This is a genomic window from Myxococcus sp. AM009, assembly GCF_013372605.1.
Classification (GTDB): Bacteria; Myxococcota; Myxococcia; order Myxococcales; family Myxococcaceae; genus Myxococcus; species Myxococcus vastator.
Window position 1 is genome coordinate 1 of record NZ_JABXEP010000021.1, and the last position, 56,231, is coordinate 56,231.

Consider the following 56,231-nt stretch of genomic DNA (forward strand, 5'->3'; position numbering starts at 1 on the left):
ATCCACAGGCCCAGCAGCAGGCAGAAGCCGAACAACGCCAGCGCCTCCGCGCGCGGCCGGCGCTGGCGTTGTTCGGCTTCTGCCTGCTGCTGGGCCTGTGGATGGGGCTCACGCTGTGCCTCACCATCCTCACGGAGGGCGGCGAGGTGCCGGGGGCCCGTCCCTTCCTCTGGGAAGTCACGGGGGCGCTCGGCGTCTGGGCCGTCCTGCCCATCCTCTACACGGCGGTGCTCAACGCCCCGGGCCCTCGCGTGGGCTGGGCGCGCTTCCTGGGCATCCATGCCGCGGCCTTCGCGCTCTTCACCGGACTGCACACCGCGCTGATGGTGGGGACGCGGCACCTGCTGTACCCACTGCTCGGCTGGGGCACCTATGACGCTGGCGAGCTCGCCTTCCGCATCCCCATGGAGGCGCAGAAGGACCTCATCTCGTACACCGTCACCGCCACGCTGTGGAGCCTCCTCCAGGCCTGGAAGGAGCGTCAGGCGCGGGCGCTGCGCGAGGCGGCGCTGGAAGGCGAGCTGCGCGCGGCCCAGCTCCAGGCCCTCACAGGGCAGCTCCATCCGCACTTCCTCTTCAACGCCCTGAACACCGTCAGCGCGGTGATGTACGAGGACCTCGCGCGCACGGACCGGCTGCTCAGTGATCTGGGCGGGCTGCTGCGCGCCAGCCTGGAGCGGCGCGAGGCCACGTGGACGCTGGCCGAGGAGCGCACCCAGGCCGCGCGCTTCGTGGCGCTGCTGGCCGCGCGCTTCGGAGACCGGGTGACGGTGCGCTGGGACGTGTCCCCCGGACTGGACGGCGCCCAGGTGCCCTGCTTCGCGCTCCAGGCGCTGGTGGAGAACGCGGTGAAGCACAACCAGGACAGGACGGAGCCGCTGGAGGTGCGCATCCGGGCGCGGGTGGACGGCGCCGGGTGGCGGCTGGAGGTGGAGGACACGGGGCGCGGCTTCGGCACGCCCTCGCCCGCGTCCGGCCCCGGCGTGGGGCTGGCGCACCTGGAGCGCATCCTGGCGCTGCTGCATGCGGGGCGTGCGCGGCTGGAGCGGAGCCCCAGCCCCGAAGGCGGCGCGCGCGTGTCGCTGTGGCTGCCCCGGGAGGCCGCGGCATGACGCGCTTCCAGGTGCTGGTGGCCGACGACGAAGCGCCCGCGCGGGCGAAGGTCAAACGCCTGCTGGCGGAGGACGCGCGCTTCGCGCTGGCGGGCGAAGCGACGGACGGCCCGCAGACGTTGCGGCAGGTGAGCGCCCTGCATCCGGACCTGCTGGTGCTCGACGTGCAGATGCCCGGCCTCACCGGCTTCGAGGTGCTGGAGGCCCTGGGCCCGGAGCACTGCCCAGCCGTCATCTTCTCCACCGCGTACGACGCCTTCGCGCTGGCGGCCTTTGAAGCGCAGGCGGTGGACTACCTGCTGAAGCCCTACGACGCGGAGCGCTTCGGCCGGGCGCTCGACAAGGCGCACTCGGCGCTCCGCGGCGGGATGCCGGACACCGCGCGGCTCCAGGCCCTGCTGACGGAGCTGGGGCGGGCCCCCGCGAGCCGCCCCTTGGAGCGGCTGGTGGTGAAGGTGAACGAGGCCTGGGTGCCCCTGCCGCTGGCGGACGTCTGGCGCCTGTCAGCCGAGGACAAGTACGTGCGGCTCTACACGGGCCAGGGAGAGCACCTGGTGCGACAAACCCTCCGCGCCCTGGAGGAGCGGCTGGACTCCTCACGCTTCGTCCGGGTCCACCGGGGCGACATCGTCAACCTGGACGCGGTGGCCCGCCTGGAGCCGTGGAGCCACGGAGACGGAATCCTCGTCCTCAAGGACGGGAGCTCCGTCGTGCTCAGCCGCACCTGGCGTGAAGCGTTCCTCCAGAAGTGGGGACTGGAGGGGTAGGCGGCGCTGCTACAGGCCTGTGGCGGAAACTTGGCTGTGTCAGCCTTGCCTGTAGAGTGGGCGGGCCGCCATGGAGAATGTCCACGAGTTCAGAGAGGGTCGGAAGGTCCACGAGGACCTCGCCGCGGAGCGCGCCGTGCTGGGCGCCGTGCTGGCGGACAACACGCTCATCGCGTCGGTAGGCGAGGTCGTCCACCCAGAGGATTTCTCCAGCCCCGCACACGCCCAGATTTTCGAGGCGATGCTGAAGCTCGACGGCCAGTCGAGACAGGTGGACCACCTGACGCTGGCCGAGGAGCTGAAGGTGCTGGGCCACCTGGTGTCGGTGGGCGGCCCGGCCTACCTGATGCGGCTGGACCAGGTGGTGCCCATCGCGTCCAACGCGGTCCAGTACGCGCAGATCGTCAAGGACCAGGCCATCCGCCGCCGCCTGGCCCAGGCGGGCAGGGAGATCCAGGACCTCGCGAGCCAGGAGACGGGCGAGCTGGAGGTGCTGCTCGACGAGGCCGAGCGCAAGGTGTTCCTCCTCGCGGAGAAGAAGCGCGAGGGCGACCTGCGCCCGGTCAGCGAGCTGATGGAGCATACGCTCGACCTGCTCGACAAGATGAAGGCGGCGGCCACGGGCATCACCGGCCTGTCCACCGGCTACATCGACCTGGACAACCAGCTCACCGGCCTGCACGCCGGCGAGCTCATCATCCTCGCGGCGCGTCCCGGCATCGGCAAGACGTCCTTCGCGATGAACATCGCGGTGCACGCGGCGCTGAAGGAGAACAAGGCCGTCGGCATCTTCAGCCTGGAGATGCCCGCCGACCAGCTGCTGATGCGTCTGTTGGCCTCCACCGCGCGCGTGGACATGAAGAAGCTGCGTGGCGGCCGGCTGTCGCCGCACGACGAGGAGAAGTTCCAGGAGATGGCGGGCGCGCTCTACAACGCGCCCATCTACATTGACGACTCCGGCGGCCTGTCCCCGTTCGACCTGCGCGCCAAGGCCCGCCGCGTGAAGCAGCGCGACCCGCGCCTGTCGCTCATCGTCATCGACTACCTCCAGCTCATGCATCAGAAGGGCAAGGTGGAGAGCCGCCAGTTGGAGGTCGCCGAAATCTCCCGCGCGCTGAAGCAGCTCGCCAAGGAGCTGGAGGTGCCCATCATCGCGCTCAGTCAGCTCAGCCGAAAGGTGGAGGACCGCAAGGGTGGCAAGCCCATGCTGTCCGACCTTCGTGAGTCCGGCTCCATCGAGCAGGACGCCGACGTGGTGATGTTCATCCACCGCGAGGTGGCTGACGACGAAGGCCCCGACGCGCAGCCGGCGCAGCAGTCGAACACCGTCATCCCCGTGGAGCTCATCGTCGCCAAGCAGCGCAACGGCCCCATCGGCTCCATCGACCTGGTGTTCCTGGCCGAGTACACCCGCTTCGAGAGCCGGCTGCGGAGCGAGTAGCGCGGCGCCGCCCTACTCCGTGCCCGTCCTGAGGTAGCGCACCACCAGCGCGCGGGCCGTCCGCACCGCCGTCTCCAGCGTGCGTCCCCTGCCCAGCTCCGTGGCCAGCGCGGAGGCCAGCCGGCACCCGGTGCCCCGGCGTTCGGGAGCGCGCGCCAGCCTCCGGCCTTCCAGCACCCGCACCCGGCCCGGCGTCGCCAGCACGTCCGCCAGCCCCTGCGTGTCCGGCAGGTGCCCGCCCTTCACCAGCACCGCGCCAAAGCCGAATCGGGCCAAGGCCTCTGCCGCCTCGGCGGCGTCAGCCACCGTGCGCGCGACGGGGCGCCCCAGCAGCCAGCCCGCTTCATCCAGGTTCGGCGTGAGCACCACGCGCGGCCCCGCCAGGGCCAGGTAGGCCCGCGCGGACAGGCGCGTCAGCGGCTCGCCCCGGGAGGTGCGCACCACCGGGTCCACCACCCACCACGCCCCCGTGTCCTCCAAGGCCCGCTGCGCGGCCACGAGCTGCGCGCGAGCGGGCACCATGCCGCACTTCACCGCGTGCACCGGCCCCAGCTCGCGCGCGGCGGCCACCTGCGCGGACAGCACGCGCGGCGGAGCAGCCGTCCAGGTGAAGGTGCGGACCCCCTGCGCCGTCTGCGCGGTGGGCACCGCCACCGGCTGCCCCCGCAGCGCGCGCACCGCGGCGACGTCCGCCAGCAACCCCGCCCGTCCCGTGGGCTCCAGCCCGGCCAGCAGGAGGACGCGAGCGCTCACCGGCGGTGCTCGCGCGCCTTCTGCACGAACGCCTTGTAGAGCCCCACGTGCACGGGAATGGACGTGGACATGTATTCAGGGTGCCACTGCACGCCCACGGCGAAGGTGTGCACGGACGACTCGATGGCCTCCACCACGCCATCGGGCGCCGCCGCGGTAATCGTCACGTCCTTGCCCACGCCGCGCACCGACTGGTGGTGGGTGGAGTTGACCATCAGCTGGCCATGCCCCACCGCCTCCGCCAGCAACGTGCCGCTCTTCACGTCCACCGGGTGCTGCGGGTGGGCGCGGTCCTGCTTCTGCTCGTGCTCGCGAGCCCCCTCCACCTCACGGCCGATGTCCTGGTACAGCGTGCCGCCCAGGATGACGTTGAGCAGCTGCATGCCGCCACAGATGCCCAGCACGGGCATGTTGCGCTTGAGCGCGCCGCGCATGAGCGCCGCCTCGAAGGCGGTGCGCCCTTCCTTCAGCGCCCCCAGACCCTCGCGCGCATCCTCGCCGTACGCCGACGGAGGGATGTCGAACGCGCCGCCCGTGACGAGCACCCCGGAGATGCGATCCAGGTAGGACTCCACGCAGGCCGGCTCGTCCGAGTACGGCAACACGAAGGGCAGCCCCCCCGCGCGCAGGACGGCGTCCGCGTACGGCACCTTCAGCTCGTAGCGGGCAAAGGGCTGCTCTCCAGCGGGACTCCAGTCCGGGGTGATGCCGATGTTGGGGCGGCGCGGCGCCGGCCCGTGGTGACGCGGATGGTTGTTCATGGAAGCTCCTGGCTTCGAGGCTATGCCCCGGAGCCCCCCTGTTCAAACGCGACCACCAGCCGCCTCACACGCTCGGTGATATCCGCGGCGAGCAGCGCGTCGGACAGCACGGCCGCGCAGTGCGCCCCGGCCGCCGCCACGCTCGTGATGTTCGCCAGCCCTACCCCACCAATGCCCACCACGGGCAGCGGGCTGTCCCGCACCACGGCCGCGAAGGCCGCCAGGCCCAGCACCGGCGCGGGCACCTGCTTCGTCGACGTGGGGAAGAGGGGCCCCAGGCCCACGTAGTCCGCCCCCGCCGCCTGCGCCGCCCGCGCGCCCGCCACGTCTCGCACCGTGACGCCCACCAGACGGCCAGGCCCCAGCAGCGCGCGCGCATCCTGGGCGGGCACGTCTTCATCCCCCACGTGGACGCCGTCCGCGTCCGACAGCAGCGCCAGGTCCACCCGGTCGTTCACCAGGCACAGCGCGCCTCCCCGGCGGCACAGCGCCACCACCCGCCGCGCGGCGGCCAGCGCTTCACGGGCCGGGGTGCGCTTCATGCGCAGTTGCACCACCCGGGCCCCTCCGGCCACCAGGCGAGCCGCCTTGTCCACCAGTGAAACCTCCGGCAGGACGGAGTCGTCACACAGCAGGTAAAGACCGCGGGGAAGGTGCGGGCGGGACGGTGCGTTCATCGGCTCTGGAAGGCGGGACGGCGGCGTTGACAGATGGCCACCCTGCTATAAGGTGCCGCGCTGTTTTCCAAGCAATTCTGAGGATTTGAACCATGGCGGATTCGGCGGACCCGAAGTACCTCGATAAGCGCACCGCGGAGCGGTACGTGCGCTCTGGCCAGCTCGGCGAGGCGGAGTACGAGCGCCATCTCCAGGGCCTGCCCGACGTGGCGGAGAAGTCCGTCCCCGTGGAGACGCACATGCTCGACGACGACGCCGACGACGCCGACGACTTCGACGACGAAGAGGATGACTTCGACGACGAGGACGAAGACGAGGACGACGATACGTCCGACGACAGCGACGAGGCCGAGACCTCCGCCGCCGCGGAGTCGACGGATGGCGACGCCGCCGAGGCCGGTGCGGGCGACGACGAGGCTGAAAGCGACGAGGCGGAGGGCGACGCCGCCGCCGACACCACTTCGAACGAGACCCCCGACGACGAGGGGCCGGTCTCCGCATGAGCGCCGAGGACGGGAAGCGCGGCGAGACCTTCGTGATGCGGGGGGAAGCGCGCTCCGCGTCCGAGGAGTCTATCTCCTTCAGCACCTTCATCGTGGGGCTGGGCACCGCGGTGCTCATCCACCTGGGAGGTGCACCCAATCCTGAAACGGGTCAGACGGCGAAGGACCTGCCGCTGGCCCGGCAGAACCTGGACCTCTTGTCCATGCTGCGCGTGAAGACGCGGGGCAACCTCACGGCCGAGGAAGAGAAGCTCTTCGACGGGCTGCTCGCGGACCTCCGCCTGCGTTACGTGGAGGCGACCAAGCGGTGAAGCACTCTGGAAGGAAGGGCCTGCCCGGCGGCATCCGCTTCGCCGCCATCGTGGGCCTGGTGCTCTCCATCCTCACCGGCTGGGCGGCGCTGATGGAAGCCGTCGAGATGGTGAACTTCTACGAAGCGCGCTCGCTCCGGATGGAGCAGGAGCTGCCTCGGATTCCCGGCGCCCCGGCGCTCGACGCGAAGACGCTCGAGGTCTACTACGCGGCGCTGGAGCCCATGCGGGAGCCCCGCGCGGTGCTGTTGGGCCTGCTGGCCGTGGCCTGCGCCTTCGTCAGCGTGTCCGCGGCGCGCATGCTGAATCCGGAGCACCTGCCCCGCGACGCCATGCGCCGGGTCCTGAGCCGCGCGGCCATCATCGCCGCCGGGCTGCGCACCATCGACGGCGCGCAGATGTCCGTGGCCAAGCAGCGCCTGTTCGCGGCGCTGGCGGAGCCGATGAGCAAGATGCCCGAGTTCCCACCGGACATCACCGTCGAGGCCTCTCGCGAAATCCTGAGCGCGATGGGCGCGGGGAGCGCCATCTTCGGCACCGTGGTGGTGGCGGGCACCTTCGCGTTCCTGGGGCAGTACTTCCGCAGCCAGGGCGTCCGCGAGGCCGTGGCCGTGCAGGACGGGCCGCAGGAGGAGTAGCCCTCCTTTAGAGGGCGTCGGACTCCGGCAGCGTCACCTGGCTGGTCGGCAGCAGGGCCTCCAGGATGGCGGCGCCCTCGGCGTCGCGGTCCTCCAGCGACAGCTCGTGGCTCGGCGCCACGCGCGGCAGCCGCAGCAGCTCCTTGCGCGTCAGGCCGAACACGTAGGCCAGGTGTCCCACCGGCCAGCGCTCCTGCATGTGCTTGAAGGCCGCGTCGTCCATCTGGTCCAGCGGCACCGGGAGCTCCACGTCCTCGTAGACGACCCGCTCACCGCCCACGCGCCGGCCGTTGCCGTACGCGATGACCTGCTCGCCTTCGTCCGGATCGTAGACGTAGGCCTGGACCGCGGCGTTCGCCGCCCGGGACAGCAGCCGGGGGAGCGCATGGTGGGCCGCATACCAGTGCGCGCCCTGCCGCCCCACCGTGAAGGGCGCCACGTACGCCAGACGGACCACCTTGCGGCGCCGGTTGACGGACACCTTCAGCCCCGTCGCGCCCATCGCGCCGTCCAACGCCAGCGCCTCACGCGCCAGCCGGAGCAGCTCCAGGCCGCCGAAGCTTTCGATTCTCAGGAGATATCCGCCGTGCGCTTGCAGTGTCAGCCCCCCAGGGGATTGGGCGCCGCCTATACCCGGCATCATACCCGCTGGCAACTCCCGCACCTTGAAAAGCAGGTGGTTTCCAGGAGGTCAAACAAATTCAGGGCAAGCAAAATCGTCGCGCCGCGTGCGCTGCTTGCCAAGGGGTGTCCGACTCTTACGTTGGAGGCATGCGACTCGACAAGTACACAGTGAAGGCGCAGGAGGCGATCCACGAGGGTCAGAGCCTGGCCCGTCGGGCGGACAATCCCCAGTACGAGCCCGAGCACCTGGCCGCGGCGTTGCTTGGCCAGAAGGACGGCATCGTCGACCCCCTGCTCCGGAAGATTGGGGCGGACGTGAAGCTGTTCGCCGCGCGGCTCGGCGAAGCGCTCCAGAAGCTGCCCCGCATGCAGGGTGGCGAGAGCGCGATGCTCGGCCAGCGGCTGCTCAAGACCTTCGACAAGGCCGAGGACGAGGCCAAGTCCCTCAAGGACGAGTTCATCTCCTCGGAGCACCTGCTCCTGGCGCTCACCCACGACAAGGGCGCGGTGGGTGAGGTGATGAAGTCCTCGGGCGTCACGAGGGAGCGCGTGCTGTCCGGCCTCAAGGACGTCCGCGGCTCCGGGCGCGTGACGAGCCAGGACGCAGAGGCGACCTACCAGGCGCTGGAGAAGTACGGCCGCGACCTCACGGAGGCGGCGCGCTCCGGCAAGCTGGACCCCGTCATCGGCCGTGACGAGGAGATTCGCCGGTGCATCCAGGTGCTGAGCCGGCGCACCAAGAACAACCCGGTGCTCATCGGCGAGCCCGGCGTGGGCAAGACGGCCATCGCGGAGGGGCTGGCGCGGCGCATCGTCGACGGCGACGTGCCGGAGGGCCTGAAGAACAAGCGCCTGGTGTCCCTGGACCTGGGCGCCATGGTGGCCGGCGCGAAGTACCGCGGCGAGTTCGAGGAGCGCCTCAAGGCCGTCCTCAAGGAGATTGCCGACGCCGCGGGCGAGGTCATCCTCTTCATCGACGAGCTCCACACGCTGGTGGGCGCGGGCAAGGCCGAGGGGGCCATGGACGCGGGCAACATGCTCAAGCCGGCGCTGGCCCGCGGCGAGCTGCACTGCATCGGCGCCACCACGCTGGACGAGTACCGCAAGCACATCGAGAAGGACGCGGCGCTGGAGCGGCGCTTCCAGCCCGTCATGGTGGGCGAGCCGAGCGTGCATGACACCATCAGCATCCTCCGCGGCCTGAAGGAGCGCTACGAGGTGCACCACGGCGTGCGCATCCAGGACAACGCCCTGGTGGCCGCCGCCACGCTGAGCCACCGCTACATCGCGGACCGGTTCCTGCCGGACAAGGCCATTGACCTGGTCGACGAGGCCTCCAGCCGCCTGCGCATCGAAATCGACTCCATGCCCACGGAGCTGGACGACGTGCGCCGGAAGATGACGCAGCTCCAGATTGAGCGGGAGGGCCTGCGCAAGGAGACGGACCCGCACTCGCAGGAGCGCCTGGGCCAGATTGAGAAGGAGCTGGCCAACATGAGCGAGAAGTTCAACGCGCTCAAGGTGCACTGGGACGCGGAGAAGGCGTCCATTGGCGCCATCCGCACCCTGAAGGAGAAGCAGGAGAAGGCGAAGAACGACCAGGCCGCGGCCGAGCGTCAGGGGGACCTGAACCGCGCGGCGGAGCTGAAGTTCGGCGTCATCCCCTCGCTCGACAAGGAGCTGAAGGCGCAGAACGAGAAGCTGGCCGAGCTGCAGAAGAACCAGAAGTTCCTCAAGGAAGAGGTCGACGCGGAGGACATCGCCCAGGTGGTGGCCAAGTGGACGGGCATCCCCGTCTCGCGGCTGATGGAGGGCGAGGTCCAGAAGCTGGTCCACATGGAGGACCGGCTGGCGAAGCGGGTGATTGGCCAGCGCAGCGCCATTGAAGCGGTGTCCAACGCCGTGCGCCGCGCGCGCAGCGGACTGCAGGACCCCAACCGCCCCATCGGCTCGTTCATCTTCCTGGGCCCCACGGGCGTGGGCAAGACGGAGACGGCCAAGGCGCTGGCGGAGTTCCTCTTCGATGACGACTCGGCCATGGTCCGCATCGACATGTCCGAGTACATGGAGAAGCACGCCGTGGCCCGGCTGGTGGGCGCGCCGCCGGGGTACGTCGGCTACGAGGAAGGCGGCCAGCTCACCGAGGCGGTGCGCCGGCGGCCGTACACGGTGGTCCTCTTCGACGAAATCGAGAAGGCGCACCACGACGTCTTCAACGTGCTGCTCCAGATTCTGGACGAAGGCCGGCTGACGGACAGCCAGGGCCGCACGGTGGACTTCAAGAACACGGTGCTCATCCTGACGTCCAACATCGGCTCGCAGGACATCCAGGTCGGCATGGCGGGCAAGGAGGAGTTGGACGAGCGCACGCGCAACGAGGTGATGGACGCGCTGCGCGCGCACTTCCGGCCGGAGTTCCTCAACCGCGTGGACGAGGTCGTCCTCTTCGAGCCGCTGCGCAAGAAGGACATCTACCGCATCGTGGACCTGCAGCTGGCGCGGCTGTCCAAGCTGCTGGCCGACAAGCGGCTCACGCTGGAGCTGACGGAGAAGGCGCGGGAGCTGCTCGCCGAGCGCGGCTACGACCCGACGTACGGCGCGCGGCCCCTGAAGCGCGCGGTGCAGAAGAACCTGCTGGACCCGCTGGCCCTCAAGGTCCTCGGCGGCGAGTTCGTCCCGGGCGACCACATCCAGGCGGATGTGGGGCCGGACGGGCTCACCTTCGCCAAGGTGCTGGTGGACACCGCGAAGAACGTGAAGCGCTCGGCCTGAGCCCGGGCGGCCACGGAGGTGTGCCGGGGCCCGGCGTCATGGCTTGACGCCGGGCCGCCTCCGCGCGAAGAGCCCGGCCATGAAGCCCTGGGAGACGCTGGAGCGCGCAGAGGTCCCGGACGTGGGGGAAGTCACCCTGGTCCGGCGCGGAGACGAGTACGTCTTCCGCGTGCGGGGACAGACGCTGATGTCCAGCCGGCAGCACGGCTCCGAGGAGGCGCTGGCGGACGCGGGCTGCGAGGGGCTGGCGGGCCGAAGCGGCGTCCGGGTGCTCGTGGGCGGGCTGGGCTTTGGCTACACCGCCCGGGCCGTGTTGGACCGGCTGGGCCCCGACGCGCGCGTCACGGTGGCGGAGCTGCTCCCCGTGGTGGTGACGTGGAACCGGGGGCTGCTCGCGCCGCTGGCCGGGGCGCCCCTGGAGGACGCGCGCGTCACCGTGGTGGAGCTCGACGTGGGCAAGCACATGGCCCGTCAGTCCGGCGCGTATGACGCCATCCTGCTGGACGTGGACAACGGCCCCACCGCCCTCACCCACCCCGACAACCACGGCCTCTACGGGCGCGTGGGGCTGGCACACGCCGTCCAGGCGCTGCGGCCAGGGGGCGTCCTGGGCGTGTGGAGCGCCGGGCCCTCCCCTGCCTTCGAGCGCCGCATGGAGCAGGCGGGCTTCACCGTCCAGGTGCTGCGCCCGGCGGCCCATGGCACCCAGGGGACGCGGCATACCCTGTTCATGGGCAAGCGGAGGCCCCAGGGACGGCGTTAGGAGGGGCCTCATGATTCCTTTCTCCGTCCTCGACCTCTCGCCCGTCACGCAGGGCTCCACCGCGGCCGACGCGCTCCGGAACACGCTCGACCTGGCGCGGCACGCGGAGGACTGGGGCTTCAAGCGCTTCTGGCTGGCCGAGCACCACAACATGACGGGCATCGCCAGCGCGGCGACGTCCGTGGTCATCGGCTACGTGGCCGGGGGGACGAAGCGCATCCGGGTGGGCTCGGGCGGCGTCATGCTGCCGAATCACGCGCCGCTGGTCATCGCGGAGCAGTTCGGCACGCTGGAGACGCTCTACCCGGGGCGCATCGACCTGGGGCTCGGCCGGGCGCCGGGCACGGACATGCTGACGGCGCGCGCCCTGCGGCGGGACCTGGCGGCGAGCGCGGACACGTTCCCCCAGGACGTCGTGGAGCTGAAGTCCTTCTTCGAGCCCACCGAGCCGGGCCAGCTCATCCAGGCGGTGCCGGGCGCGGGCCTGCGGGTGCCCATCTGGCTGCTCGGCTCCAGCCTGTTCAGCGCGCAGCTCGCGGCGATGCTGGGCATGCCGTTCGCCTTCGCCTCCCACTTCGCGCCGGATGCCCTGCTGCAGGCCCTGGACATCTACCGGGAGCGCTTCAAGCCGTCCGAGTCGCTCGCGCGGCCGTATGCCATGGCGTGCGTGAATGTCTTCGCGGCGGAGACGGACGCGGAGGCACAGCGCCTCTTCACCTCCGTGCAGCAGCAGTTCGTCCGCCTGCGCCGCGGCACACCCGGTCAGCTCCCGCCCCCGGTGGATGACATCGACGCGGTGGCCTCTCCAGCGGACCGCGCGAGCGCGGACCATGCGCTGAAGTACTCCGTCATCGGCGCGCCCGACACCGTCCAGCAAGGCCTGGCGTCCTTCATCCGCCTCACGGGGGTCGACGAGCTGATGGTGACGGGAATGGTCTACGACCACGCCGCGCGGCTGCGCTCCTTCGAGCTGACGGCGCAGGCGCACGCGCGGCTCGCAGCGGCGGAGTAAGCCCGGCGCTCAGGCTTGTAACGGCGCTGGGTACAGCCAACGCCTGTTTGTAACGGGCCGCGCCACACCTCGGCGCGCGTCGCCCCTCTGGCACAGAGGGAGGGCACGCCGCTTTGGGAGTGGCGTGAACGGTGCATTGCAGCGGGGGGGCAACACCCCATCCACAACGCACCGAGGTAGGACATCATGGAGATGAAGATGACGAGCCGCCTGCTGGCAGTCGCGATGCTGAGCGTCGCAGCCGGATGTCAGGGAGGCGAGGCAGAGGACTCCGCGAGCATGGCCGCCGCCGAGTCCGACGCGAAGAGCGGCTGCGTGACGCGCTTCGACGGCGTCACCCACTGCCCGACGGGCGCGGCGGAGCTGAAGGCGACGGAGGCGGGCATCAGCGTCTCCGGGCTGGAGAACGTGAAGTCGGACGGCGTGGCCAGCCGCTTCCAGCGGGCGTCGTCGTGGTCGCAGACGACGGGCATCAACTTCGGCGGCAACCGCGGGGGCCTGCACCTGGCCGCGCGCTCCGGGGACCAGGTGGTCAGCACCCTGCAGGTCAGCGCGGGCCGCGAGCCGGGCTCGGTGCAGGTGACGCCGAACTTCACCGGCGCGCCGGGCGGCTCGAACTACCGGATGAACGTCTACCGTGACGGCCATCTGCAGGGCTCGACGACGAACCCCGCCGCGCAGATGATCATCTTCTACAACTGGTGGGACTTCATCCGTTACCTCGTCGCGCACGCGGACTTCTTCCAGATTGACATCATCATCTGGAAGAACGGCGTGGCGCAGATGGCGGAGCCGTCCAACGTGGGCGCCTGCGGGTGGCGGCTGCGCGCGGATGACCGCGAATTCAAGGTCCAGCTCGCGGACGGCACCACCATCAGCGGTGACGAGGTGGAGTTCATCGAGGAGATTGAGAACGGCCACTACCCGTACAACCTCTTCACGGGGATTGACGTGAACGCCGCCGCGAAGGAGTTCACCATCCTCGGCGAGACGATCGTCGCGGGCAGCAAGTAGGCTGCTTTGCCCGTGCCATACACGGGCAGCTCCCCGGGCAGGGAAGCCGTCCTGCCCGGGGCCCTTCGTGTGGTCCGTTCCATCCCGGGTCTTCTGGAGTCTCTTCGATGAAAGGGCGGCTGTACCTCCTGGGCATCTGTGTCGGAGTCGTCGTGCTCGTCGCCCTGTGGGCGAACACGAACCGGCTGCCACCGCCGCTCGAGCTGGGGGAGCTCGCGGCCAGACTGGAGCCCGGGGAGGAGCTGTCCGGCGGAGCGACCACCGTGCCGGACCCGGGACGGAACGCCTTCGGGCGCTCGCCCATGAACCTGGCGCGCGCCCGCTGGCCCGGGTTCCACGCCGGCAAGCGCATCTTCGACCGCGACTGGACCGACGTGGAGGGACCCGTCCTGGTGGGGCCGCTGTTCAACGCCGCCTCGTGCATGACGTGCCACGTGAAGGACGGACGCGGCCAGCCGCCCGCGTCCCCCCAGGAGACGCCCGTCTCGCTGGCGTTCCAGCTCACGGGACCGGAGGGCCACGGGCCCCATCCCCGCTACGGCGTCCAGCTCGACGTGCGGCACCTGGAGGGAGCGGGCGCGGAGGGCACCGTCGAGGTCCGCTATGACGAGGTGTCCGGCAGGTTCTCCTCGGGGGAGTCCTACACGCTGCTCCGGCCGCGCTACACCTTCGCCGCCCTGACGAAGGGACCGCTCGAGGCCGGGGTCCGCTTCTCGCCGCGCGTCGCGCCGGTGAACTTCGGGCTGGGGCTGCTGGAGGCGGTTCCCGAAGCGGCGCTGCTGGCCCACGAGGACCCGGAGGACCGGAACCAGGACGGCGTCTCCGGACGGGCGAACCGGGTGATGGACGTGGAGGAAGGCCAGACGCGGCTGGGCCGCTTCGGGTGGAAGGCCAACCAGCCCACGCTCCGTCAACAGGTCGCGCACGCGCTGGTCGCGGACATGGGGCTGACCACGACGCTGTATCCCCGTGAGCAAGGACACGACACGCGGGACGCCGCCGACGCGCCCGAGGTGAGCCCCAAGGATTTGGACTCCCTCCTCTTCTATGCGCGGCTGGTGGCCCCTCCGAAGCGGCGCGACTGGAGCGCGCCCGCCACGCTCCGCGGCAAGGCGGTGTTCGAGGCCATCGGGTGCGGCGGCTGCCACCTCGCCACGCCCTTCGAGACGGCGGAGGTGCCCGGCTTCCCGGAGCTGTCGCACCAGAAAATCTACCCGTACACGGACCTGCTGCTGCACGACCTGGGCGAAGGGCTGGCGGACGGGCGTCCGGACGGGCTCGCCTCCGGCACCGAGTGGCGAACGCCGCCGCTGTGGGGCATCGGGTTGGTGAAGGTCGTGAATGGCCACACCCGCTTCCTGCACGACGGGCGCGCGCGCAACCTGGAGGAGGCCGTGCTGTGGCATGGCGGCGAGGCCGCGCCCGCCCAGGAGCGCTACACGCGCCTGCCGCTCGTGGACCGGCAAGCGCTGCTCACGTTCCTGGAATCGCTCTGAGCGGCCCCACCGCGCGTCACGTCAGGAGGCCGCGACCCCGGAGGCGTCACCGTCCCCGGCGGGACGGCGCATGGGCTGGGCCTTCCCATACGTGAGCGAGCGCCACAGCCACTCCGCGGGCCCGAAGCGGAAGCGCGCCAGCCACAGGTGGCTGAGCACCACCTGCGCGGCGAAGATGACGCAGCAGATGACCACGATGCGCGACGGGGGCAGCTTGCCGATGAAGCCCAGACCCCAGCCGTCATAAATCCAGATGCTCACCGCGGACTGCATCAGGTAGTTCGTCAGCGCCATGTGGCCCACCGGCGTCAGGACCCCCAGCCAGCGGCGCCAGCGCCCCCGCTGGAAGAGCAGCGCGAAGGCCGCCACGTAGGCCGCGCCCATGGCGATGTAGCCCGGCTCCTGCAAGCTGTTGAGGAGCATCATCCAGGGCCCCTGCGGGTCCCACTCCAGCACGCCGGCCTTGCGCAGGCGGTAGAGCACCAGCCCGCTGCCATTGATGACCAGGCCCACGGCCAGGCCCCACCCCAGGATCCGGCGCAGCAGCGCGCGGTGACGCTCCACGTCCTGCAACAGGAACAGACGCCCCGCCAGCAACCCCAGCAGGAAGCGGCCCAGGATGAGGCTCATCCAGAGCACGCGCCGGAAGCCGCCGCCCATGTTCTCCAGGAAGAAGCGCGCGTTGCCCGCCTGCGCCGTCCAGAACGACTCGCTCGACAGCGCCAGCAGGGTGTCGGCCTTCAAGGCCATGTCCCGGGCCTGGCTGGCCTTCGCCGCCTCGGCCGCGGCCTCCGCGCCGTGCAGCAGGATGGGCGTGTAGCGAATGGCGGCGGGGACCAGGAACGGCATCACCGTGACGAGCCCCAGCGCCCAGAACAGCACCGTGCGGTTGGCGCGGGCGCGGAAGGCCAGCAGCAGGAAGCCCACCATCGCGTAGGTGTGGAGGATGTCGCCCGTCCACAACAGCAGCGCGTGCGCCAGGCCGATGCCGAAGAGCACCAGCAGCCGCCGGCGGAAGAGCGGCACGGCGGAGACGCCCCGAGCCTCCGCGCGGGCGAGCTGGATGGAGAAGCCCAGGCCGAAGAGGAACGAGAAGATGGAGATGAACTTCTGCGTCACGAAGAGCTGGTAGACGGAGCCGACCACCTGCTCCAGCAGCGGGACGTACAGCGCGGACGCGGCCTCCCTGGGCATGAAGGCCCGGCCACTCAGCCACATGAGGCTGTTGGACACGAAGACGCCCCACAGCGCGAAGCCACGCAAGGCGTCCAGCAAGACGACTCGCTCGGAGGCATCCACCGGACGCGCCCCGGGCAGCGCGGCCGCCGCGGGAGAACCAGATTCGGGCATGCGTGAAGCAGACGCGCTCTGCCTCCTTGCCGTCAATCCCACACATCCATGGGCAACGGGCCCCGCGGGCCTGTCCCCTTCCGGAACGTCAGGTGTGCTGTAGTGGCCCCCGTGAAGACCTCCCACCTGCTCCCCCTGCTGCTCCTCTCACTGGCCGCGCCCGGTGGCCTCGTGCGCGCCGCGGAGACACCGCCCGTGCTGGGTGGGCTCGACGCGCTCTACCCCACCCTGGACGCGCTCTACCGCGACCTGCACCAGACGCCGGAGCTGTCCAACCAGGAAGCCAGGACGGCGGCGAAGCTGGCCGAGCGCCTGCGCAAGCTCGGCTTCGAGGTGACACCCAAGGTGGGCGGGCACGGCATCGTGGCCCTGCTGCGCAACGGACCGGGGCCCACGGTGATGCTCCGCGCGGACCTGGACGCGCTGCCCGTCCAGGAGAAGACGGGCCTGCCCTACGCGAGCAAGCAGACGGTGAAGGACGCCGCGGGAACGACGACCTCCGTCATGCACGCGTGTGGCCATGACGTGCACATGACGTCGCTGCTGGGGACGGCCACGCTGCTGGCCCGCGCGAGGGACCGGTGGCGAGGCACGCTGATGCTGGTGGGCCAGCCCGCGGAAGAGGTGGGCGCGGGCGCTCGGCGGATGCTCCAGGACGGCCTCTACAAGCGCTTCCCCAAGCCGGACTTCGCGGTGGCGCTCCACGTCAACACCGCCGCGGCGGGCACGGTGGAGTTCACCCCCGGCTATGCCATGGCCAGCGTGGACTCCGTTGAAATCACCCTGCATGGCAAGGGAGGCCATGGCGCCTATCCCCACACCACCGTGGACCCGGTGGTGATGGCGGCGCGCGTCGTGCTGTCACTCCAGACGCTCGTCAGCCGCGAGAAGAACCCGCTGGAGCCCGCGGTGGTGACGGTCGGCGCCATTCATGGCGGCACCAAGCACAACATCATCCCCGATGACGTGAAGCTCCACCTCACGGTGCGCTCGTACAAGCCCGAGGTCCGCAAGGCCCTGCTGGACGGCATCGAGCGCATCGTCAAGGCGGAGGCCATGGCCTCAGGCGCACCCCGCCCACCCGACGTCGCCATCACCGAGGGCACGCCCTCCACCTTCAACGACCCCGCGCTCACGCGGCGGCTGGTGGGCGCGGTGTCCCGCGTCCTGGGTGAGAAGAACCTCCAGGAGGCGCCCCCCGTCATGGGCGGCGAGGACTTCTCCGAGTACGGCCGAGCGGGCGTTCCCGCGGTCATGCTCTGGCTCGGCTCCACCGAGCCGCGGCGATACGCCCAGGCGAAGGCCGCGGGGACAGCGTTGCCCTCGATGCACTCGCCCCTCTTCGCGCCGGACCGCGAGCGCACGCTGCGCACGGGCGTCACCACGCTGACCACCGCCGCCCTGGAGCTGCTCGACAAACCGTGAAGGCCGGGAAGCGCGCAGCGCCTTGCACCCGGGCCGCCACCTGCTCGGCGGCGGGGCGCGCGAGACGCCCGCGCTGATTTGACTCAGGGGAATGCGAAACCGTAGACAGGCCTCCTCTCGCATCGCGACAGGATGTCCTCCTTGCTCAATCGCAACCATTCCCTGCAAGCCCTGCTGGGGGCTTCGCTGTGGTGGCTCGTCTCCGGCTGCCAGTCCGAGGCCTTCGTCAGCCACGAAGGCACCGTCCGCAGCGGCACCTCCGTCCCGCTGAGCCTCCAGGTCTCCTTCGGGCCCGGGGAGTCCTCCGCGCGCACCGGCCAGTTGGTGGCCTGCATCGCCCTGCCCGAGGGCTGGCAAGCGCCGGGCGGCAGCTACACCCACGCAGGCGCGGCGGCCACCGCCGCGCGGCCGGGCGCCTCGGAGCTCTCCGCCGAGGCCCGGGCCGCCTGGCCGGTCGACGGCTCCACCTGGCACTGCCTGGTGTCGGAAGACGTGACCACGACGGACCAGGAGGTCCAGGCGGCCGCGCAGCTCACGCTCCCCGTGCCCGCGGTAGCCCAGGGGGCCTACCGGGTGCGGTACCAGAGCGGGTTCCGCGAGGTGACGCCTCCGGACGGAGGGGAGCAGGCTCCGCCCTACCAGCCCACGGACTTCTCGGGGCGACTGGAGCGCCTGCTCCACGTCAACGTGGCCCCCGTCACCACCTTCGACGATTGGCAAGCAGGCGTCGCCACCGGCATCTTGGTGACGCCGTCCGTGACGCACGCCTGGCACGGCAACGGGACGTTCCTGGCGGCCGCCACGGGCAACACGGAGCTGCTGCGTTCCGCAGACGGGCGCCAGTGGACGGGCTTCGTTCCCGTATCCGAGGGGACGACGTCGCCCCTCCCGCTGGAGCGGCTGGTCTACTCCCAGCGCAAGTGGTTCGGCCTGTCGAACGGGCGCATCGTCGTCTCGTCCGACAACGCATTTACCTGGGCCCCCGCCTACCAGGACCCGGCGCCCGAGGGTGAGGCAGAGGGCCGGCGCTTCCTGGAGCTCGCGCTCAGCGGAAACCGGATGGTCGCGGTGGGCACCGCGGGCCTCATCGCCAGCTCCACGGACGGCGTGAGCTGGACCGATGAGAGCATCGACCGCGCCTATGACGTCGTGACGCTGGTACCCGGCCAGAACAGCTTCCTCGCCGTGGCCCACCCGATGGCGGGCGCGCCCTCCCAGCTCCCTGTCCTCGTGCGGCCCCAGGGCGCTGGCGCGGCCTGGGAGGTGTTCCAGCCCCCCACGCTGACCGGGCTCACCATCGCCCAGCTCGCCGCCGGCAATGGCCGCTTCCTCGCCTTCGCCCGGCCCCACCAGGCGCCTCCGCCGCCCCTGGCGCCCCAGGCGGAGGAGCCGGCGAGCGGCTTCTTCCTCTCCGAGGACCTCGGGAGCACCTGGACGCGCGTGGAGACCCTCCAGCTTCCCGCTGACGCGCCGTCGCCCACCCCGCTCATGACGTTCGTGGACCAGAGCTTCGTCGTCAGCTGGACGGCCGTCGACCCGCAGGCCGTGGAAGTACTGCCCTCGTTCGAGCTGCAGGTGTCGGCGGATGGCAAGGTGTGGACGGCGCACCCGACGGGCGCGGGCGGCAACTATGCGTCCACGGCCTTCGCCTCGGGCGAGACGTCGGTGGTCGCGGTGAGCCAGCGCCGCCTGCTGGTGGCCGCGCGCCGCCCCTGGCCGCTGCCCGAACTCCTCACGGAGACGCTGCCCCCGTTCCGGCTGGGCACGGCCGCCAACGTGGCGCTCAGCACGCGCGGCTCGGGAACCCTGACGTTCGAGCTGGAGGGCACGCTGCCCTCGGGCCTGACGTTCACTCCCACGACGGGCACCTTCACCGGCACGCCCGCGCAGTCCGGCAGCACCGCCGTCACCGTCCGGGTTCGCGACGCGCGCGGCGGTGTGGCGGCGCGCACGTACAGCGTGGACGTGGTCGGCACGCTGAGCATCTCCAGCGACGCGCTCGCGTCCGCGACCCAAGGCACCGCGTATGAGGCGCGCTTCACCGTCCAGGGCGGCCGGGCGCCGTATACGTGGAGCCTGGGCGGCGGCACCGTGCCCGGGGGCCTGACGCTTCAGCAGCGCGACGGCGCCTATGTGCTGAGCGGGATTCCGACCGCCAGCGGCACCTTCCCGCTGACGGTGCGGGTGACGGACTCTGCGAACCAGACGGCGGAGCGGAGCGTGTCGCTGCAGGTCGCGCCCACGCCTCCTCCGACGGAGGACAAGGGCGACGCGCCCAGCGGCTGTGGTTGCAGCGGCGGCGGCGCGGGCGTCCAGGCCCTGGGGCTGGCGGCGCTGGCGCTGCTGGGCCGGGCCCGCCGCAAGCGCTGACTTTGTGAGGCCCTGACGTCCTCTCCTCCCAGGAGGGGGCGTCAGGCCAACGGGCCCCTATCCCTTCTTCGGGATGTAGCGGGCTCGCGCCGCGGCGATGCGGGGCATGCTGTCCTCAATCCACTCCGCGAGCGACTCCACGCGCGTGGCGACCTCCTCCCCCAACGGCGTGAGGCTGTAGTCCACGTGCGGCGGAATCACCGGGTGGACCTCACGAAGCACGAAGCCGTCCTGCTCCAAGGCCTGGAGCGTCTGCGACAGCATCTTCTCGCTCACGCCCGCCACCTTCCGGCGCAGCTCGCTGAAGCGGTGCGTGCCCTCCAACAGCGCAATCAACACCAGCACACCCCAGCGGCTCGTCACGTGGTCGAGCACGCCTCGTGAGGGGCAGGCGGGCGCGTAGAGGTCGCCGCGCTCCACCGCCTGTTTCGCCATCATCCGGGCCAACCGCCCCGTCCGCTTGTTCGCAGCCATGCCAGTAACTTACCCCAAGGTAGGTACTTACGAAAAGTTAGCGACGCCGTTACGTTGCTCCCGCGTTTGGAGAAACCCTCCACGCCAGGAGAAGAGCACCCATGATTCTTGTCACCGCAGCAACGGGGAAGCTGGGGCGTCTGGTCGTCGCCGGCCTGCTCGAGAAGGTCCCCGCCAAGGACATCGCCATCGCCGTGCGCGACCCGAGCAAGGCCTCCGACCTGGCGGCCCGGGGCGTCCAGGTCCGGCAGGCGGACTACAGCAAGCCCGAGACGCTGGGGCCCGCGTTCGCCGGTGTGGACAAGATGCTCCTGATTTCGTCCAGCGAAGTCGGTCAGCGCGCGGTGCAGCACCAGGCCGTGGTGGACGCCGCGAAGGAGGCGGGCGTCCGGCTGCTTGCGTACACCAGCATCCTGCGCGCGGACACCTCCGGCATGGCGCTGGCCACCGAGCACAAGGCGACCGAGGAAGCGATTCGCGGCTCTGGCCTCCCCTTCGTCTTCCTGCGCAACGGCTGGTACACGGAGAACTACACGGAGAACCTGGCGCCCGCGCTGGCGCATGGGGCCCTCATCGGCAGCTCGGGCCAGGGGCGCATCGCCGCGGCCACCCGGGCAGACTACGCCGCCGCCGCGGTGGCCGTGCTCACGGGCACGGGCCATGAGGACAAAGTCTACGAGCTGGCGGGCGACTCCGCCTTCACCGCCGCCGAGCTGGCCGCCGAGGTGTCCCGCCAGGCGGGCAAGACGGTCGTCTACAAGGATTTGTCCCAGGCCGACCATGCCGGCGCGCTCATCGGCGTGGGCGTCCCCGCGGCCTTCGCCGAGGTGCTGGCGAACTCCGACGCGGGGGCGGCGCGCGGAGAGCTGAACGACAGCTCCGGCGATTTGCGCCGGCTCATCGGGCGGCCCACGACGCCGCTCGCGGACGCGGTGGCGGCGGCCGTCAAACGCTGAGCCCGACGCACCGTCATGACGACCCGGCCCGCGTGGACGCGCGGGCCGTCAGTTGCCCAGCCGCGTCAGCAGCCACTCCCGGACGTAGGCCCAGTCGCGCTTCACGGTGACGGGCGACACGCCCAGCACCGCGGCGGTGTCCAGCAGGTCCAGCCCCACGAAGTAGCGCAGCTCCAGCATGCGCGCGAGCCGCGGCTGGAACGTGTCCAGCTCCGAGAGCGCCCGGTCCAGCTCCAGCACCTCCATGCTCAAGCCCGCTGGGACATCCGCCTCCACGTCCCCCAGGCTCACCCGCTCCAGCCGGGCCTCGCGGACCTGCGCCCGGCGCAGCCGCGCCCGGTCCACCATCACCCGCCGCATGGCCTGCGCCGCGGCGCTGAAGAAGTGACGGCGCGCCTCCAGCGGGGCCCCCGCGCTGAACAGACGCAGCCAGGCCTCCTTCACCAACACGGCGGGTTGCAGCGACGGCGTCGCGTCCGCATCGGACACGGCCCGCTGAGCCATGTCCCGCAGCTCCTGGTAGGCCGCCGCCATCAACGCATCCCGCGCGCCCTGCTCGCCCTTGCGCGCGTGGTCCAGTAGCTCTGTCAGCTCCGACATGCCCACATTCACCTCCAGGCCAGACGGGTCCGCCGCCCCCACAGAAACTACGCTCTCAACGAGAAAACTTGGAAAACTGGGGCAGATACCCCTCACGGCGCAACAATGTCCCCGACCGGAGGGGTTGGGAGACGACAGAGGCCTACAGCGTGAGGCGTTCACCCGCTGACGTCGGGCCGTGGCGCGCCCCTCACGGCCCCAGCGACAACAGCCGCTCCACCGCCGCGCGAACGTCGCGCAGCAGCGCCGGGTCCGTCACCGCGACGAAGATGGTGTCGTCCCCCGCCACCGTCCCCGCGAGCCCCGGCAGCTCCCGCTCCTTGTCCAACGCCAGCGCGAGCACCGGCGCGAACCCCGGCGACGTCCGAATCACCAGCAGGTTGGGCGGCGCCTCCAGGATGGTGACGCGGGGCCGCTCCGGCATCACCGCGGGCGGGGCCGGCGCGCGCTGATAGCGCCCACCCACCTTCAACACGCCCAGCTTCTTCAGCCGCCGCGACAGCGTTGACTGGCTCGGCGCCTGGCCCTCTGCGTCCAAAAGCTGCTGCAGCACGGCCTGATCGCCGATCTCCCGCTCGGCGATGAGCCGCAGGATGGCCTCGTCCAGATTCATTCCCACCAACATGCATCCCCGTGAATATTCATGCAAGAACATGCATGCGCTTGTTGCGAATAATACGCTTGCGCGGCGCGTCTTTCTGCATAATATCCGCCGCCTTTTCGCGGCAATGCACGCGTTTTCACGCATATTCATCAAGAATATGCAGGCAGCCGCTGCCGGGGAGGACAGGCCCATGAAGCACGTCACGCACATCAAGGATCTGGGGCCCGAGGGCGTGGAGGCGGTGCTCGCGCAGGCGGCCGCGTGGAAGCAGAAGGGCCCGGAGCACCCGCTCTTCGCCAACACGCTGCTGGGGATGGTGTTCTTCAACCCGTCGCTGCGCACGCGCACCTCGTTCGAGGCCGTCATGCTGCGTGGCGGTGGCAACGCCATCATCCTGGACGTGGGCGCTGGCGTCTGGAAGCTGGAGCACCGCGAAGGCGCGGTGATGAACGCGGACCGGGCCGAGCACCTCAAGGAGGCCGCGCCCGTCCTGTCGCGCTTCGTGGACGTGCTGGGCGTGCGCACCTTCTCGCAGGGTGGCGGTGACGAGGAGGACGAGCTGGACCCCGTCATCAACGCGTTCCGCAAGTGGTCCACCGTGCCGGTGGTGAGCATGGAGTCCGCGCGCGAGCACCCCTGCCAGGGCCTGGCGGACCTGCTGACGCTGCGCGAGACGTTCGGCGGCACGAAGAAGCTGCCGGTGACGCTGACGTGGGCGCCGCACATCAAGCCGCTGCCGAAGGCCGTGCCCAACTCCTTCCTGTTGAGCGCGGCGGCGGCGGGCTGTGAGATTCGCGTGGCCCACCCTCCCGGGTTCGACCTGCACCCGGCCGTCCGCGCCGAGGCGGAGGCGTATGCCAAGGCCACGGGCGGCAGCGTCACCTATACGCACGACCAGGACGAGGCCCTGGCCGGCAGCCGCGCCGTCTACGCCAAGTCGTGGGGCCCCACGGCCGCGGCGGCGTTTTCGCCCAATGACGTCAACGCGCTGCTCGCGTCCTACTCCGGTTGGATGCCCACCCGCCTGACGATGTCGCGCGCGCAAAAAGACGCGGCCTTCCTCCACTGCCTGCCCGTGCGCCGGAACGTGGAGGTGGCCGATGAGGTCCTGGACCATCCGAGCAGCCGCGTCGTGGACGAGGCCGGCAACCGCTACCACGTCCAGCGGGCGCTGCTGCACTGGCTGCGTTCGCGCTGAGCGGTCCCTCCGCATACTTCCTTTCCTGACTTCGAGGTCTCACGTGCCCCTTTCGCCCGACCCCTACTCCGCGCTTCGCAACGCGGCGAAGTACGTGCAGCAGTTCCGCCGCAAGACGTTCGTGGTGAAGCTCGGCGGCGCCATGCTGAGCGACCCGCGGCTGCGCCGCGCCGCCTGCGAGCAGATTGCCCTGCTGTGGACCTTCTCCATCCGCCCCGTCGTGGTGCACGGCGGCGGTCCGGAGCTGGACACGCTGTGTGACGCCCTCCACCTGCCGGTGGAGAAGGTGGCGGGCCGCCGCGTCACCTCCGCGCCCGTGCTGGACGCGGCGAAGATGGTGCTCGCGGGCAAGCTGCACACGGACCTGCTGGCGGACCTCCAGGCGGCGGGCGTGCCCGCGGTGGGCCTGAGCGGCGTGGACGCGGGCCTCATCAAGGCGCGCAAGCGCCCGCCCGTCATGGTGACGGAGGCCGGGGCCACCGAAGGCAGGCTGGTGGACTACGGCCTGGTGGGTGACATCGAGCAGGTGGACACCCGCGTGGTGGAGCACCTGCGCTCGGCCGACTACGTGCCCGTCATCGCGCCCCTCTCGGGTGGCGCTGACGGCGCCGTGTACAACACCAACGCGGACACCGTGGCCGCGGCGCTGGCGGTGGCGCTGTCCGCCGAGAAGCTCTTCTTCCTGGTCCAGGTGCCGGGCCTGCTGAGGAACGTGAGCGACCCGTCGTCGCTCGTCACGCTGGCCAACCTCACGGACCTGGGCACCATGGAGAGCACCGGCGCCATCGCGGGCGGCATGAAGCCCAAGGCGCACGCCATCCGCCACGCGCTCGTGGGCGGCGTGGGCAGCGTGCACCTGGTCAGCGGCGTGCAGCCCAACGCGCTCCTGGAGGAGGTCTTCACCAACGAGGGCAGCGGCACCATGGTCGTCCGGGAGAACGCCCAGAAGCCCGCGGGGTCGGTGGGATGACGGCGGCGGAGCTGCTCCAGGCGCTGGTGGCCATCCCCAGCGTGTCAGGTGACGAGGGCCGCATCGCGGACACCGTGTCCGGGTGGGCGGAGGGCTGGGGCGCGCGCGTCCAGCGGCAGGGCCACAACGTGTGGTTCTCCGTGGGGAGCGGGCCGCGCCGGCTGCTCGTCAACTCGCACCTGGACACGGTGAAGCCGTGCGCCGGGTGGACGTACGAGCCCCACGCGCCCGTGTGGCGCGAGGACCGCCTGTACGGCCTGGGCAGCAACGACGCCAAGGGCTGCGTGACGGGGATGCTGCTCGCCGCGAAGGCGCTGCTCGCCGAAGGCGCGCCCATGGGCGCGGAGGTCGTGTTCGCGTTCACCGCGGAGGAAGAGACGGGAGGCCAGGGACTGGGGACGCTGCTGCCAAGGCTGGGCCCGCTGGACGCCGCCATCGTCGGCGAGCCCACCAGCCTCAAGCCCTGCACCGCCCAGCGCGGCATGCTGTTGCTTCGCTGCACGGCGCACGGCAAGAGCGCGCACGTCGCGCACGCGCACGCCACGGAGGCCGTCAACGCCATCCACCTGGCGGCCACGGACATCGCGGTGCTGGCCGAGCTGCGCTTTCCGCCCCACCCGCTCCTGGGCGAGGCCCGGGCGCAGGTGACGCAGGTGTCGGGGGGCCTGGCGCGCAACCAGGTGCCGGACCGGTGTGAGTTCTTCGTGGACCTGCGCACCACGCCAGGCATGGAGCACGCGATGGTGGCCCGGCAGGTGGCGGGCGCGCTGAAGAGCGAGGTGAAGGTCCATTCGGAGCGCTACCTGCCGAAGGCGACACCAGCGGAGCAGCCCATCGTCCGCGCGGCGGTGGCCGCGTCGGGCGCGCAGCCGGTGGGCTCCAGCACGGCGTCGGACTGGGCCTTCCTGGGGGATATCCCCGCGGTGAAGGTGGGCCCTGGCGACACGCTGCGCAGCCACCTGGCGGACGAGTTCATCACCCGGGCGGAGCTGGAAGCCGGCGCCGCCTTCTACACGCGACTGGTTCGGGGTTACTTCGAGGAGGTGGCTCGTGGCTGACACGCTGTGGGGCAAGGGCCTTCCCCTGGACGCGGCCATCCACCGCTTCACGGTGGGCAACGACCCGGTGGTGGACCTGGCGCTGGCGCCGCATGACGCGCTCGGCTCGGCCGCGCACGCGCGGATGCTGGCGCGCGCGGGCCTGCTGAAGGACGCGGAGGCCGAGGCCCTGGTGACGGCGCTCAAGGCGCTGCACGACGAGGCCCGCGCGGGCGCGTTCGTCATCCGCCCCGAGCAGGAGGACGGCCACACCGCCCTGGAGGCGGCGCTGGTGGAGCGCGTGGGCGAGCCGGGCAAGCGCATCCACCTGGGGCGCTCTCGCAACGACCAGGTGCAACTGGCCCTGCGCCTGCTGCTGCGCGAGGAGGTGCTCACGCTGGGCGCGCGGGCGGCGGAGCTGGCGGGGGCCTTCCTGGACTTCGCGCAGGCGCACCAGGACGTGGCGCTGCCGGGCTACACGCACCTGCGCCGCGCCATGCCGTCCACCTTCGGCCTGTGGGGCATGGCCTTCGCGGAGGGGCTCCTGGAGGAGCTGGAGGCCCTGCGCGGCGTGTGGGCTCGGCTGGACCGCTGCCCGCTGGGCGCGGCGGCGGGCTTCGGCGTGCCGCTGCCCATCGACCGGGAGTACGTGGCCGCGCTGCTCGGTTTCTCGCGCGTGCAGCGCAGCCCCATCGACGTGCAGAACGGACGCGGCCGTCACGAGTCCGCGGTGCTGGGCTGGGCGTGCTCGGTGGCGGGCACGCTGGAGAAGTGGCTGTGGGATGTGCAGCTCTACAGCATGGACGAGTTCGGCTTCCTCGGGCTGCCGGACGCGTACACCACGGGCTCGTCCATCATGCCGCAGAAGAAGAATCCGGACGTGGTGGAGCTGGCCCGGGGCCGCTGCCGCGAGCTGCGCGGGCTGGCGCATCAGGTGGAGGCCGTCGCGGGCGGACTGCCCTCCAGCTACCACCGCGACTTCCAGCTGCTGAAGTCCCCCACCTTGACGGCGCTGGGCTCCACGAAGGAGCTGCTGGACGTGCTCACCCGGCTGGTGCCGGCGCTCCAGGTGAAGGCGGACGCGGCGGCGCGCGCCAGCGACGACACGCTGTACGCGGCGCACCACGCCTATGCGCTGGTGGCCCAGGGCCAGGCCTTCCGTGACGCCTACAAGCAGGTGGGCCGCGAACTGGTGGAAGGAACGTTCCATCCAGACCGCGGCGCCCTGACGGCCACCCACCTGGGTGGCGCCGGCAACCTGGGCCTGCCCCAGGCCCGGGAAGAGCTGGCCGCCTCGCGCGCCTGGCTCGATGAGACGCACCGCTCGGTGGCCGACGCCGCCGGGCGCGTCTGGACGGACTGAACGGCATCCCCGTGAGGAGCGAATCATGAGCAACAAGAAGAACGTGGTGCTGGCCTTCTCCGGCGGACTCGATACCGCTTTCTGCGCCGTCTACCTGCGCGAGCAGGGCTACGCCGTCACCACCGTCACGGTGGACACCGGCGGCTTCCCGCCCGAGCAGTTGGAGCGCATCGCCGCGCTGTCCAAGCAGCTGGGCGCGGTGGAGCACGTGACGGTGGACGCGCGCGAGACGCTCTTCCAGGGCTACCTGCGCTACCTCATCGCGGGCAACGTGCTGCGCGGCCAGGTCTACCCCCTGAGCGTGTCCGCGGAGCGGGCCTGCCAGGCGGTGGAAGTCGTCCGCGTGGCGCGCGAGAAGGGCACCCAGGCGCTGGCGCACGGCAGCACGGGCGCGGGCAATGACCAGGTGCGCTTCGACGTGGCCTTCCGCTCGCTGGCGCCGGAGCTGGAGCTGCTCACGCCCATCCGCACGCTGGCCCTGAGCCGGCAGCAGGAGCTGTCCTACCTGGCCGAGCGCGGCGTCCACCTGCCGCCGAAGCTGGGCGCCTACTCCGTCAACGAGGGCATGTGGGGCACCTCCGTGGGCGGCAGCGAGACGCTGGACTCCTGGAAGGCGCTGCCCGAGGAGGCCTTCCCCGGCGGCGAGCTGCCGCAGGACTTGAAGCCCCGTCCCCTCACGGTGTCCTTCGAGAAGGGCGTCCCGGTGGCGCTGGACGGCGAGAAGCTGGGCCCCGTGAAGCTGGTGGAGGCGCTCAACGCGCTGGGGCGCACCTACGGCATCGGCCGGGGCGTGCACCTGGGTGACACGATTCTGGGCATCAAGGGCCGCGTGGGCTTCGAGGCGCCGGCGGCGCACCTGCTCGTCACCGCGCACCGCGAGCTGGAGAAGCTGGTGCTCTCCGGCAAGCAGCTCTTCTGGAAGGAGTCGATGGGCAACCTCTACGGCTCGCTGCTGCACGAGGGCCACTTCTTCGACCCGCTGGTGAAGGACCTGGAGGCGTTCCTCACCTCGTCGCAGGAGCGCGTGACGGGTGAAGTGCGGCTGGTGCTGCACCCGCGCACGCAGGTGGTGGAGGGCGTGCGTTCGCCGCACTCGCTGATGGACGCGAAGGTGGCGACGTACGGAGAGGCCAACGTGTTGTGGAACGGCTCGGAAGCCGCGGGCTTCGCCAAGCTGTACGGCGTCGCGCAGATGCTCTCGCATCGCGCGAAGTGAGGGTGCCATGAAGGTTTTCGTCGACAAGGTAGGCAGCGTCACCCGCAACCTCGGCCTGGGCCGGACGGTCCACCTCGCGTCCGAGGTGAAGGCCGAGGAGGGCGCGGTGGTGGCCGTGCGCATCCACGGAGAGAAGAGCGCGTACAACCAGCTCGAGGACGTGCACGGGCGCCTGGTGACGCTGCACGCCGGGGACATCGTCGTGGGCGCGCTGGGCCACCGCAACGCGCTGCACGGCTACGAGGGCGTGGTGCCGGCGTCCGTCACCGTGGGCGAGCGGCTGCACGTGCTCAACATGGGCGGCGTCATCGGCAAGTGCACGTCGCACAACCACGGCGTGGGCCTGCCCTTCGAGGCGGAGGTGCTGGGCCAGGTGCTGGAGTTCCCGGAGCTGATGTCGCGCACCGGGCAGCCGGCGCACGTGTCCTCCGGCGCGCTGAAGGGCACGACGGCGCCGGTGAAGTGCCCCGTCGTCTACGTGGTGGGCACCTGCATGAACGCGGGCAAGACGTTCGCCGCGGCGGCCATGGTGCGCAAGCTGGCGCAGGCGGGCTTCCGCGTGGGCGGCGCCAAGCTGACGGGGGTGTCGCTGATGCGCGACACGCTGAGCATGCAGGACTCCGGCGCGGACGTGGTGATGGACTTCACGGACGCGGGCATCGTCTGCACGGGCCCCCGCACGGGCGCGCGCGTGGCGCGGGTGCTCTTCTCCGAGCTGGCGGCGGAGAACGTGGACGTCATCGTCGCGGAGACGGGCGACGGCATCATGGGTGAGTACGGCGTGCAGGGCATCCTCGCGGACCCGGAGCTCAAGAGCCTGGCGGGCGCGTGGGTGCTGTGCGCCAACGACCCGGTGGGCGCGTCCGGCGGCGTGCGCCACATGCGCGAGACGTACGGCATCGAAGTGGACGTGGTGGCCGGGCCGGCCACGGACAACGCGGTGGGCGTGCGCTTCGTGGAGCAGGTGGTGGGCATCCCCGCCCGCAACGCCCGCGCGGACGCGGCGGCGCTGGGCGGACTCATCCTGGAAAAGCTCGCCCCCAAGCTGGGCGCGGGGAGGAAGTCATGACGCAGGTCAACATCTACATCCTGGGTGCCTCCGGCTTCGGCGGCGGCGAGCTCTTGCGCATCCTCTCCGGCCACCCGGCGGTGGGCAGCATCCGCGCGGTGTCGCGGCACCACGCCGGCGAGCCCATCCACAAGGTCCACCCGCACCTGCGCGGGCTGGTGGAGGGCCGCTTCGAGGGCGAGCCCGACTGGAAGTGGCTGGCGGACTGCCAGCAGCCCGTCGTCTTCAGCGCGCTGGGCCACGGCGACCTGGCCCGGCAGTTCGCGGGCCTGGAGAAGCAGTGGGCGGAGGTCGGCATCGCCGAGCGCCTGCTGCTGGTGGACCTGTCCTCCGACTTCCGCCTGGACCACCCGGGCCGCTACGCGGGCGCCTACGGCCGGCCCCACCCGTCCCCCGAGCTGCTGGGCACCTTCACCTACGGCCTCACCGAGTGGAAGCGCGACGCGGTGAAGACGGCGAAGCGCATCGCCAACCCGGGCTGCTTCGCCACGGCGGTGCAGTTGGCGCTCCTGCCCATCGCCTCCACGCCGGGACTGGGGCTGCTCGCGGTGTCCGGCGTCACGGGCTCGTCCGGCTCCGGCTCGCTGCCCGGTGAGGGCACCCACCACCCGACGCGCGCGCACGACTTCCGCGCCTACAAGCCGCTGGAGCACCAGCACGAGGCCGAGGTGGAGGTCATGCTGGTGGCCCACGGCGCGCAGCGGCACCGGCTGGCCTTCGTGCCGCACTCGGCGCCCATGGTGCGCGGCATCTTCGCCACCGTGCAGTTCGAGTGGCCGGAGCACGGCGGCGCGGTGGTGACGGCGTCGCTGATGGAGAAGTACCGCCGCTACTACGAGGGCTCCAGGTTCGTGCGCATCGTGGAGGGCACGCCGCGCATCGCCGCGGTGGCCGGCAGCAACTTCTGCGACATCGCGGTGGCCACCAAGGGCCGCTCGGTGGCCGTCATGGCGGCGCTCGACAACCTGGTGAAGGGCATGGCCGGCCAGGCGGTGCAGAACTTCAACGTCGCGCTGGGGCTGCCGGAAGACACGGCGCTGCGCCAGGCCGCCTGCTACCCGTAGGGCGCGCGTCCCCCGGGCCTGGGCGCACGCGCCCGGGCTCGCCACTCGCGAGGGGCGCCTCCTTCGCGAGCAACTGCCGCATCAGCTTGCGTCCCAGGACGAGCCCCAGCAGCAGGCTCACCCCCATGCCGGTGGCGGACACGGCCGTCATCCACGTCTTCCCCTGCCCCAGCGAGCTGCCGAAGAGCGCCGTCAGCAGCGTCCCGGGGACGGTGCCCACCACGGCGCCCAGCGCCAGGGGGACGTAGCGGGCGCCTGACGCGGACGCCGTCGCCAGCATCACATCCGCCGGAATCACCGAGTTGACGCAGGCCAGGAAGCCCAGCTGGAAGCCGTGCTCGCGCGCCGCGCGCTGGAACAGCGGGTGCTTGTCCCCCGTCAGCCGCCGCATGGGCTTGCGGCCCAGCCCGCGCGCCAGGGAGTGGATGAGCCCCGTGGCCAGCAGCGTCCCGACGAGCGCATAGGCCGTGCCCGCGGCCATGCCGAAGAGGATGCCGCCCACCGCCGTGAAGAGCTGCCCAGGCAGCAGCGTCACCGGGCGCACCGCGAGGAGCAGGATGAAGGCCAGGGGCGCCAGCGCGCCCAGGGGCCGCAGCCAGCCCGACAGCGTCTGTTGATCCAGATACTGCGGCCCCAGCAGCCGCAGCCCCACGAGCAAGCCAACGGAGACGCAGAGCGGCCCGATGAGCTTGAGACCCGCGCTCAGCCGTCCTCCCTTGGAGCGGGGGTGCCTGGACATGGCTCAAAGCTGGGAAGCCCCACGCGGGAAGGCAAGAGCAGCCAGGCGGGGCGATGCCGCCTTGCATTCCGCCTCACCCTGGCGTTTCGCAATGCCTTCCCCGAGAGCGGCACCCGGCGCTGCTCAGCGCACCTGCGCTATGGTCCGGCGCTTCGATTCAAACAGGTAAGGGACCATGCACTTCGAGTTGGCCTTCGTACTGGTTTTCGCCGTCGCGACCGCCGTGGCCATCGCCGCGCGGTACTTCAAGTTCCCCTATACGGTGGCGCTCGTCGTCGCGGGTGTGCTGTTGGGTGCCTTCAAGGCGTTCGAGCCGCCGCACCTCACGAAGGATCTGCTCTTCGCCATCATCCTTCCAGGGCTGCTCTTCGAAGCGGCCTTCCACGTCGAGTTCCGGAAGTTCTGGAAGAACAAGCTGGCCATCCACGCCATGGCCATCCCCGGGCTCGTCGCCGCGGCTGGCCTCACGGCCTTCTTCCTCACCCGGGTGGTGGAGGGGCTGCACTTCGTGCAGGGCTTCGGGATGCTGTCCGCGCTGGTGTTCGCCTCCGTCATCGTGTCCACGGACCCCATCGCCGTGGTCGCGCTCTTCAAATCCCTGGGCGCGCCCAAGCGGCTGCTGCTCCTGGTGGAAGGTGAGAGCCTGCTGAACGACGGCGCGGCGGTCGTGCTCTTCACGCTCATCGTGGCGACGGCCACCGGCAGCCAGTTCACGATGGGCGGCGCCCTGTTCAACTTCATCAAGGTCTTCGGCATGGGCGTGCTCGTGGGCAGCGCGGTGGGCTACGCCGTCTCCCAGGTCATCAAGCGCGTGGACGACGCGATGGTGGAAATCACCCTCACCGTCATCGCGGCCTACGGCTCGTTCGTGGTGGCCGAGCACTTCCACTACTCGGGTGTGATTGCCACGGTGGTGGCCGGCATGCTGTGCGGCAACTGGGCGTCGCACCAGGGCATGAGCCCCGCCACCCGCATCGCGGTGGCGAGCTTCTGGGAGTACCTGGCCTTCGCGCTCAACTCCGTGGTGTTCCTCCTCATCGGCCTGGAGGTGCACCTCGGCTCGCTGCTGGCGTCGTGGAAGCCCATCCTCGTGGCCTACGTGGTGGTGCTGGTGGCCCGGGCGCTGGTCGTCTACGGCGTGTCCGCGCTGCTGCGCTTCACCTCGGAGCGGATTCCGTGGGCATGGAGCGCGGTGCTCACCTGGAGCGGCCTGCGCGGCGCCATCTCCATGGTGCTGGTGCTCGGTCTTCCGTCCGACTTTGCGCACCGCGAGCTGCTGGTGAACATGACGTTCGGCGTGGTGGTGCTCTCCATCGTCTTCCAGGGCCTCACCATGGCGCCGCTGCTGCGCAAGCTGCGCATCACCGGCCTCAAGGACGAGTTCCAGGAGCAGTACGAGCTGGCCCGAGGCCGCCTGGGCACCATCCACGCGGCGCTGGCCGCGCTGGAGGGCATGCGCCGCACCCGGGAGATTCCGGGAGACGTCGCGGCGCGATTGGAGAAGGACTACCAGGAGAAGGAGTCCATCGCGGAGAAGGAGCTGGCCGCGCTCAAGCAGCAGTCGACGCGCTTCCACGAAGAGGAGCACCAGGAGGCCATCCGCCGCGTCCTGATGGTGGAGAAGGCCTCGCTGCTCAAGGCCTACCAGTCCGCCACCATTGGCAAGGAGTCCTTCGAGCGGCTGACCGCGGAGCTGGATGACCGCATCGCCGCCGCGGACGCCGCCGAGAGCCACGTCCCGGCGGACGAGGGGGCTCCCGCGAGCGCCGCGAGCGCCTGATTCACCCGGGACCTCAGGCGGCCACGGGCTGCTGGACCTGGGGCTGGGCGCGCTCCTGGTTGAGCATCGCCCACTCCTGGCGCAGCCGTTCGTAGAGGGCGTTGAGCGGCTGGCCCGGGCCTTCGTATTGGCCGGCGTGGTGTTCGATGAGGTGGCGCAGCAGCACGTAGCAGAGGGTCGCCGCGCCCGCGGACTCCACGACGGTGAACTGGCTGTCGTCCGTGAACCAGAGCGTGGTGGGCATCTGGCAGGCCTGCGTGCCCAGGGCCACCAGGTGCGGGCCGGGCTTGAGCCAGGGGTGCTTCGCGAACAGGTGAGGCCGGTCCACCGTGAGCGCGGTGATGAGGTTGGACACGCGCCGGTCCTTGAAGCGGCTGTCCTGATACAGCTGGCTGAACACCAGCCCGCGCACGCGCTTCATGAACACCTGCGACGTCAGCGCCAACAGGGACGTGCCGCGCAGGACGAGCATCTGCGCGAACTCCAGCACCGTGAGCTGCTTGAACGAAGGCCAGACATCCAGGTCCATCTGCCGCTTGAGCAGCGCCATGACGTCGTTGAGCCGTCCCCGCGCCCAGACCAGCGACGTGGCGACCGCCGCGGTCAGCACGCCGGGGATGAGGTACAGGAAGGAGTCGCGAGGCGCCCACCTGCCCTGGCTGGCCGTCTCGAAGCCGCGCCACGCGAGGATGGCCGCGGAGGCCAGCGTCAACGCGAACAGCCCGTACGCCATCCACGAGACACCGTTCAGCGTCACCCAGCCGCGCTTCGTCGGGTTCTCCGGGACGTCGTACATCCGGGGGCTCTGCGTGCTCACGTCGGAGATGATGAGCGTGGGCGGGGATTCGGAGGCGGCGTACGCCAGCATCAGGCTGTCGATGCCCTGGTTGTCGTAGATGCCGCCATCCATCAGCGGCAGGCCGCCCTGGAACTTCGCTCCCAGCTCCTTCTCCGCCGAGTCGAGCGGGAAGTCCTGGGGCCAGTGGAACTGCTGGGGGAACACCAGCGGTTCAAAGCCGCCGGGGAAGCATGACGACGCGGCCGTGATGTCCGCCAGCCGGATGTGCTGGCCCACGGTGCGCGGCAGCCGGTAGGCGTTGTTGCCCAGCAACGCGCCGGGCTTGTCGCCGCGGCGGAAGCGGAAGTCCAGGCCGGTGTGGAACTCGGTGGTGTTGAAGATGGCTTCCCGCAGCTGCACGCGGTCCGAGTCCAGGATCTCTCCCAGCCGCCGGTCTCCCAGGAAGTCGGGCCGCGCGTAGAGGTCCGCGGCGGAGCGGATGAGGCTGGCCCAGGACTGGCTGCCGTGGTCGCGGTTCGACGTCAGCCCCGTCAGGGCCTCGGCGATGACGTTCGTCTGCTTCAGGTAGCGGGAGTAGCTGGCGTGGAACGCGTGGAATGGCTTGCCCTCCAGTTGGCTCGTCACCCACGCCATCCCCGTAAGGGTGCCTCCGGACACGGTGGACAGGCCGACCACATCAGGCAGCAGCCCCACCGTGTCCAGGAGCCGCAGGGCCCCCAGGTGGAAGGCCGCCGCGCGGTAGCCCCCACCCGACAAGGCCAAGGCAAGCGGTCCGAGCGAACCGGAGCTGGGAGGCATGGCTTCTTGACTCATGGGGCGTGTCTTTGAGCAACGCCCATGCCATGCGAGGTCACCTGGGCAACATCCTTGGAGGGGCCTCCACCGCCGCGTCCCTGGAGAACGCGGCGCGTTCCGTCGGCACGAGACAGCCTGCTAGATTCTCGCGGGTGAGACCACGAAAGCAGGCGTTCCCGCGGCGACTTCGCAGAGTGCTGCTCGCCACGGACTTCTCGGAGGCGAGCACCCACGCGGTGGGCAGGGCTGGACACCTGCCACTCGCGGACGGCGCGAAGGTGCTGGTGACACACGCCCTCCCCAGCCGCATGCCCGCGGAGCTGGGCACCCGCGCGCTCCAGGCCACCGCGCGCGAGCTGGAGCGGGTCGCCGAGCGGCTGCGCAAGGCGCTGCGTGCCGAGGGCCGCTCCGCCACCGTCGAGACACGCATCGCGCGAGGAAAGCCCGTGGAGGCCATCCTGCGGCGGGCCCGTGCCTTTGGCGCGGAGCTCATCGTCCTGGGCCGGCATGGCGACAAGCCGCTGCGCAACATGTTCCTGGGCTCCACTGCGGAGAACGTCATCCGCGGTGGCGATTTGCCCGTGCTCATCGTCAACCGCCGCGCCCCTGGGCCCTACCTCCGGCCCGTGGTGGCCGTGGACGCGGACGAGACGTCCAAGCGCGCGGCGAGCTTCGTTCCCTCGCTGATGACGCCCGGCTCCGAGCTGACGCTGGTGCACGCGTATGACGTGCCGCTGGAGTACGCGGTGTTCCCCGGGCTGACGACGAAGGAGCACAAGCACTACCAGCAGACGTTCAAGGCGTCCGCGGAGCGCAAGCTCAAGGCGTTGCAGCAGGAGCTCGACGCGGTCGACATCCCGTACCACCTGGTGATGGAGAACGGCGGCTCACGCTCCATCGTCCTCGAGTTCGTGGACGACCAGGGCGCGGACCTGCTGGCGCTGGGCACCCGGGCGCGCACCGGGGTGGCGTTCGCCTTGCTCGGCAGCGTCGCGACGGACCTCATTCGTGAGGCGAAGTGCGACGTGCTCGTCGTCCGCGAGGCCGAGTCCGGCGAGTAGCGTGAAGGCCCTCCGCCCGCGCGGACTCAGGCCGAGGGCGCCTTGTCCACCTTGATGTCGGACTCCGAAGCGCCAGTGGGCTGCGCCTGCGCGGCGCCTGTCCCCTCCGCCGTGATGGGCTCCGCGCCACCAGGGTCCTGCGCCTGCGATGCAGCGGCGTTCGCATCGCCGGCGGGCGGCTGAGCCGCCTCGGGAGGGACCGGCGCAGCGTGAGCCGCGCCCGTGAGCGCGTCTCCAGCCACGGCAGTGGACTGGGCTTCCCGCTGCTCCAGCCGCGCCCCGCCCTGCTCCGCCGCGCGGAGAAACTCGTCGTACTCGGACTTGCGCTCCTCTGCCTTGGCCTGGGTTTTCACCGACTGCTGTGCCGCGGCGCCCCGGCCCATCATCACCGCGCGCGCGCTGAGCACGACACCTCCGGCGAAGGCCGCCAGGCTGAACAGCGAGCCGACATCCCCGGCCCACAGCCCGTACACGCCACTCTGGATGAAGGCCATCGCGTTCAGGAAGACCGCGCCCGTGAGCGCCGCGCCGCCCGCCGTGGTCCACGGACGCAGCTCCATCACCCGCGCGGCGCCGTAGCACAGCACCGGCAACACCCCGAGCACCCACAGGTTCTCCAGCAGCACCGCCAGCGCCAACCGCAGCACGCCCACGGGCACCGCCTGGATGCGCACGCTCAGCCGGAGCGTCAACGCCACGCTCAGAATCGACCCCGCGATGAGCGCGATGAACCCCAGTCCCATGATGAACTGGAAGCGACGGACACGGACGCGCAGCGGTTCGAGGACACTCGTCTTGGAGCTCACGGGCAGGCAGCCTACTCCACTTCAGCCCTCATCCTCTTCCAAGTCGGCCGTTCCCCTCGACGTGCGGGCAGGCGGGCCGTCCCCGTAGAAGACCGCCTCCAGCACCAGCCCCTGGGGCGGAGCGGTGGGCCCGGCGCGCTTGCGCTCCTTGGAGGCCAACACCTCCGCCACCCAGGACTCGGGCCGCCGGCCCTTCCCCACCTCCACCAGCGTCCCCGCCAGGTTTCGCACCATGTGCTTCAGGAACGCGGTGCCCTCCACCACGAAGGACACGGCGTCCCCCGAAGCGCCCTCCACCGTCAGGCTCCGAAGCTCGCGCACCGCGTGCTTCGCCTGGCAGTCCGCGGCCCTGAAGGCGGAGAAGTCGTGCCGCCCCAGCAGGTGCGCGGCCGCCCGCCGCATGGCCTCCACATCCAACGGCGCGAAGACTTCCCAGTGCGTCATCCGCCGCAGGGGCGAGCGCGTGCGCCGGTTGCTCACGCGGTAGCGGTAGCGCTTGCCCCGGGACCAGCGGCGCGGGTCGAAGTCCTCGGCCACCTCCACCGCGTCCACCACGGCCACGTCGGGCGGCAGCAGGCCATTGAGCCCCATGACGTAGGCCTTCATCGGCAACACCCGGGGCGCGTCGAAGCAGGCCACCTGCCCGGAGGCATGCACGCCCGCATCCGTGCGCCCCGCCGACGCCACCGACACCCGCGCCCCCAACAGCCGCTCCAGTCCCGACTCCAGCACCGACTGGATGGAGGGCCCGTTGGGCTGCACCTGCCAGCCCACGTAGCGCGTCCCTTCGTATTCGAGCGTCAGCTTCAGCCGGGGCATGGGTCAGCGGTACTTGAGCCAGGACTCGAGCAGCTCGGCCACCATGCGGCCCGCGGGCACGTTGTTGCGGCGGGCCACCGCCTCCAGCGCCTCCGAGACGGCGGGGCTCAGCGGTACGGCCAGGGTGCGCGGCTCGGTGCGGTCATCTTGGGCCGGGGGCTCCGGGTCCGGAGCGGGCAGGGCCTTCGCGGTGTCGAGCGCGTCCGCCACCTCCGACAGCTCCAGGGCCTCCTCCGACGTGGGCGCGGCGGCGGCGCGCACGGCCAGGCGGCGCTGCTCGGCGGCCAGCTCCTCCTCGAAGAGCTGCTTGATGAAGTTGGACAGATGCAGCGCCGTGGGCGTGAAGTCGTAGGCGTCCAGGAAGGCGTCCAGGTCCTTCTGCATCTGCGCGGCCGTCTGGTAGCGCTTGTCCCGGTCGCGCTCCAGCGCCCGCATCAGGATGCTCTCCAGGCGCTCCGGCAGGTCCTCGCGGAAGTACGACGGTGCGTAGATCTTCCCGTCCGTGATGCTGCGCATCACCGCGGCCTCGGACTCGCCGGTGAAGAGCTTGAAGCCGGTGAGCCACTCGTAGAGCACCACGCCCAGGGAGAAGACGTCGCTGCGGCAGTCGAGCGGCTTGCCCAGACACTGCTCCGGGCTCATGTAGCTGAGCTTGCCTTTGATTTCGCCGTTGCGCGTCTGCTCCATCTGGTTGGCGGCCTTGGCGATGCCGAAGTCCAGAATCTTCACCGAGCCATCGAAGGCGACGACGATGTTCTCCGGTGACACGTCCCGGTGGACGATGTTGAGCGGGTTGCCGTACAGGTCCACCTTGGTGTGCGCGTGGTGCAGGCCCGCGCAGACGCACGAGGCAATCTTCACCGCGTACACCAGGGGGAAGGGAATCCCCAGCGCCTCCGCCTTGGGGACGACGCGGCGCATGTCCCGGCCGGACACGTACTCCATGGCGATGAAGTAGCTGTCGGCGATCTTTCCCAGGTCGTGAATCTGCACCACGTTGGGGTGATTGAGCTGCGCGGCGAGCCGGGCCTCGTTGAGGAACATCTTCACGAAGGCCGTGTGCTTGGACAGATGCGGGCGGATGCGCTTGATGACGACGGGGGACTCGCGGCCGTCATCCTGCTGCTGATGCGCGAGGAAGATTTCGGCCATGCCCCCCACGGCGATGCGGTCGATGAGGCGGTACTTTCCAAAGCGGCCGGTGTCGCGCTGCGGGGCGGCGGGAGGCATGGCCCGGCGAGCCTACCTGTGCCGAGCCGCGGAGTGGCAACAAACTTGGGCGGCGCACGCCCCGTCCAGCCCTTCCCTGATGGACCGCCGTCGTCGACGCTCGCACGCCTGCTACCGGACCTGAACCCGGTGCACCTTCAGCGCCGGTTCCTGTCCAGGCGGCGGAGGGAAATCCAACGCGGACGGCCCCAATGAGCCCAGCGCCTTCCCCTGCCGTCCCGCCTGGGAAACCCCTTCGAGCACCATGGCCTCGAAGCGGCGAGCAGGCAGCCCGGCGTGGTTGCAGCACGCCACCAACTGCCCGCCCGGACTCACCACGCGCGCGGCGGCCTCGGCCAGCCGAGCGTAGTCCCGCGCCGCGGAGAACCGGCCGCTGCGCGTCGTGGAGAACGACGGCGGATCCGAGATGACGATGTCGAAGGACTCCCCCTTCTTCGCCAGGCGCTTCAGCCAGTCGAACACGTCGCCGGCCACGTAGTCGTACCGGTCCACCGTCTGGCCATTGAGGCGCGCGTTCTCCTCGCCCCACTCCAGCACGCGCCGGCTCGCATCCAGGTTGAGCGCCCGCTTCGCGCCGCCCGCCATGGCCACGACGCCAAAGGCACAGGTGTATGAGAAGAGGTTGAGCACGGTGAGGCCCCGCGCCTGCGACAGCAGCCACGCCCGCGTGTCCCGCATGTCCAGGTACAGCCCCACCGACAGCCCCTGCGCCGGACGGATGAGAAACTTCAGTCCGTTTTCGAGCGCGGTGAAGGACTCCACCGCCGCGCCCCGGGCGGGGGCCTCGGGCGCGAGCGACTCCTTCGCCACGTTGGCCAGGACCCGCGCCTCCCGGGGACGACGCTTGAGGTAGAGGCTCCGCGGCGCCCAGGCGGCCACGGCCGCGTCGAGCAGCGTCTCCTCCTCCGCCGGCGTGAAGTCCCGATAGAGGCTGATGACGTACACGTCACCCAACACGTCCGCCGTCACCTCCGGCACGCCGTCCGCTTCGGCGTTCACCACGCGCCAGGCCGTGGTCCGCGCGTCGCCCAGCAGCGGCCCACGCCGGCCGCGCGAGGCGCGCAGCGTCTCCACCAGGGAAGAAGGCAATGCGCTCATGCCGCCGCTCAACTGCCCAGACGCGCGCGCGTCCAGACACGCTCCAGCGCCTGGGTCGCCGCGCGGGAAAGCGCCACGTAGTCAAACCCCAGCACCTGGCCCTCCCGCACGCAGACCCGGCCATTGACGATGGTCCACCCCACCGGTGAATGCGCCAACTGCCCTATCAGATAGGGCGAATAGCCCGTCTCCGGGTCCGCGGTGGGCACGACGTCATAGACGACGAGGTCCGCGATGCACCCCTCCTCCACATTCCCGGAGGGCAGGCCGAACAGCCGCGTGCACAGCTCCGCCGGGCCGTTGACCAGCAGGTGCGCCACCGCGCCATCCACGTCCGGCATCCGCCCCGAACGGGAGATGCGCAGCACGCCCACCAGCGCGGCGAGCAGCTCGTCCTGGAGGCTGCCGTGGCCCCCCGTGCCGAGCCCCAGCAGGTGGACCCGCGACAGCACCGCGTCCATGGGGTCCGCGCCCCGCTCCAGCGTGCGCACGCCCCGGGCCGCCAGCGCCACGAAGGCCCCGCTCTGCTCCAGCAGCTCCGCCTCCGCGCTGTCCAGCACGCGCGCATAACCCGCGATGGCCCGCGGCCCGAGCAGCCCCAGCGCATCCAGCCGCGGAACCACGCGCTTGCCGTGCTGCGAATAGGTGGAGGAGAGGTCGTCCTCGCTCTCCGCGAGGTGGAAGACGGTGGGCGCGTCCAGCACCCGGCTCAGCTCCGCGATGCGGCGCAGCAGCGCGTCATCACACGTGAATGACGCATGGAAGCCGAGCGCGCCCCGGACCAGCGGGTGGTCCCGCTGCGCGCGCGTGAAGTCCGCGTTGGCGTCCAGCCACGTCTGCGCCTGCGCCGCGCCGTCCAGCCCGTGGGTGGAGTGGCTCGTCACCAGCCGCAAGCCCACCGCCTCCGCGGCGCGAGCCTGGGCGGCGAGCCCGCCGGCCACGTCCTGGCAGGACAGGTGCTCCACCGCCAGGGTGACGCCGTGGCGCAGGGCCCGGGCCGCCGCGTAGCGGGTGAGGGCCTCCACGTCCTCGTTCGTGAGGAGGCGCGCCACGCTCCGGAGCCGGTCCAGGCGCTCGCGGGGAGGCAGCATCAGGAAGTGCCCCGTGGGCGGCAGCAGCTGGCCGTTGACGAGGTGCGTGTGGCAGTCCACCAGGCCCGGCGCCACCAGCCGGCCGTGACAGGCGACCTCCCAGTCCCCGGGCAGCACGGGCACCTGGGCGTCCGGAGCTACGCGGCGGATGGTGTTGCCTTCCACCACCACGGCCATGCCATGGCGGACGCGTCCGTCCGCCCTGAACACGGCACAGTTTTTCAGAAGCAGGCGGCCTTCCATGAAAGCCCTGTTCTACCACGGGCCCGGCGCGGCGCGAGCGGCGCGGCGGCCAGCGAGCATGTTAGGGTCCGTACGGTATGACGCCGCTGAGCCCCGCCGTGAACTCCCCGTCCCCCGTGACGGCTCCCTCGCAGCGAGGGGCGCTGGCCTTCCGAGGCTTGTGGCTCTTCTCGCCGCGGGCGGATGCCCTCATCGTCGCCCTGCCCCTGGCCCTGGCCCTGTGCACGGCGGCAGCCAACGTCTGGCTGGCCCCGGGCGCCGCGGAAGGCGCGCACCGCCTCTCAGCCTGGACGGCGCAGAACCTGCTCGGCAACGCCACCCACGTCATCCTCACGTTCCTGCTCTTCGCGGTGCACCGGGACGTGCTGACGTCCGCTCCGGGCCAGCCCCGGCAGGTGCTGGCGGGCTCGCTGGCCATGCTCGCGGTGGGCACGGTGCTCTTCTTCACCTTCTACGCGGAGCGCACGGCGCACACGTATGGCGTGGCGGTGATTTTCAACGTCTTCGGCACGCACCACACCCTGTCCCAGCACCGGGGCATCTGGTCCCTCCACGGGCTGCGCGCGAGCAAGGCGGGCCTGCCCGGCGCGTCGGCGCTGGAGCGCAAGCTGCAGCAGATGTACGTCCCGCTGCTGCTCACGCTGCTGCTGGTGCGCATCTTCTTCGTGCCGGAGGCCCCCGGTCCCGACGCGCCGGCGTACCTGGATGTGGGCCAGGGCCACGTGCTGCCGCACGGGGCGCTGGGGGTGCTGCTGGCGGTGTGGCTGGGCTACTTCATGCTGCTGTTCCGCGCCGTGCTGCGCGCGGAGGCCGTCAGCGGGCCCAAGGTGCTCTACCTCCTGGCCATGGCGACGGCGACCGGGCTGGTGCTGGTGGCGCCCACCTGGGGCTACGTCATGCTGCCCGGCATGCACGGCCTGGAGTACTACATGCTCACCGCGCGGATGCTGGAGCCGCGCGAGGGTGACGCGCCCCGGCTGCCGCGGAAGTTCATCGTCCCGGCGATGATTGCGTCCATGCTGCCCCTGCTGGCGCTGGGCGCGGTGCACGGCCTGCTCCAGCAAGGCGTGGTGCGCGGCGCGCTGGGCAGCAACATGGGCATGGCGGAGACGCACCCCCTGCTGCGCGTCATGACGTCCCTGGGCTTCGCGTGCGTGCTGGCGCACTACTTCGCGGACGCCCTCATCTATCGCTTCCGGATTCCCTCCATCCGCGCGGTGATGTTGAAGCGGCTGGGCTTCAGCTAGCCGCGGGGAGCAGCGGCGGCCGCCTGCCGCTCCGCGTTCGCCGCGAAGGCGTCCCGCAGGAACAGCGACAGGCCAGGGCGCACCTTGTCGATGTTCTCCATGAAGCGCGTGTCCGCCACGTACAGCTCCCCCAGGCCTCGGTGCATGGCGGGCGGGCACGCGTAGAACCACGTACCCAGGTAGCGCCGGTGCGCCTCGGCCAGGTCCATGGCCGCGGCTGACGCGGCGCTGGTGCCCGCCGCGAGCAGGTCCGCCAGCGACTGGAAGAGGGCGTCCCCCTCCTCCTTGATGCGCTTCCAGTCCTCCTTCTTGTAGCGCGCCGTCCTCCGGGCGGACTCCTTGTAGGCCTCCGTGTTCCCCCAGCGCTGCTTCGCCTCCTCCTCGTACTTCGAGGGGTCGAAGTCGCCGAAGGCCTCGAACATCGCGTCCTTGTCCACGTGCGTCCCCTTCTCCAGCGCGTCCAGCGCTGAGTCCACGGCATGCACCAGCGCGTCCAGACGGGCGGCCCGCTCCGTCAGGAGCCGCCGCTGCATCCGCAGCGCGGTGCGCAGGTCGAAGGTGGGGTCGCCCAGGATGCGGCGGATGTCCTCCAGCGGGAAGCCCAGCTCCTTGAAGAAGAGCACCTGCTGGAGCTTCTGGAGGTCCGCCCGCGAATAGAGCCGGTAGCCGGCCTCGCTGCGGTCCGAAGGACACAACAGGCCCAGCTCGTCGTAGTGGTGCAACGCGCGGATGCTGATTTTCGCCAGCCGGGCGACCTGGCTCACCGTCAGGGCCATCTCCACCTCGTGATGAGGAGGTGTAGGGCCTCACGTCGCGTGAGGGTCAACCCCCTGGGCGGGGGTGCTGCCACTTCCGGCCGGGCACCGGGCTGAAGACTCAGCCCTCGACCTCGGCCGCCCGAGAGGAGCCACCCGCACGAGGCAGGTTTGGCTCCCCCCGGAAGGACACGGCTCAGTACGCGTTGTTCTGGCCGAACGTCTTGATGGTCTTCTTCTCGAGGTTGCGCTGACGCTCGGTCGCCTCGGACTCGACGGCGGCGTTACCGGCCAGCGCGTCGGCGGAGGCGCCGAACAGCTTGCGGATGTTGTCGCCGAACAGGGTCACCACGCCGATGGCGGCGATCGCGATGAGGGCGACGATGATGATGTACTCGGTCATGCCCTGGCCACGAGCCTTGCGGAGCTGCTGCTTCTTCGAGATCGCCTTCATGGAACTCTCCGGGGATTGCAGTGGTGGAAAAGACACCCTGCTGCTTGGTTGATTCGTACCCTAGGGTAGATCCCACCTGCACCTCCATCCGTCATCGGGAGGATGCCAGGAATTCTCAGTGATTCCGGGCAATTGGCCCGATTTACTGATCCACGGCCCCCATTTCAGGGGCCCCCAGGGGCGGCGACGGGCGCCTGGGCGGTCCCTTCGCAGCTCGAACGGGGCAGCGCCTCGCACAGCGAGCGCAGCGCCCGGGCCAGGTGCTCGTCGTCCGGGTGCCGGGCCGCGACCTCGCGCCCCAGGGCCACGGTGTCGTGCAGGGCACCGACAGGCGTCCACATCGTACGCGAGGCCCAGGTCCGCGCCGTGACGAGCCGCAGGTACGCCGTCACCAGCGCGGGCTCGCGGCCACCCCGCGCCACCTCGGGCTCCAGGAGCGAGGCGGCCAGCGTCACGTCCTGCTGGGCCAGCGCCGCCTTGCCTAGGGCCAGGGCGGACTCGGGGCTGTCGGGGGCCAGCCGCCGCCACTGGGCGGCCGCGCCGCGCACCATGGGGTCATTGGGCGCGTGGTAGCGCTCGATGTTCCGGTACAGCCCGGCGGCCTGCTCCGCGGTGGGGGGGTGCTGCTGGACGTAGTCGTGCAGGAAGAGGCGGTCCGCCCCTTCCGGCGCGCGCCGCTCGTCCCGCACCCGCACGTCCAGGTTCGACACGAAGAAGGCGATGGGCGACGCGTACTCCAGCAGGTTGTGGTCATCCGTGTTGATGGGACCCTCACCGGCGAACTCGAGCTGGCCGGCCTCGCTGTGCACCTGCTTGGACAGCAGCGCGAACACGTCGTTGATGCCCACGCGGGCCAGGTCCTTGCGCACCTCCGGATGCCCCATGCGCTCGGCCAGGCGCGCCGCGTCGAAGGCCAGGGGCTTGCGGCTGGCCACCATCACCAGGTCATGCGGCCCCAGCCAGGTGGTGGCGTGCGGGAAGGTGTCGCGCAGGGTGCGGACCACCAGCTTGATGAGGTCCTCGTTGCTCTCGTAGGTGTGAATCCACTGCACCAGCACGCCGTCGTCCGCCAGGTGCCGGTCCACCGTCTGGAAGAAGTCCCGCGTGAAGAGGCCGGACACGCCCGCCACCCACGGGTTGGAGGGCACGCTCACCACCAGGTCGTACTTGCGCGGAGACAGCGCCATGAACGTCTTGGCGTCGTCCACGTGCACGTGCGTGCGAGGGTCGTCCACCGCGTTGCGGTTGTCCGCCTTGAACAGGCGCGCCGCGTCGATGACGGCCGGGGCAATCTCCACCATGTCCAGGTGCTCCACGGGGTGCGCCAGCACGCTGCCCGCGGTGATGGCCGCGCCAGCGCCCACCAGCAGCACCGTCTTCGGCTCGCGTGGATGCAGGAGCGCGCCCAGGTGGCCGGCCACGACCTGCGTCTCCGCGTCCCCGCCGTTGGACGCATCAATCTTCCCGTTGAGCTTCATGAACCGCAGGTTCTCCACGGGCGCGTCCGCCACCATCACCGTGGCGAAGGTGTCGTCCTGGTAGAAGATGGGGCGGATGATGGCCTCCGTGTCCGCCACCAGCTTCGCGTAGCTCTCCGGCGGCTTCTCATGGGAGCGGATGGAGGCGATGCCCGACAGCCGCACCGCCCAGCCGCTCATCCCGCCCAGCACCACCAGCGCCAGCACCGCCGTGGCGGCCACCGGCCACAAGGCGCGCGCCGGCTGCGCGGGACGGCCCGGAGCCGCGTGGAAGGCCAGCCCCGCGCCAACCAGGTTGGCCGCCACGCCCGCGATGAAGTTGCCCTCCATGCCCCACCACGGCATCAGCACCAGCACGCCCAGCGCCGAACCGGTAATCGTGCCCACCGTGTTCCACAGGTAGACGCCGCCCAGCTGGCGCCCCACCTCGGACACCTTGGCCGTGGCCACGCGCGCCGCCGCTGGGAAGGCCGCGCCCATGAAGAAGGTGGGCACCAGCAGCACCAGGCAGCAGAAGCTGAAGGTCAGCACCTGGAACAGCGGCCAGGTGTCCAGCGAGCGCGTCATCATCCACTGCGCCTTGCGGAACAGGTGCGGCAGCCGGACGTAGAGCGGCAGCGCCACGCAGATGCTGGCCACCAGCGCGACCTGGAGCCGGCCGAACAGGCGCAGCGAGTCCACCTGTCCCTTGCGCGTCATCAGCCAGAAGCTGCCCAGGCCGATGCCCATGATGAACGCGGTGAGGATGAGCGTGAAGGCGTAGGTGGACGCGCCCAGGACGATGGACAGCAGGCGGATCCACGTCACCTGGTACAGCATGGAGGTGAAGCCCGACAGCAGCACGCCGATGAGCGCCGCCCGCACCGCCACGCGCGGATAGGACACCTCCGCCTCGCCCGCTTCCGGGGGAGGTGTCTGTCCCGGCATCAGCGCGGGTGGGAAGCGCCGGGCCAGCGCCAACGCGGCCAGCGCCAGCAGGATGTTGAGCCCCGCGGCCAGCCCCGCCGACGAGGACAGGCCGATGGCGGGCACCAGCTTCGTCCCGGCGATGAACACGCCCACCGCCGCGCCCAGGCTGTTGACGGCGTACAGCCGCGCCAGCTCGTAGCGCACCCCCGACAGGCTGGAGGCGAAGTGCCGCACCAGGGCCGGCAGCGTGCCGCCCATCAGCAGCGTGGGAATCAGCAGCGACGTGGCGGAGACCACCAGCCGGGGCCCCAGCCGCCAGCCCTCCGGCACGGACGGGGCCACGCTCAGCCACAGCGCCCCCAGCACGTCGAGCACATACGGGAAGGCGAGCGCGTACAACCCCACGCCCAGCTCCAGCAGGCCGTACAGGGCCAGGGGGTTCCTGGCCCGGTCGGCTGTCCGCCCGAAGACAAATGCCCCCAGCGCCTGCCCGCCCATGAACGTGGCGAGCACCACGGCATGCGCCTGGCCGCTGTTCCCCAGGACATTCCCGAGGTACTTGGACCAGACGAGTTCGTAGACGAGCGCAGTGCCCCCGGACATGAAGAGGAGGCAGGCCACAAGGTTCTTAGGAAAACGCGCCGTAGATGACATGGGGACAGCGCGGAACCTTAGTCGGTATGTTTCAGGCCCATCAAATGAACACCCATCTCCTGCAAGCCGCGATGCTCGCCTGGACTCCGAGCCTGCGGGTGACACGCGCCGAAGGCGACCTCTCCAGCATCCTGCGCCGCCCCGTGGGGGCCCTGTTGGAGCAGCCGCTCCATGAGGTCCTCGGCGTGTCGCCCAGGCGCGCCCGTGAGCTGGACGCCCGCGCCCGCGAGGACCGCCGCGCGGTGGAGTTCGTCTCCGCCCACCTCGGCGGCGAGGACGCGTCCCCCCTCCGGCTGTCCCTGGGACTGGACGGCGGCGAGGCCAGCGCCACCGTGCTGGACCTCAACGCCGTGCTGGACGGCGCCCCCCCGGTGCAGATTTCACGGCTGTCCTCCTCGCTCAGCCACGAGATTCGCAACCCCCTCTCCTCGGTGAAGATGGCGGTGCAGACGCTGGCCCGGAACACCGGCCTCAATGAAAGGGACAAGCGGCGGCTCACCATCGCCAACCGGGAGATTCGCACCATGGAGCGCATGCTCTGGCTCCTCTCCGAATACGGCCGCGACACCAGCCCGAAGATGGACGCCCACCCGCTGCGGGGGGTGGTGCAGGAGGCCACGGAGATGGTGGCCCCCGAGCTGGCCGAGCGGCGCGTGGAGGTCCGGGTGGACGAGGAGCCCGACCTGCCCCGCGTCCGGGTGGACCCGACGCGGCTGCGGCCCGTGCTGGCCCAGGTGCTGCTCAACGTCGCCATGGGCCAGGCGGAGGGCAGCCCGGTGGAGGTGGCCCTGCGTCGGAGCGGTCCCCACCAGGTGAAGATGGTGCTCCACGACCCCGCCGCCGCCCTGCCCCCGGAGGAGAACGGCTCCCTCTTCGAGCCCTTCGGCTCCCGGCTGGCCCGGGGCGCCGGCCTGTCCCTGGCCGCCCTGCGCCGGGTGATGATGGGCGTGGGGGGAGACGTGGCCGCCCGGGGCAGCGCCGAGCCGGGCGTGGTGCTGACGCTGACGTTCGCCACCTGAGAGCGCCATGGAGACCCTTCTCATCGTCGACGACGACGTCTCGCTCCTCGAAACGCTGAAGATGCACTTCGAGGAGATAGAGCACGACGGCCAGCCGCGCTACCAGGTGTCCACCGCCACCAGCGCGGCGGCCGGGCTGCGCGCCGCCCAGGAGGCCATGCCCAGCGTGGTCATCCTCGACATGATGCTCCCGGACCGCACGGGCCTGGAAATCATCGAGGAGATGAAGGGCCTGTGCGGGGACGCGCGCATCATCCTGGTCACCGCGTACCACGACATGGAGACCACCATCCGGGCCATGAAGGCCGGGGCCTTCGACTACATCCACAAGCCCTTCCCGGACCCGGCCGCCCTGGATTTGGTGGTGGAGCGCGCGCTGGAGTACCGCCAGCTGTCGCGCCGCGCGGACGAGGTCCACCGGGAGAACGCCGCCGCCCGCCTGGGCGACATCGTGGGCACCAGCCCGCTGATGCAGCAGCTGGTGAAGGAGATTGGAAAAGTCACCGGCAGCCACGCCACCGTACTGATTACGGGAGAGAGCGGCACCGGCAAGGAGCTCATCGCCCGCGTCATCCACAACTACTCCTACGACGAGCCGCGGCCCTTCATCGGCATCAACTGCTCCGCCATCGTCGACACGCTGCTGGAGAGCGAGCTCTTCGGCCACGAGAAGGGCGCCTTCACCGGCGCGACGGCGGGCAAGCCGGGCAAGTTCGAGGTGGCAGAGGACGGCACGGTGTTCCTGGACGAGATTGGCGACATGTCGCTGATGCTCCAGGCCAAGCTGCTGCGCGTGCTCCAGGAGCGCGAGTTCGAGCGCGTGGGCGGCGTCAAGCGCATCAAGCTGCGCGCCCGCGTCATCGCCGCCACCCACCGGGCCCTGGTGGAGGAAGTGGAGGCCGGCCGCTTCCGGGAGGACCTCTACCAGCGCCTCAAGGTCATCACCCTCCAGATTCCGCCGCTGCGCGAGCGGCGCGAGGACATCCCCCCGCTGGTGAAGCACCTGCTCGAGCGCATCAACGAGAAGGTCCACAAGCGCGTCACCCGCGTTCCCGGCGAGGTCATGGAGCGCCTCACCCGCCTGCCCTGGCGCGGCAACGTGCGCGAGCTGGAGAACGTGCTCATTCGCGCCGTGGTGCTGGCCCCCGGTGACGTCCTGCGCGGTGACGACCTGCCCGCCCTGGAGTCCCCCCTCCCCTCACCGGAGCCGGGCCGCGCGGCCTCCGCCCACACCGCCGGGGCCATGTTCGCCGCGCCCGCCGAGGACGACGCCAGCCTGATTCCCACTTTGGAAGAGGCCGAGCGCCAGCTCATCGCCCGTGCGATGACCGTCACCAAGGGGCACAAGGGTCGCACCTGCCAGATCCTTGGAATCAGCCGCCCCACCCTGGAGCGCAAGCTCCAGAAGTACGGTCTCTCACAGGGCCAGAGCCCTCAAGTGCACACCTTCCCCGTGAAGGATGCGTCCTGAGCACTCCTGGACAGTGTCGCTGCTCCGACACTCACGCCCTCGAATTGAACGTTTCGTTCAAATTGATCAGACTGTTTGAACGTTCTGTTTCAGGTTTTGGACACAGAACGGGGGTTGGTGCGGGCCTGTAGCGCTAAGTACCCGGCATTTCAGGAGGTGTTGTCCCGGCGGCATTTCAATTCCCACTGGCACGAACCTTGGAGAAGGGAAGTCCCGTTCGCCGCTGAAGCAGACGGCCCGACTTCCCCACCCTTCCTTCCCAGGAGTAATGCCATGCACGGATTCAACCGCCCCCTCGGCCCCATCGGTTCCAACGTCGTGGCGCCGCTGCAGACGACCAGCTCCGGGATGATGGTCACCGCCAACAAGCTGGTGCCCGGCCAGGAGGCCATCGACTTCAAGGGGTACTTCAAGGTCGAGTCCTTCCCGCACAACTCGACCATCTACCGCCCCGGTGACAACACCGACCGCGTCTACCTGCTGAAGTCCGGCCGCGTGCGCCTGATGCGCATCGGAAAGAACAGCACCCGCTCCGTGGTGTCCATCCTCCGCCCGGGTGACCTCTTCGGCGAGCTGTTCCGCCCCGAGGGCACGCCGATTGAAGAGATGGCCATCGCCGCCGGTGAGGCCGAGGTCTGGAGCATCGAGGGCCGCGACTTCCGCGCCCAGCTGGAGGCCCGCCCGGCCCTGGCGGTGGACGTGGTCCGCGCCTACGCCGAGCGCGTGCGCGCCCTGCGCAAGCGCGTGCTGGGCCTGACGTTCAAGGAGGTCCCGGCCCGCCTGGCGGACACCCTGCTCACCCTGGTGGAAGCGCACGGCGAGCGCTGCCCGCATGGCGGCGAGACGGACCTGCGCGGCATCACCCAGCAGGACCTCGCGGACCTCGTGGGCGCCTCCCGCTCCTTCGTGTCCACGCTCATCAACGAGATGAAGCGCGAGGGCGTGCTCGGCAACGTCGGCCGCATCCTCTGCGTGAGGGACCAGAAGGCCCTGCGGAAGATCGCCGGCAAGGAGAAGTAGTCCGCGTGGCCGGGCCCGTGGTGTTTCCGGGGAACGGTGCACCTTCGGGTGTGCGTAGGATGGCGCGCGAATGTCCCGCGCCATTGACTCCATCCTCGCGCTCCAGGAGCGCCTGAAGCACGAGCGGGAGCTCCCGCTCAAATCCGTGTCGCTCACGCCGGTGCCCTCCCAGGACCTCCACATGCTGGAGTCGTCGCTGGGCGCGCTGCTTCCCCAGGCCTACCTCGACTTCATCTCCCGGCACGGCCTGTTCTCCGCGGTGGATTGGCGGGGACAGGAGCGCGCCCGGATGTTGAGCCCCACCGAGGTGCTGGAGACGCTCCAGTGGTCCAAGGCGTACGTCGAGGAGGGCGCCTTCGGCGACAACGAGGACGAGCTGGAGGCCGCGCTCCTCGAGCGGAAGCTCCGCGGCCGGCTCATCCCCTTCCAGTACATCGCCTGGTCGAACGTGAGCGACTACTACTACTTCGACACGGGGATGCGCCGTGACACCGGGCCGCTCATCTTCCCGGCGCGCCACGACGACTTCGACCTGTCGACGTGGCTGCTGGACGGAGCGCCCGATGTCTCGGGCTGCACCTTCGACTTCGACGAACACCTCCGCTGGGTCCTCCGGGCGAGCCTGGAGGAGAAGGACTGGGGGCGCTGACTCAGACGCGGCGGCGCAGCTCCTCCACCTCGGCGCGCAGCAGCCAGTCGTCCGGGAAGTCCGTGGCGGCCGCGGCAATCTGGCTCAGCCGCTCCGGCCTCACGGCGTGCGTCTCCCGCATCTTCCGGACCTCGCGGTAGAGCGCGGCCAGCGCCGGGTGCAGCGCCAGGGACTTGCGCGTGCGGGCCTTCTCCTCACCGTCGCCTTCCGCGAAGGCGCTCAGCTCGCCGTACCAGCAATCCCACGTCTCCGGGTCCGCAGGCCCACCCGCCACCGAGGGCAGGTGCGTGCTGACGAAGAGCTTCGCCACCGCGGGCAGCGCCAGCTCGCGCCCCGCCAGCCGGCCGCGCAGCGCGAGCACCTGACCGCCGTCCGTGGCGAAGCCCTCCAGCTCCAGCCCGCTCTCCAGCGACAGCTTGAAGGGCCCGCGCTCCGGCAGCTTCCCCTCGCCGAACGCCACCAGCGCCGGCCCGCTCCACGGCTTGTCGTCCAGGGAGCGTCCGCCACGAGAGGCCATGATGGGCCCCTCCATGCAGACGAGCGCGGTGCCCAGGCCCGGCGCCACCGCGCGCGGCGCGGCCAGCAGCTCCAGCACCCGGCCCGTCACCTCGCGGCCATCCGCCAGCACCAGGTGGTTGACGGTCCTCGCGCGCAGCGCCTCCGTCAGGCCGAAGTCGCCGCCCCGCTTCCACGACAGCGTGGACTCGAACTCCGCCAGCACCTCGAACAGGTGCTCGAAGTCCCGCGCCACGAAGAGCTGCGGCTGCATGCGGGTGATGTCGTAGTCCATGTCCGCGCAGGCCACGCTCAGCGGCAGCTTCGTCACCGCCGGCGTCAGGCAGTGCTGCGCCTCGCCGATGCTGGACAGCAGCCCCGCGCCGTAGATGCGCGGCGACGCCACGCTCCCGATGAGGCCGTACTCCGCCGTCCACCAGTAGAGGCGGCTGGCCCGGGTGCTCTCGCTGACGTAGCGGCGGCTCGCGCTGGCCGCCTCCAGCCGGGCCTGCGCGTGCGCCACTTCCTCCTCGCTGGCCTCCGGGTCCTCCTTCACCACCGACAGGTTCCGGATGGCCTCGAAGACGGCCTGGTCCTCCACGCTGGCAATGGCCTTGAACCCCACCAGCCCGCACGCCTTGAGGTACTCCGCGTAGCGGCGGTTGGCGATGATGGGCGCGTGCCCGGCGCTCTCATGGACGATGTCCGGCGCCGGCGTGTACTCGATGTGCTCGTGGGTGCGGATGTCCGCGGCAATCGCCAGGACGCCCATCGCCTGGAGCTCCGTGAAGACGGCGGGCGGAATGAAGCCACGCACCCCCACGCAGGCCCACCCCAGGCCCGCGAGCTTCTCGTTCATCTCGTCCAGGCTGGGGATGCACTCCGAGCCGATGCCCGTGGCCTCCAAGCCCTCCAGGTAGACGGGGTGCGCCTTGTCCGCCAGGTGGCCCCTCAGGGAGCCCAGGATGTTCCGCCAGACGGCCTGGTCCCGCGACGTATACGCCGCGTAGTCCTGGCTCACCACGTAGCGACGCAGATGCGCAGGCAGGCGAGCAATCGTCCGTTCCGTGGAAGTCGTCATCGTTCACCCCAGGCAGAATCTTCTAGTCTTTGAAGATATCCCTTCTTCGGCCGAACGGAAATCCGACATAAATCGACACCTTCGTCGTTTTAGCGTCGAACTAACCTGACGGGCGGCGAAGTCCGTCCAGCACCAGACGGGCGCCGGGGCTGAGCGCGCCGGAGGGCCACAAGGCGACCACCTCCACGGCCTGGGGCTCCTCTTCCAAGAGGGGCCAGGCGTGGAGGTCTGGCGGGAACGGGTGCATGGGGCGCAGGTCCGGAGTGATGGCGCAGGCGCGGAACGCGCGCAGCAGCTCGTAGAGGAGGAGGAAGCTCTCCGCGCGCCCCACTTCCTCCACCGCCACGCCGTGGGCGGCGAAGCGGGCGCTGTTGGCGCCGCCGTAGGGGTCATCGCGCAGCCAGTCCACGAAGCGCTGCCCCTCCAGGTCCTTCACGCGCAGCGACTTGCGGGCCGCGGCCTGCCGCGTGAGCGCGTTGTCCGGCCCGGCGAGCACCACGAAGGGCATGCGCAGCAGCGACTCCGACTCCACGCCTTCATGGGTGGGCAGGGGCGTGAAGTCGAGCGCCAGGTCGAGCTGCCGCGTCTGCACCTGGCGCGTCAGCTCATGGGGCCCTCCGAAGCTGAGCACCAGCTTGAGGTCCGCGGCGGCGGCGTCCCGCGCCACGTCGCCCACCAGGGACAAGGACAGCGTCGGGTTGAGGCCCAGGCGCACCACGGGCTCGGCGCTGGCCAGGTCGCGCAGCCGCTTCATGTCCAGTTGATGCAGCGGCGTCTGGGTGCCCGCGAAGAGCCGCTCGCCCCGAGCGGTGAGCTGCAGGCGACGTCCGGGCCCGCGCTCCAACAACGGTGCGCCATCCGCCAGCGCCAGCTCCAGCGCGCGGACGTGCTCGCTCACCACCGAGCGCGCCACGCCCAGGTGCTCGGCGGCGGCCTCGATGCTGCCCGACTCCACGGCGGCGGCGAAGGACTCCAACCAGACCAGGTGCCGGACGAGCTTGCGCGGAGGCATGCGCCGCATCCTCGCACGCCGTCTTCAGCGGGACGCGCCGCCGAACTTCATTGAGGCTTGCGAAGTTCTGTCATCCGGAATATCTGCACCGCCCAATGTCACGGATGTCTGACGCGGCGGCCACCGCGGTCGCCAGCTCTCTTCAGCGATTCGAAGCAGCGCGGCCCTACCTGAGCACCGCGCTGACCTGGTGCGTGCTCCACGGGCTCGTCGCCTTGATGTACTTCGGCGGCGCGCTGCGGGTGGCCGTGGAGCGGCTGGCGCCGGGGCTGCGCCCCCTCCTGCTCGCGGGGAGCTTCGCCCAGGCGCTGTTCCTGGGGCTGGTCGCCTTCGTTGGAACCCTGCCCCTGGCGTTCCTGCTCGGGCACCGCTACCGCTTCGCGCTCCCGTTGCTGACGGCGGTGGGCGGCGTGCTGCTCGGGCTGGACGCGCTGGTGCTCAACTCGCTGGGCTTCCACATCAACGGCCTGGTGCTGGCGGTGGCGCTCCAGCCGCACGCCCTGGCGGAGACGGGGCTGTCTTCTTCGGAGATGGCGCTGTTGGCCGCGGCGATGGTGGCCACCCTCACGCTGGACACGGCGGCGGGCATCTGGTTCCTGCGCCGGGGCTTTGGTCCTCGCCGGGTGGCGCGCACGGTGGTGCTGATGGCGGCCCTTTGCACCGCGGAGCGGCTGGTCAGCGCGTCCCTCGTCTTCGCCCATGGCGGCGCCGTTCAGCACGCCACCACCACCCTGCCCCTCCAGGCACCGGTGCGGATGAACACGTTCCTCACGCGCGTCACCGGCAAGGCGCCCGCGTCCGGCCTGCGCCTGGGTGTGAGCCCCGAGGCGGGCGTGCCCGCGGCGAGCATCGACCCGGCGTCGGTGCACTTCACCCGCCGTCCCGACATCGTCGTCGTCCTGGTGGAGAGCCTGCGTGACGACTTCTTCACCGCCGACGTCATGCCGAACATGTGGCGCAGGGCGCAAAGCGGCACGCGCTTCCTGCATCACCACAGCGCGGCCAGCTCCACGGACTACTCGCTGTTCAGCATGTTCTTCGGGCTGGAGGCCCAGCGCCGCAACGCCGTGGTGGGCGCGGGCCGCACGCCCCTCCTCTTCCCCGCGCTGGCCCAGAACGGCTACCAGCAGTCCTTCTTCGCCGCGTCCTCCGTTGACTGGATGGGCCTCAAGGACACCGTCTTCCGCGACGTGAAGGGAGGCCTGCGCACGGACTACAAGGGCCGCAGCCACGTGCGGGACGAGGCCATGGTCCGCGACGCGCTGGCGGCCGTGGAGGCCACGCCCCATGACACGCCATTGTTCCTGTTCGTGTTCTTCGCCGGCACGCACTTCGACTACGACTACCCGCCGCGCTCCGCGGTCTTCTCCCCCGCGTGGAATGGCAAGGGCGGGCTCTCCACGGCGCGCGTGCCCCCCGAGCATCTCAAGGCCCGCGCGTGGAACGCGGCCTACGAGGTGGACACCAAGGTCGAAGCGCTGCTGACGCGCATCGAAAGCCTGCGCGGCACGCGTCCGCTGATTCTCTTCACCGGCGACCATGGCGAGGAGTTCCGCGAGCACGGCCGCGTGGGCCACGCCAGCGACGTGACGGCCTCCCAGCTCCACGTGCCCATGCTCGTGTTCGACGAGCAGCTTCCCGTGGGCCAGGTCGACGCCGTCACCGGACACATCGACGTGGTGTCCACGCTCTTCGACCTGCTGGGAGACACGCACAGCCCGGCGATGCTGGGTGACGGCACCCCCATGACGAGACCGGACCCGCGGCGCTACCTCCTCACCACCGTGGGCTGGGAGGCGCGCTACGCGCTCATCAGCCAGGAGCTGAAGGTCCACTTCGGCGCGGGGCGGCCCGGCACCGTCATCACCGACCTGCGCGACCGGCCCCTGGCCGATGGCAAGGAGCGCCTCGCGGCCGAAGCCCCGCGCATCCTTCGCCGGCTGAGAGGGACGTCGGAGACGACGCTCCCCGATGCCGCCACGGCCACGGACATGCCCTGACGACACCTCGTCGCAGGCCCTGGGGCGGCGCTCGCACGCGCCGCTTCAGAACCGGAGCTTCACGCCCAGAGCGAGCGTGAAGAGTTCGATATTCACCGTGGCGGGATTGCGGACGAACTGCACCAGCCGGTAGTCGGTGGCGACGAGCTCGAAGTACCCCTCCACGAGCCGCAGGTTCAGCGCCTCCACCGGGCGCCCCGCGCTGGCCCCCAGCAGCAGCGCGGGGCGGAGGGCGGTGCGGAACCAGTAGTAGCCCCGGTCGTAACGGCTGGGCAGGCCCGCGAAGTAGTCGTCGCCCACCGTGTAGCTGAGCATCGCGCCCACCATGAGCGGGCGGACGGACCACCCCGCCGCGTCGAGCCGGAAGGGCCGCCACTGTCCCTTCAGCGTGAAGGTGAAGAAGTCCTCCCCCGCCAACGCGGGCGGCGCCCAGCCCACCAGCAGCGCGGTCTCCACGGTGTCGTCGCGAAAGCTCCAGCCCGGCCCCACGGAGAGAAAGCCGATGGAGCCCGCGAGCTGCATCGCCGCATGGTCGGGCACGTACCAGGGTGACGCGTTGTGCGCCGGCTCCGCCCGAGCCTCCCGCGCCGCCAACAGCAGCGCCGCCAGCAGCGCGGCTTGGAGACTCTCGGGCGCGGCCATCAGAAGGTGGCCCTCCGCACCTGCACCGAGGCGCCATCGACGTCCACCCAGAGGTAGCTCCGGCCCTTCATCGAATCGGTGGTGACGTACCGGACACCGTGCGCCTGGACGTCGTGGTACTGGTGGACGTGGCCGTGGAACGAGATGGCGACGCCCTGCCTCTGCTGGAGCTTCACCAGGGGCTCGACGAGCGCATCGTCAAAGTCCCCGTTCCCTGGAGGCACGTGGGAGAAGGTGAAGGTGTTGTGCACCGCGGGCTCCGGCGCGAGCGCCGTCTTCAGCCACTGCAGGTCCGGGATGTCGCCCGGGAAGTCGTACTCGCGGGAGTTGGAGTCGAAGAAGACGAAGCGGGTGCCCGAATACGTGAAGGAGAAGGACTCCGGTCCGAAGGTGCGCCGGTAGAGCTTCTGCCCCATGCCCAGCGCGTCATGGTTGCCCATGACCACGAAGAACGGGACCTTCAAGCGGGACAGCAGCTCGACGCCCCACTCGTACTCCTGCGTGCTGCCGAACTCCGTCAGGTCGCCCATCTGCACCACGAAGT

General features: G+C 70.7%; 51 protein-coding genes (1 of these 51 running past the window's edge). 29 read left to right on the forward strand and 22 right to left on the reverse strand.

The features are described 5' to 3' along the window. The 3 genes from HV824_RS07635 to dnaB all read left to right on the forward strand — a co-directional run. Window positions 1-1,112 (forward strand): sensor histidine kinase (locus HV824_RS07635; protein ID WP_176422991.1); only part of this gene is annotated, 1,112 nt, incomplete at its 5' end. Beyond that, complete coding sequence (locus HV824_RS07640; protein WP_176417883.1) at window positions 1,109-1,879, forward strand: LytTR family DNA-binding domain-containing protein; 771 nt, start codon at window positions 1,109-1,111, stop codon at window positions 1,877-1,879. The genes HV824_RS07635 and HV824_RS07640, both read left to right, overlap by 4 nt. Before the next feature lie 70 nt (window positions 1,880-1,949). Next, complete coding sequence (dnaB, locus tag HV824_RS07645) at window positions 1,950-3,320, forward strand: replicative DNA helicase (protein WP_176417884.1); 1,371 nt, start codon at window positions 1,950-1,952, stop codon at window positions 3,318-3,320. 12 nt (window positions 3,321-3,332) lie between these two features. On the opposite strand, the gene HV824_RS07650 is transcribed toward dnaB, so the two are convergent. From HV824_RS07650 to thiE, 3 genes are read right to left on the reverse strand one after another with little or no spacing between them, the layout of a single operon-like run. Beyond that, window positions 3,333-4,073, reverse strand: coding sequence for a bifunctional hydroxymethylpyrimidine kinase/phosphomethylpyrimidine kinase (locus HV824_RS07650; RefSeq protein ID WP_176417885.1), 741 nt, complete (start codon window positions 4,071-4,073; stop codon window positions 3,333-3,335). Next, on the reverse strand, window positions 4,070-4,834 hold the full coding sequence (locus tag HV824_RS07655) for a gamma-glutamyl-gamma-aminobutyrate hydrolase family protein (RefSeq protein WP_176417886.1): 765 nt from the start codon (window positions 4,832-4,834) through the stop codon (window positions 4,070-4,072). Before HV824_RS07655 ends, HV824_RS07650 begins: the two co-directional genes overlap by 4 nt. A gap of 20 nt (window positions 4,835-4,854) precedes the next feature. Then, window positions 4,855-5,511, reverse strand: a complete 657-nt coding sequence (gene thiE / locus HV824_RS07660) for a thiamine phosphate synthase (RefSeq protein ID WP_176417887.1) — start codon at window positions 5,509-5,511, stop codon at window positions 4,855-4,857. A 92-nt stretch (window positions 5,512-5,603) separates the two neighbouring features. Between thiE and HV824_RS07665 the strand changes: the two genes are divergently transcribed. From HV824_RS07665 to HV824_RS07675, 3 genes are read left to right on the forward strand one after another with little or no spacing between them, the layout of a single operon-like run. Next, entirely contained in the window at window positions 5,604-6,014 is a 411-nt protein-coding gene (locus HV824_RS07665; protein WP_176417888.1) for an RNA polymerase subunit sigma, read from the forward strand. Continuing rightward, window positions 6,011-6,325, forward strand: a complete 315-nt coding sequence (locus tag HV824_RS07670; RefSeq protein ID WP_176417889.1) for a DUF1844 domain-containing protein — start codon at window positions 6,011-6,013, stop codon at window positions 6,323-6,325. The genes HV824_RS07665 and HV824_RS07670 overlap by 4 nt, the downstream gene beginning before the upstream one ends. Further along, window positions 6,322-6,963, forward strand: a complete 642-nt coding sequence (locus HV824_RS07675; RefSeq protein WP_176411331.1) for a hypothetical protein — start codon at window positions 6,322-6,324, stop codon at window positions 6,961-6,963. Before HV824_RS07670 ends, HV824_RS07675 begins: the two co-directional genes overlap by 4 nt. Before the next feature lie 7 nt (window positions 6,964-6,970). Here HV824_RS07675 and HV824_RS07680 read toward each other — a convergent pair whose 3' ends face one another. After that, the gene (locus tag HV824_RS07680; RefSeq protein ID WP_255207842.1) at window positions 6,971-7,606 is read right to left on the reverse strand and encodes a hypothetical protein; all 636 of its coding nucleotides are present in this window, start codon (window positions 7,604-7,606) and stop codon (window positions 6,971-6,973) included. A 128-nt stretch (window positions 7,607-7,734) separates the two neighbouring features. On the opposite strand from HV824_RS07680, the gene clpB reads away from it, so the two are divergent. The 5 genes from clpB (at window position 7,735) to HV824_RS07705 (ending at window position 14,644) form a co-directional block, all read left to right on the forward strand. Beyond that, complete coding sequence (gene clpB / locus HV824_RS07685) at window positions 7,735-10,359, forward strand: ATP-dependent chaperone ClpB (protein ID WP_176417890.1); 2,625 nt, start codon at window positions 7,735-7,737, stop codon at window positions 10,357-10,359. 79 nt (window positions 10,360-10,438) lie between these two features. Next, entirely contained in the window at window positions 10,439-11,122 is a 684-nt protein-coding gene (locus HV824_RS07690) for a hypothetical protein (protein WP_176417891.1), read from the forward strand. 10 nt (window positions 11,123-11,132) lie between these two features. Then, complete coding sequence (locus HV824_RS07695; RefSeq protein ID WP_176417892.1) at window positions 11,133-12,134, forward strand: LLM class flavin-dependent oxidoreductase; 1,002 nt, start codon at window positions 11,133-11,135, stop codon at window positions 12,132-12,134. A 186-nt stretch (window positions 12,135-12,320) separates the two neighbouring features. Next, a complete protein-coding gene (locus HV824_RS07700; protein WP_176417893.1) occupies window positions 12,321-13,148 on the forward strand; it encodes a hypothetical protein in 828 nt (275 codons plus the stop codon). 107 nt (window positions 13,149-13,255) lie between these two features. Continuing rightward, complete coding sequence (locus HV824_RS07705) at window positions 13,256-14,644, forward strand: di-heme oxidoredictase family protein (RefSeq protein WP_176422992.1); 1,389 nt, start codon at window positions 13,256-13,258, stop codon at window positions 14,642-14,644. Window positions 14,645-14,665: 21 nt separating this feature from the next. Here the strand turns inward: HV824_RS07705 and HV824_RS07710 are convergent, their stop codons facing one another. Then, the gene (locus tag HV824_RS07710; protein WP_176422993.1) at window positions 14,666-15,994 is read right to left on the reverse strand and encodes a DUF418 domain-containing protein; all 1,329 of its coding nucleotides are present in this window, start codon (window positions 15,992-15,994) and stop codon (window positions 14,666-14,668) included. A gap of 111 nt (window positions 15,995-16,105) precedes the next feature. On the opposite strand from HV824_RS07710, the gene HV824_RS07715 reads away from it, so the two are divergent. Further along, window positions 16,106-17,419 (forward strand): amidohydrolase, encoded by a 1,314-nt coding sequence (locus HV824_RS07715; protein ID WP_176417896.1) that lies wholly within the window; start codon window positions 16,106-16,108, stop codon window positions 17,417-17,419. 132 nt (window positions 17,420-17,551) lie between these two features. After that, on the forward strand, window positions 17,552-19,789 hold the full coding sequence (locus HV824_RS07720) for an Ig domain-containing protein (RefSeq protein WP_176422994.1): 2,238 nt from the start codon (window positions 17,552-17,554) through the stop codon (window positions 19,787-19,789). A 57-nt stretch (window positions 19,790-19,846) separates the two neighbouring features. On the opposite strand, the gene HV824_RS07725 is transcribed toward HV824_RS07720, so the two are convergent. Then, window positions 19,847-20,263, reverse strand: a complete 417-nt coding sequence (locus tag HV824_RS07725; RefSeq protein ID WP_176417898.1) for a helix-turn-helix domain-containing protein — start codon at window positions 20,261-20,263, stop codon at window positions 19,847-19,849. Window positions 20,264-20,364: 101 nt separating this feature from the next. Between HV824_RS07725 and HV824_RS07730 the strand changes: the two genes are divergently transcribed. Beyond that, the gene (locus HV824_RS07730) at window positions 20,365-21,219 is read left to right on the forward strand and encodes an SDR family oxidoreductase (protein WP_176417899.1); all 855 of its coding nucleotides are present in this window, start codon (window positions 20,365-20,367) and stop codon (window positions 21,217-21,219) included. A gap of 48 nt (window positions 21,220-21,267) precedes the next feature. On the opposite strand, the gene HV824_RS07735 is transcribed toward HV824_RS07730, so the two are convergent. Together HV824_RS07735 and HV824_RS07740 are read right to left on the reverse strand one after the other, a co-directional pair. Further along, complete coding sequence (locus HV824_RS07735; protein WP_176417900.1) at window positions 21,268-21,819, reverse strand: sigma-70 family RNA polymerase sigma factor; 552 nt, start codon at window positions 21,817-21,819, stop codon at window positions 21,268-21,270. A gap of 190 nt (window positions 21,820-22,009) precedes the next feature. Continuing rightward, window positions 22,010-22,444: an arginine repressor gene (locus HV824_RS07740; protein ID WP_176422995.1), complete on the reverse strand. Its 435-nt coding sequence runs from the start codon at window positions 22,442-22,444 to the stop codon at window positions 22,010-22,012. Between the two features lie 169 nt (window positions 22,445-22,613). Here HV824_RS07740 and HV824_RS07745 point away from each other — a divergent pair, with 169 nt between their 5' ends. From HV824_RS07745 to argC, 7 genes are read left to right on the forward strand one after another with little or no spacing between them, the layout of a single operon-like run. Then, entirely contained in the window at window positions 22,614-23,621 is a 1,008-nt protein-coding gene (locus HV824_RS07745; RefSeq protein WP_176422996.1) for an N-acetylornithine carbamoyltransferase, read from the forward strand. A gap of 43 nt (window positions 23,622-23,664) precedes the next feature. Beyond that, the gene (gene argB, locus HV824_RS07750) at window positions 23,665-24,591 is read left to right on the forward strand and encodes an acetylglutamate kinase (protein WP_176417903.1); all 927 of its coding nucleotides are present in this window, start codon (window positions 23,665-23,667) and stop codon (window positions 24,589-24,591) included. Next, entirely contained in the window at window positions 24,588-25,649 is a 1,062-nt protein-coding gene (locus HV824_RS07755) for a M20/M25/M40 family metallo-hydrolase (protein ID WP_176422997.1), read from the forward strand. The genes argB and HV824_RS07755 overlap by 4 nt, the downstream gene beginning before the upstream one ends. Continuing rightward, a complete protein-coding gene (argH, locus tag HV824_RS07760) occupies window positions 25,642-26,991 on the forward strand; it encodes an argininosuccinate lyase (protein WP_176417905.1) in 1,350 nt (449 codons plus the stop codon). Before HV824_RS07755 ends, argH begins: the two co-directional genes overlap by 8 nt. 25 nt (window positions 26,992-27,016) lie before the next feature. Further along, on the forward strand, window positions 27,017-28,207 hold the full coding sequence (gene argG, locus HV824_RS07765; protein ID WP_176417906.1) for an argininosuccinate synthase: 1,191 nt from the start codon (window positions 27,017-27,019) through the stop codon (window positions 28,205-28,207). 7 nt (window positions 28,208-28,214) lie between these two features. Further along, the gene (locus HV824_RS07770) at window positions 28,215-29,276 is read left to right on the forward strand and encodes a hypothetical protein (protein WP_176417907.1); all 1,062 of its coding nucleotides are present in this window, start codon (window positions 28,215-28,217) and stop codon (window positions 29,274-29,276) included. After that, window positions 29,273-30,340 (forward strand): N-acetyl-gamma-glutamyl-phosphate reductase, encoded by a 1,068-nt coding sequence (gene argC / locus HV824_RS07775; protein ID WP_176417908.1) that lies wholly within the window; start codon window positions 29,273-29,275, stop codon window positions 30,338-30,340. Before HV824_RS07770 ends, argC begins: the two co-directional genes overlap by 4 nt. Here the strand turns inward: argC and HV824_RS07780 are convergent. Continuing rightward, a complete protein-coding gene (locus HV824_RS07780) occupies window positions 30,279-31,079 on the reverse strand; it encodes a TVP38/TMEM64 family protein (RefSeq protein ID WP_176417909.1) in 801 nt (266 codons plus the stop codon). The genes argC and HV824_RS07780 overlap by 62 nt on opposite strands. 175 nt (window positions 31,080-31,254) lie before the next feature. Here HV824_RS07780 and HV824_RS07785 point away from each other — a divergent pair, with 175 nt between their 5' ends. Beyond that, window positions 31,255-32,859 (forward strand): Na+/H+ antiporter, encoded by a 1,605-nt coding sequence (locus HV824_RS07785; protein WP_176417910.1) that lies wholly within the window; start codon window positions 31,255-31,257, stop codon window positions 32,857-32,859. 13 nt (window positions 32,860-32,872) lie between these two features. On the opposite strand, the gene HV824_RS07790 is transcribed toward HV824_RS07785, so the two are convergent. Further along, window positions 32,873-34,456, reverse strand: coding sequence for a patatin-like phospholipase family protein (locus HV824_RS07790; RefSeq protein ID WP_255207844.1), 1,584 nt, complete (start codon window positions 34,454-34,456; stop codon window positions 32,873-32,875). 191 nt (window positions 34,457-34,647) lie between these two features. Here HV824_RS07790 and HV824_RS07795 point away from each other — a divergent pair, with 191 nt between their 5' ends. Further along, on the forward strand, window positions 34,648-35,514 hold the full coding sequence (locus HV824_RS07795; protein WP_368738035.1) for a universal stress protein: 867 nt from the start codon (window positions 34,648-34,650) through the stop codon (window positions 35,512-35,514). Between the two features lie 26 nt (window positions 35,515-35,540). Here HV824_RS07795 and HV824_RS07800 read toward each other — a convergent pair whose 3' ends face one another. The 5 genes from HV824_RS07800 to HV824_RS07820 form a co-directional block, all read right to left on the reverse strand. Then, window positions 35,541-36,320: a hypothetical protein gene (locus HV824_RS07800; protein ID WP_176422999.1), complete on the reverse strand. Its 780-nt coding sequence runs from the start codon at window positions 36,318-36,320 to the stop codon at window positions 35,541-35,543. A gap of 21 nt (window positions 36,321-36,341) precedes the next feature. Beyond that, on the reverse strand, window positions 36,342-37,139 hold the full coding sequence (truA, locus tag HV824_RS07805; RefSeq protein ID WP_176417913.1) for a tRNA pseudouridine(38-40) synthase TruA: 798 nt from the start codon (window positions 37,137-37,139) through the stop codon (window positions 36,342-36,344). 3 nt (window positions 37,140-37,142) lie between these two features. After that, window positions 37,143-38,369, reverse strand: a complete 1,227-nt coding sequence (locus HV824_RS07810) for a serine/threonine-protein kinase (protein WP_176417914.1) — start codon at window positions 38,367-38,369, stop codon at window positions 37,143-37,145. 111 nt (window positions 38,370-38,480) lie between these two features. Continuing rightward, window positions 38,481-39,467, reverse strand: coding sequence for a class I SAM-dependent rRNA methyltransferase (locus tag HV824_RS07815; protein ID WP_176417915.1), 987 nt, complete (start codon window positions 39,465-39,467; stop codon window positions 38,481-38,483). An 8-nt stretch (window positions 39,468-39,475) separates the two neighbouring features. After that, window positions 39,476-40,801 (reverse strand): amidohydrolase family protein, encoded by a 1,326-nt coding sequence (locus HV824_RS07820; protein WP_176417916.1) that lies wholly within the window; start codon window positions 40,799-40,801, stop codon window positions 39,476-39,478. A 98-nt stretch (window positions 40,802-40,899) separates the two neighbouring features. On the opposite strand from HV824_RS07820, the gene HV824_RS07825 reads away from it, so the two are divergent. Continuing rightward, entirely contained in the window at window positions 40,900-42,048 is a 1,149-nt protein-coding gene (locus HV824_RS07825) for a hypothetical protein (protein WP_368670937.1), read from the forward strand. On the opposite strand, the gene HV824_RS07830 is transcribed toward HV824_RS07825, so the two are convergent. The 3 genes from HV824_RS07830 to HV824_RS07840 form a co-directional block, all read right to left on the reverse strand. Then, window positions 42,045-42,824 (reverse strand): MerR family transcriptional regulator, encoded by a 780-nt coding sequence (locus tag HV824_RS07830; RefSeq protein WP_176417918.1) that lies wholly within the window; start codon window positions 42,822-42,824, stop codon window positions 42,045-42,047. The genes HV824_RS07825 and HV824_RS07830 overlap by 4 nt on opposite strands. Before the next feature lie 175 nt (window positions 42,825-42,999). Further along, window positions 43,000-43,257 (reverse strand): hypothetical protein, encoded by a 258-nt coding sequence (locus HV824_RS07835; RefSeq protein WP_176411347.1) that lies wholly within the window; start codon window positions 43,255-43,257, stop codon window positions 43,000-43,002. A gap of 164 nt (window positions 43,258-43,421) precedes the next feature. Then, the gene (locus HV824_RS07840) at window positions 43,422-46,298 is read right to left on the reverse strand and encodes a fused MFS/spermidine synthase (RefSeq protein ID WP_176423000.1); all 2,877 of its coding nucleotides are present in this window, start codon (window positions 46,296-46,298) and stop codon (window positions 43,422-43,424) included. Window positions 46,299-46,342: 44 nt separating this feature from the next. On the opposite strand from HV824_RS07840, the gene HV824_RS07845 reads away from it, so the two are divergent. The 4 genes from HV824_RS07845 to HV824_RS07860 all read left to right on the forward strand — a co-directional run bounded on the left by HV824_RS07845 (window position 46,343) and on the right by HV824_RS07860 (window position 50,457). After that, complete coding sequence (locus HV824_RS07845; RefSeq protein ID WP_306465563.1) at window positions 46,343-47,317, forward strand: HAMP domain-containing sensor histidine kinase; 975 nt, start codon at window positions 46,343-46,345, stop codon at window positions 47,315-47,317. 7 nt (window positions 47,318-47,324) lie between these two features. Continuing rightward, on the forward strand, window positions 47,325-48,788 hold the full coding sequence (locus HV824_RS07850; RefSeq protein ID WP_176417920.1) for a sigma-54 dependent transcriptional regulator: 1,464 nt from the start codon (window positions 47,325-47,327) through the stop codon (window positions 48,786-48,788). A gap of 273 nt (window positions 48,789-49,061) precedes the next feature. Beyond that, a complete protein-coding gene (gene mrpC, locus HV824_RS07855) occupies window positions 49,062-49,808 on the forward strand; it encodes a Crp/Fnr family transcriptional regulator MrpC (protein ID WP_002634092.1) in 747 nt (248 codons plus the stop codon). A 70-nt stretch (window positions 49,809-49,878) separates the two neighbouring features. Continuing rightward, a complete protein-coding gene (locus HV824_RS07860; protein WP_176417921.1) occupies window positions 49,879-50,457 on the forward strand; it encodes an SMI1/KNR4 family protein in 579 nt (192 codons plus the stop codon). A gap of 1 nt (window position 50,458) precedes the next feature. Here HV824_RS07860 and HV824_RS07865 read toward each other — a convergent pair whose 3' ends face one another. Beyond that, window positions 50,459-52,033 carry an aromatic amino acid hydroxylase gene (locus HV824_RS07865; RefSeq protein WP_176417922.1) on the reverse strand — a complete coding sequence of 525 codons (1,575 nt, stop codon included), beginning with the start codon at window positions 52,031-52,033 and terminating at the stop codon, window positions 50,459-50,461. A gap of 100 nt (window positions 52,034-52,133) precedes the next feature. Next, entirely contained in the window at window positions 52,134-53,054 is a 921-nt protein-coding gene (locus tag HV824_RS07870) for a LysR family transcriptional regulator (protein ID WP_176417923.1), read from the reverse strand. A gap of 95 nt (window positions 53,055-53,149) precedes the next feature. On the opposite strand from HV824_RS07870, the gene HV824_RS07875 reads away from it, so the two are divergent. Next, window positions 53,150-55,045, forward strand: a complete 1,896-nt coding sequence (locus HV824_RS07875; RefSeq protein WP_306465564.1) for a sulfatase-like hydrolase/transferase — start codon at window positions 53,150-53,152, stop codon at window positions 55,043-55,045. Window positions 55,046-55,090: 45 nt separating this feature from the next. Here the strand turns inward: HV824_RS07875 and HV824_RS07880 are convergent, their stop codons facing one another. Both HV824_RS07880 and HV824_RS07885 read right to left on the reverse strand, forming a co-directional pair. After that, window positions 55,091-55,687, reverse strand: a complete 597-nt coding sequence (locus HV824_RS07880) for a hypothetical protein (RefSeq protein ID WP_176417925.1) — start codon at window positions 55,685-55,687, stop codon at window positions 55,091-55,093. Beyond that, window positions 55,687-56,231 carry the 3' portion of a metallophosphoesterase gene (locus tag HV824_RS07885; protein WP_176417926.1) on the reverse strand. It continues 226 nt past the right edge of the window, so 545 of the gene's 771 nt are visible here — the last part of the coding sequence; its start codon lies beyond the right edge, outside the window; it ends in the stop codon at window positions 55,687-55,689. The genes HV824_RS07880 and HV824_RS07885 overlap by 1 nt, the downstream gene beginning before the upstream one ends.

Excerpts from the sequence above, each read along its gene's own strand:
- HV824_RS07640 (WP_176417883.1), top strand. The coding sequence starts at position 1,109 with ATGACGCGCTTCCAGGTGCTGGTGGCCGACGACGAAGCGCCCGCGCGG.
- dnaB (WP_176417884.1), top strand. The coding sequence starts at position 1,950 with ATGGAGAATGTCCACGAGTTCAGAGAGGGTCGGAAGGTCCACGAGGAC.
- HV824_RS07655 (WP_176417886.1), bottom strand. The coding sequence starts at position 4,834 with ATGAACAACCATCCGCGTCACCACGGGCCGGCGCCGCGCCGCCCCAAC.
- thiE (WP_176417887.1), bottom strand. The coding sequence starts at position 5,511 with ATGAACGCACCGTCCCGCCCGCACCTTCCCCGCGGTCTTTACCTGCTG.
- HV824_RS07665 (WP_176417888.1), top strand. The coding sequence starts at position 5,604 with ATGGCGGATTCGGCGGACCCGAAGTACCTCGATAAGCGCACCGCGGAG.
- HV824_RS07670 (WP_176417889.1), top strand. The coding sequence starts at position 6,011 with ATGAGCGCCGAGGACGGGAAGCGCGGCGAGACCTTCGTGATGCGGGGG.
- HV824_RS07680 (WP_255207842.1), bottom strand. The coding sequence starts at position 7,606 with ATGATGCCGGGTATAGGCGGCGCCCAATCCCCTGGGGGGCTGACACTG.
- clpB (WP_176417890.1), top strand. The coding sequence starts at position 7,735 with ATGCGACTCGACAAGTACACAGTGAAGGCGCAGGAGGCGATCCACGAG.
- HV824_RS07690 (WP_176417891.1), top strand. The coding sequence starts at position 10,439 with ATGAAGCCCTGGGAGACGCTGGAGCGCGCAGAGGTCCCGGACGTGGGG.
- HV824_RS07695 (WP_176417892.1), top strand. The coding sequence starts at position 11,133 with ATGATTCCTTTCTCCGTCCTCGACCTCTCGCCCGTCACGCAGGGCTCC.
- HV824_RS07700 (WP_176417893.1), top strand. The coding sequence starts at position 12,321 with ATGGAGATGAAGATGACGAGCCGCCTGCTGGCAGTCGCGATGCTGAGC.
- HV824_RS07705 (WP_176422992.1), top strand. The coding sequence starts at position 13,256 with ATGAAAGGGCGGCTGTACCTCCTGGGCATCTGTGTCGGAGTCGTCGTG.
- HV824_RS07710 (WP_176422993.1), bottom strand. The coding sequence starts at position 15,994 with ATGCCCGAATCTGGTTCTCCCGCGGCGGCCGCGCTGCCCGGGGCGCGT.
- HV824_RS07720 (WP_176422994.1), top strand. The coding sequence starts at position 17,552 with ATGTCCTCCTTGCTCAATCGCAACCATTCCCTGCAAGCCCTGCTGGGG.
- HV824_RS07725 (WP_176417898.1), bottom strand. The coding sequence starts at position 20,263 with ATGGCTGCGAACAAGCGGACGGGGCGGTTGGCCCGGATGATGGCGAAA.
- HV824_RS07730 (WP_176417899.1), top strand. The coding sequence starts at position 20,365 with ATGATTCTTGTCACCGCAGCAACGGGGAAGCTGGGGCGTCTGGTCGTC.
- HV824_RS07735 (WP_176417900.1), bottom strand. The coding sequence starts at position 21,819 with ATGTCGGAGCTGACAGAGCTACTGGACCACGCGCGCAAGGGCGAGCAG.
- HV824_RS07740 (WP_176422995.1), bottom strand. The coding sequence starts at position 22,444 with ATGTTGGTGGGAATGAATCTGGACGAGGCCATCCTGCGGCTCATCGCC.
- HV824_RS07745 (WP_176422996.1), top strand. The coding sequence starts at position 22,614 with ATGAAGCACGTCACGCACATCAAGGATCTGGGGCCCGAGGGCGTGGAG.
- HV824_RS07755 (WP_176422997.1), top strand. The coding sequence starts at position 24,588 with ATGACGGCGGCGGAGCTGCTCCAGGCGCTGGTGGCCATCCCCAGCGTG.
- argG (WP_176417906.1), top strand. The coding sequence starts at position 27,017 with ATGAGCAACAAGAAGAACGTGGTGCTGGCCTTCTCCGGCGGACTCGAT.
- HV824_RS07770 (WP_176417907.1), top strand. The coding sequence starts at position 28,215 with ATGAAGGTTTTCGTCGACAAGGTAGGCAGCGTCACCCGCAACCTCGGC.
- argC (WP_176417908.1), top strand. The coding sequence starts at position 29,273 with ATGACGCAGGTCAACATCTACATCCTGGGTGCCTCCGGCTTCGGCGGC.
- HV824_RS07780 (WP_176417909.1), bottom strand. The coding sequence starts at position 31,079 with ATGTCCAGGCACCCCCGCTCCAAGGGAGGACGGCTGAGCGCGGGTCTC.
- HV824_RS07785 (WP_176417910.1), top strand. The coding sequence starts at position 31,255 with ATGCACTTCGAGTTGGCCTTCGTACTGGTTTTCGCCGTCGCGACCGCC.
- HV824_RS07790 (WP_255207844.1), bottom strand. The coding sequence starts at position 34,456 with ATGCCTCCCAGCTCCGGTTCGCTCGGACCGCTTGCCTTGGCCTTGTCG.
- truA (WP_176417913.1), bottom strand. The coding sequence starts at position 37,139 with ATGCCCCGGCTGAAGCTGACGCTCGAATACGAAGGGACGCGCTACGTG.
- HV824_RS07810 (WP_176417914.1), bottom strand. The coding sequence starts at position 38,369 with ATGCCTCCCGCCGCCCCGCAGCGCGACACCGGCCGCTTTGGAAAGTAC.
- HV824_RS07815 (WP_176417915.1), bottom strand. The coding sequence starts at position 39,467 with ATGAGCGCATTGCCTTCTTCCCTGGTGGAGACGCTGCGCGCCTCGCGC.
- HV824_RS07820 (WP_176417916.1), bottom strand. The coding sequence starts at position 40,801 with ATGGAAGGCCGCCTGCTTCTGAAAAACTGTGCCGTGTTCAGGGCGGAC.
- HV824_RS07830 (WP_176417918.1), bottom strand. The coding sequence starts at position 42,824 with ATGGCCCTGACGGTGAGCCAGGTCGCCCGGCTGGCGAAAATCAGCATC.
- HV824_RS07835 (WP_176411347.1), bottom strand. The coding sequence starts at position 43,257 with ATGAAGGCGATCTCGAAGAAGCAGCAGCTCCGCAAGGCTCGTGGCCAG.
- HV824_RS07840 (WP_176423000.1), bottom strand. The coding sequence starts at position 46,298 with ATGTCATCTACGGCGCGTTTTCCTAAGAACCTTGTGGCCTGCCTCCTC.
- HV824_RS07845 (WP_306465563.1), top strand. The coding sequence starts at position 46,343 with ATGAACACCCATCTCCTGCAAGCCGCGATGCTCGCCTGGACTCCGAGC.
- HV824_RS07850 (WP_176417920.1), top strand. The coding sequence starts at position 47,325 with ATGGAGACCCTTCTCATCGTCGACGACGACGTCTCGCTCCTCGAAACG.
- mrpC (WP_002634092.1), top strand. The coding sequence starts at position 49,062 with ATGCACGGATTCAACCGCCCCCTCGGCCCCATCGGTTCCAACGTCGTG.
- HV824_RS07860 (WP_176417921.1), top strand. The coding sequence starts at position 49,879 with ATGTCCCGCGCCATTGACTCCATCCTCGCGCTCCAGGAGCGCCTGAAG.
- HV824_RS07865 (WP_176417922.1), bottom strand. The coding sequence starts at position 52,033 with ATGACGACTTCCACGGAACGGACGATTGCTCGCCTGCCTGCGCATCTG.
- HV824_RS07870 (WP_176417923.1), bottom strand. The coding sequence starts at position 53,054 with ATGCGGCGCATGCCTCCGCGCAAGCTCGTCCGGCACCTGGTCTGGTTG.
- HV824_RS07875 (WP_306465564.1), top strand. The coding sequence starts at position 53,150 with ATGTCTGACGCGGCGGCCACCGCGGTCGCCAGCTCTCTTCAGCGATTC.
- HV824_RS07880 (WP_176417925.1), bottom strand. The coding sequence starts at position 55,687 with ATGGCCGCGCCCGAGAGTCTCCAAGCCGCGCTGCTGGCGGCGCTGCTG.